We start from the raw sequence: 44,644 nt of genomic DNA on the forward strand, positions 1-44,644 counted from the left end.
GGTGCAGGCCGTGCTTGACGACGACGAGCCGGCCCTCGTCGACGACCTGGCGCAGGGGCACGCCGAGGCTGTCGGGGCCGGGGTGCAGCTCCAGGATCTCGTGGTGTCCGGTGGTGGCGTGCCCGGTCCTGCGGGCTGGTGTGGGCATGGGAAGCCTCCCGTACGTCCGAGGGGTCGGTCGGACCGGTGCCACCGCATCCGGTCGTGCCACGGGTGGTTCCGGCGCGGGCCCGCCGAACCGGTGCGGTGACGGGCAGGGTGGTCGCGGGTGGGCCGTGCTCGGCCGGGTCAGGCCGGGCGTTCGTAGACGGAGACGTGATAGGTGCTGGCGGAGGTGTACGCTCCGCCCCTCCAGTCGCCGTAGCGGTCCCGTAGGCGCAGGCCGGCCATGGTGGCCATCAGGTCGAGTTCGCCGGTGGCCGCGTACCGGAAGGAGACCGGTACATGGTGCACGGTTCCGCCTTCGTGGACCAGATAGTGCGAGGTGTACTGCTGGGTGGCGCGGTTGATCCGGCGCGTCCGTACCGTGACCCCGCCGGGGATCGGAAGGGAGGCGACAGCGGCCTCTGGGGCGGCCAGGGCTTCCGGGACATGGGCGTCGAGGACGAAGAGGCCGTCGGGACCGAGCCGGGCCGCGGTGTTCGCGAAGCAGCGGATCTGGGCTTCCTGGGTGGGCAGTTCGAAGAACGTTCCGTTGACCACGTAGACCAGGGCGAACTCGCCGTCGACGGGGACGTGGCTGAAGTCGCCCGTGGTCACGGGAATCGCGTGCCCACCGGGCTTGGACCGGAGACGGTCGGTCATCGCCGGGGTGCCCTCGATGCCGTGGACGTCCAGGCCGCGTCGGGCCAGTGGTATGGCGATCCGGCCGGTGCCGGAGCCCAGTTCGAGCACCGGCCCGGCGCCGGCGGACTCGGCGAGGTCGGCCAGGAGCGCGACGGTGCTGTCGGTGACGTACGAGGGGAACCAGTCGTCGTAGTGGGCCGCGAAGGCGGCGGCATAGTAGGGGTCCTGGTCGGCCACGGGTGGACGGCCCTCCTGATCACGGCGGTGCGGTGCGGACGTCGGGGTGTCAGCCGAAGGGGTGCGGGTGGTCGGCGCGGCCCCGCCCGGTGGTGACGGGCGGGCGGGCGGGCAGGGGCCGGGCTCCCGGGGCGACGACGCGGACCACGTGCAGTCCCGCCTCCTCGGCCAGCGGCGTCGGCGTCGGAACGACGACCAGGTCCTCGCCGGTGTGTGCGGAGAGCAGCGCCGCCGGGCCGGTGGTCGCGGTGACCGGTGGCCGGGGGGCGGCCGGGCCGGGGTCGGTGAGCCAGAGGCCGAGGCTGTCCTGTCGGTGGTAGGTCCAGAGCGCATGCTGGAGCGCCGTGCCCGGGCTGGTCCTGCCGGCCCACTGCGCCCAGGTGCGCCGGGCCACCTCGGTCCCCATGCTCCACCGGACCATCAGGGCCTCGTACGCCGCCTTCTCGGCCAGCGCCGGAACCTGCCCGGCGGGCCCGCAGCGGGCCCCGAACGCCTGCCCGGTCCGGTCCGGGCGGTGCACACAGACCACCACGCAGGCGGCACCGGCGGGAGCCGGCAGGAGGAAGGCCACGGCTTCGACCCCGAGGAGGGCGAGTGCGCTGCGCATCACCGGCTCGGGCTGCCACGACACGGTGGTGGGAGACACGCTGCCGTCGCCGTACCAGCTGCGGCGGATCAGGTCGCGCTCCAGGGTCTCCCACTGGGCATGCGCTTCGGCCGACGCCTCGTCGGGGTGCGCCGCCAGGCCGGTGGATCCCGCGCCGAGGGCCGCCTGGCAGCCCGGCGGGGGCCGGTGGCGCAGGTACACGGCAGCGGCGGGGACGAGCACCTCACGGCCGGTCGACTGCCATCGGCCGACCGCCCAGAGCCCGGGGGCGTCCCGCAGGTCGTCGGACACCCCGGAGGCGCCGACCAGCAGCGCGGGATCGACGGCCGGCCGTCCGGCGCGGCGCAGTTCCCCATGGGTGGCGACCACCGTCCGCGCGGTCTCGGCCGTGCGCCCGGCGACGATGTTGGCCATCCGCTCGACCAGTTCGCTCCTGGCCCGCCGGGCACTGTCCTGCGGGTGGGCACCGGCCGCACTGCCGATGACGACGTCGTCGCCGTCGCGGCCGGGACCGGGACCAGTGCCGGTGCCGTCGGGGACGGTGCGGTCGGGGCCGGTGAACAGGGCCGAGCGGGCGGCGGCACGGGCGAACACGATGCCCGGCGCCTCGGGGAACGGCCGGAACACCTCGGCCGGCCACGGATGGGCGGCCGGCTGCGCCGTTTCCCTCACCTCGACGCCCCTGCCAGGGCCTGCGCCTGCGCCAGGACGCTCCGGCCGGCTTCCGTCAGGGAGGACCGGTGCGCTTCCAGCGTCGCGGCGGCGCTCCTGACGTCGCCGAGGAGGTGGGTGTGCCGGGCGCGCAGCACCTGCGGATCGGCCACAGGCCCGGGGTGCCCGCCGGGCCCCGGGTCTCGGGCGAGGAGCCGGCCGAACAGCGACGCGCTGCGAGCGAGGACGACGAGTTGGTGGAACAGACCGCCGAGGGGGCGGGGATCGGCACGCAGCGGAGTCGGTACGGGGGCGAGCGAGTCGACGGCGCGGTGCCACAGGGGTGTGGTGACGAGTGCGGCGTTGAAGCGCTGGTGCGTGCCTTCGTGCACCAGGGCCTCGGCCAGGTGCAGCGGGGCGGGCAGGCCGTCCGGCTCGTCCGTCAGTCGTTGCCCGCTGAGGAACACGGCCCCGTGCACGGTGAAGTCGGTGAACCCGTCGAGTGCCGGTCCGCCCAGCACGACGATCTGCCGCACCGTGCAGGTGAGTTCGGCGAGCATCGCGGGCCAGGCGCCGTCCAGAAGGCGGGCCGCCGCGGCGAAGACCTCGCGTTCGGTGCCCGTCCACGCGCGGGCGCGGCTCGTCGGCGGCGATTCCCCAGCGGCGGGCGGGCCCGGCACGCCGGCCAGGGCGCGGGTGACCGCCCGGTCCACGTGCGGCTGGGGACCGGCGAGTTCGACGGCCCAGGCGGGCCGGACCGGCGTGCCGTCCACCACGCGCCCGTTGTCCAGGATGAGCCCGCTCCGGTCCCAGCCGGCCGCCGTTCGGGCCGCGGTCACGGCCACGGCCACGGCCGCGTCCAGCCGGTCGGTGAGCTCGGCTCGGCGCTCCGCGGTGAGCGGCCCGAGGCGCAGTGCGCGCTGGGCGTCTTGGGCGACCTCGACCACGGCCGGGTGGATCAGGTCGTCGGCCGTCGGCCCGGGCGGACGCGCCCCGGGCGCCACCAGCGCGGCGCGGTGCAGCGCGCCGCGGACGAGGCGGGCAACCTCGCGCTGGTCGCGGGCCGCCGCCGCCGCGTCGGGTTCGATGTCCACGTACGCGCTCCTCTGCTGCCGCCGGTGGGCGAATCGTCGGGTGGGACGACGGGGTCCGACCCCGCTGTGGCACGCGGCGGTCCGATGTCCGCCGCGTGCGTCACACCCGGGAGGTCACTCGCCCGGAAGGTCGATCAGCAGCGGCAGTTCCGGCAGTTCCTCGGTGGCGACCGGCTCGATGTCCTCGTTCATGGCCCAACTCCCCTCGATGTAGTGCCGGAGTCCGCCGAGGGTGACGGTGACGGACACTCGGCTCCATCATCATCCACAGCAATCATTCGACTTCCAAGAGTGACCGTCACTCCTTGACGTGAACAAGCCGAGTCGCTGGCGCGGGGTTTGAGGCCCGCCCGACACCCCCACACAGGTCCGTGGGCCGACCGGACGGGAAGTTGCCTCGCGGGGAGGAGATGCCGCAGGTCGGCCGATCCTCGTACGGGCACCGGGCATCGTCCGAATCGCCGCGTTCCGCCCGACAGGCCGAACCCCCAGAATCTGACGGGTGACGACCGATCAGCACCGTGGAACGCCCACGCCTACGCCGCGGGGCGGCCCCGACCCGACCCCGGTGAGCGGCTACCCCGCACGGCCGAGCGTGCGGGCCGGCGACCTGCTGCGCCTGCACGTCTCGACCCGCGCCGACCGGTTCCGCGTCGACTTCTTCCGGTGCGGCGCCGCGACCCGCCACATGGGCGGTTTCAGCGCCCCCGGCAAGGACGCCCCCGACGGGCGCCACGACCAGGACTGGCAGTGGCCGGGCCACGACTTCGCCGTCCCCGCCCACTGGCCCTCGGGCGTGTACATCGCGGTCCTACGGCCCCACGCGGCAGGACCGCCCGACCTGCCAGCGTCCGGTACCGGCGCCGAGGCCCTCGATGCGCGCGACTGCCGGCTGCTGTTCGTGGTGACGGCCGCCGGGTCCGCCAAGGCCCGGATCCTGTACAAGGTGCCCGTCCTCACCTACCACGCCTACAACACCAGCGGCGGCGGAAGCCTCTACGGGTCACCGCAGACCCACGCCCGGGCACTCGGCCACCGCATCGCCACGGTGACGCTGCGCCGTCCCGGTGGCGGAATCGGCGGGCCGGTCAAGGGCCAACCGGACGCCCACGACCGGCGCACCCCCCGCCAGACCTTCGCCCACTGGGACGCCCCGTTCATCGCCTGGCTGGAGAACGCCGGCCTCGCTGCCGACTACTGCACCGACCTCGACCTCCACACGGACCCCCACCTCACGGACGGATACCGGCTGCTGCTCTCCGCAGGCCACGACGAGTACTGGAGCGAGGCCGCCCGCCGCCACGTCACCGCCTTCCGTGACCTCGGCGGCAACATCGCGAACTTCGGTGCCAACACCTGCTGGTGGCGCGTCGCGATCTCCGCCGACGGCGCCATGGTCCGGTGCGCCAAACTCCCGCCCGGCGCGTCACCGGGGACCGATGTCGACACCCTGCGCGGCGCCCCCGACCACTGGTGGGAGACCGAACCGGAGAACACCCTGACCGGCGTCAGCTACCGCAACGGCGGCGGTCACTGGGAAGGTGCCCGGAGCCCGCTCGGCTTCACCGTCCAACACACCGAACACCCGGTCTTCGCCGGCACCGGTCTGCGCGACGGCGACGTCCTCGGCGCCGAGCACTCCCTGGTCGGCTACGAGTGCGACGGCGCCGACCTGCACCGCGACGCCACCGGACGAGCCTTCGCGACCGGCAGGGACGGCACCCCGGCCGGCTTCACCGTCCTCGGTGTCGCCGCCCTCCCCACCGATCCGGCCTCCGGTTGGCACACCGCCGCCCGCGAGAACGAGGACCCGCACCGGGCCGCGACGTTCGGCCTCTACACGGCGGGCGGCACCGTCTTCACCGCCGCCACCGTCGACTGGCCACGGCTCCTGCCACTGGACCACCAGGTGCGCACCCTCACCCGGAACGTGGTCGACCTCCTCTCCCGATCGTCCGGAGTGCTCGATCGACCTCGTACGACCGACCACGGGTGAACCTGTCCGTCGCAGTCGCCCACGATCGACGCCGAGCGGCCACGACAAACCCGCCGGCCCTGTCTCTCCGCCACCGCCGGGCCCCGAAGCGCCGTCGTCTGGAAGCAGCCGGCCGACGGCACGGTCGTCAAGGACGGGGGATGCCTACGGGACCGTCATCGGCACCAGCGGCGGCGGCCGGAGTTCAGGGCCGGGGGCGGCCGGCGCCCTTCGGCCCACGGGGCGAGGGACGCGGCGGCCGGTCGTGCGGACGCTGGTCCGGGCGCAGAGCGCGGCGGCGTCGGTGACGGGCCGGCGCCGCTTCCCGGACCGTGTGCGGTCCCGCCCTGCGGCCGCCTCCTTTCGGCGTGTTCTCGGAGATCCCCGTTCCGGGACCTCGGTCCGGGCGGGCGCGGGGCAGGATCGTCCGGCTCGTCCCGGGTGGCGGGGTGGAGGCGGGGGTGGTGCAGTGGGAGACGGGCAGGCGCGGGTGGCGGATCGGCGGGCCCACCGCGCCGGCGTACCGGGATGGTCGCTGGAAGGGGATCCGCGTGGAGCCGTTGATCGCGCTGGTTGTCGGATTCACCGCAGCGCGTCTGGCAGGGCTGCTCGGGGCGGGGGCGTTCGCCGGGTGGCAGCCGGCTCTGCGAGCCGGGCTGGTGGCGATGTTCCTGCTCACCTCGATCGCCCACTTCGCGCCTGGCTTGCGGCCCCAGCTCGTCGACATGGTCCCGCCGTGGATGCCCGGTGCGGATCTCCTCGTCACGGCCACGGGCCTGCTCGAAGCCGCCGGCGCGGTAGGGCTGCTGATCCCGGTGACGGCCCGGTGGGCGGCGGGCGGCCTGATCGCACTCATGATCGCCGTGTTCCCGGCGAACGTCTCGGCCGCCCGCCGGGGCGTCGCCCAAGGAGACCCGCTCGGCCCGCGCACACTGCTCCAGATCGTGTACATCGCCGCAGTCGCAGCCACGCTCGTACGGCCGGCACGACCGCGCGCGTCCGCTCCCCGCTTCACGTGACAGCCACGGCACCACCCGCAGGAGCCACCGTCACCGGTTGACGCACGGCCTGTCACCGGGGCCGGACGGTGACGAACCCGCACGGCCTTCAGGCCAGCCGGCGGCGGACGGCTGCGGAAAGGCGGTCGACCGCGACGATCAGCACCAGCACCACCAGGATGTGGGTGAGCATCTCGTCGAACCGGAACAGCTTGATCGACTGGTTGATCAGGAACCCGATGCCCCCGGCGCCGACCAGCCCGAGGACCAGCGAGGCGCGGACGTTCACATCCAGTCGGTAGAGCAGCAGTCCGGCCAGCCGGGGCGTGGCGGTCGGCAGCAGGGCGTGCAGGGCGACCTGGACGCGGCCGGCACCCGCCGACCTGAGCGCCTGCGACGGGCCGGGGTCGGCGTCCTCGATCGCCTCGGCCCACAACTTGCCCATGACGCCGACGTTGTGGCAGACCAGCGCGAGGACGCCGGGGAACGGGCCCAGGCCGACAGCGGTGACGAAGACCAGGGCGAAGACCACGTCCGGCACGGAGCGCAGGAAGGACAGCAGCGAGCGCGCCGCCTGGTAGACCGGACCGGACGGGGCGACGTCGCGGGCGGCGAGCAGCGCCAGTGCCAGGGACGGCGGGATCGACAGGGTGGTGCCGAGCAGGCCGATCCACAGGGTGACAAGGGCCGCGGACAGGCTCGGCTGCAGGACCGCCCAGTCGAGCCTGGGCGGGAAGGCCTCGCCGAGGAAGTCGGCCATGCCGTGCCAGCCCTCTGCCAGCTCGGAGAGCGACATGTCCGTGGTGTTCCACGCGACCACGTGCGCGGTGACCACGGCGGCGGCCACGATCAGCGCCTTGACCGCGGTGCGGGGGCGCCGGGGGCGGGGCGGGACGGGGAGGCCGCGAACGGCGCTGGACACAGGGGTCATGACAGGCTTTCGGCGAGTGCGGGCTGGTACAGGATGTCGACGTTCTGGTCCGGCGGGCCGTCCAGCAGCACCCGGCCGTCGCTCAGGCCGATGACGCGGTCGGCGTGCCGGGCGGCGAGTGCGGGCTGGTGCAGCACGGCGACGACGGCGAGCCGTTCCCGGTGGGCGAGCTCGGCGAGCAGCGCCAGCACCTGTTCGGACGCTGCCGGGTCGAGGGCGGAGACCGGTTCGTCGGCGAGGATCACCTCGGGGCGCTGGCACAGTGCCCGGGCGACGGCGACGCGCTGCTGCTGGCCGCCGGAGAGCCGGTCGGCCCGGTCGTGGGCGCGGTCGGCGAGGCCGACCCGGTCCAGGCAGGCCATCGCCTCCTCCCGCAGTTCCCGCGGGAACAGGCGGGGGTGGAGCGAGTACCGCAGCGGCAGCCGCCCCAGGGCCCCGGCGCAGACGTTGTCGAGGACGGAGCGCCGGTCCACCAGGTGGATCTGCTGGAAGACCATGGCGAGGGCGAGCGGGTCGCCCGCCCTGCCGTCGATCGTCACCGTGCCCTCCGCCACCGGTTCCAGCCCGGCGGCCGCGCGCAGCAGGGTGGACTTCCCGCAGCCGTTGGCCCCGAGCACGGCGAGGAACTCACCGCGCGGGACGGTGACGTCCACCCCGCGCAGGACCTCCCGCGGGCCGTAGCGCACCGTGATGTCGGAGAGCACCAGCATCAGAGGTCCTTGTCGGTCAGGTTGAGGGCGGCCGCCAGGTCGAACAGCGGCTGGTAGGTGGACTTGTCGACGGCGACCAGGGGCGCCGCGGGCTTGACGGCGAGCAGGGCACCGATCTGCCCGACCTTGTCGCTGGGAAGGTGCAGGAGGGCGTCGGCGACGGCCTTCTTGAACGCGGGGTCGAGGTTGCCGCGGACGGTGATGGGGTCGTTGGGGATGGCGTCCGAGGTCCAGATCTTGCGGAACTTCGCCGGGTCGAAGGTCTTGGACTGGGTGGCGCTGGCGAGCTGCTGGGAGTTGATCTCGGCGGCGTCGACGGTTCCCTTGGCCAGCGCGAGCAGCGACTCGGCGTGGCCGCCGGCGTAGTTGACCTTGACGTCGGAGGTCTTCAGGCCGACGTCGACCAGGGCCTTGCGGGGCAGCGCGTCGCCGGAGGTGGAGCCGACCGAGGACAGGGCGAGCGAGTGCCCGGCGAGGTCCTTGACCTCGCGGACGGCGGAATCGGTCGGCACCCAGATACCGGCGGTGTAACTGGAGACCTTGCCACCGCTGTCACCGAACGAGGCGATGGCCTCGGCACCGGCGCGCTGGCTGGCGAACACGTAGCCGAGCGGGCCGAACATGGCGACGTCGAGCTTGCCGTTCTGCAGGGCGAGCACCTCGGCGGAGTAGTCCTCGGTGATGGTGAGCTGGACGGGGCAGTTGAGCTGTTCGCCGAGAGCGTCGGCCAGGACCTTGGCGGCCGGGGTCAGCTTGGCGGGGTCTTCGAAGGGCTCCACGCCGAAGCGGATCCTGCCACCCGGGCAGGTGGCGGACTTCCCGGCGGCGGAGGTGCCGCCGTCGCCGCCGCAGGCGGTGAGGGAGAGCGCGGCGAGGGCGCCGGTGACGGTGAGGACGAGGGGACGAAGACGCACGGTGAGCTCCGAGGTGAGCAACGGGGGAAGCCGGGAGAAGCCGGGGCGGGGTGCGCGGCCCGGCATCACCGGACGGGGCGCCGCTCTTGGCCGGCACCGGAACGCTGGCAGGTGCGGCGACCCCAGGTCAACTACTTGTTGTGACAAGTCATTTCCTGTTCACTCGCCCGTGACCTCGCGCGGGCTTTGCCCGGCCTGACCACGGGCACCCTACCGCCCACGCCACCGCCCAGGTCATCGCGCCTGGCTCGGGCGACGCGCGCGGGTCGGCCGAGCAGCCCCGGGTGTCATCGCGGCCTCTCGACACCGAAGCCGGCCAGGTGAACACTGAATGACTTGTAGTGAGAGGTGCTTGTTGGCGCTCCAACTTCGCTGCGACCTTTGCCGTCAAAGGAGGAACACCCCCATGAGCCCAGACGGAATTCACCGACGGTCCTTGCTGGTCGGCGGCGCAGCCGCCCTCACCACCGCCGTCGCCACCCTTCCCGCCCACGCCGTCCCCACGACCCCCGCCGCCGCCCCCGCGCAGCCGCGTGCCGCGGTGCTGGAGTACACCGACCAGTGGACCCACGCCACGGGCCTGGCCGAACTGCTGCGCCGGGCCGGCTTCACCGTCGTCCCCCTGGACACGACCCGCTCCGCGACCGCCCAGGACGTCGACCTGATCGCCTTCGGCAGCTTCACCAACAACGGCTCCCAGTACCCGGCCTACGTAGCCGCGCAGGCCGCCTCGCTGCGCGACTTCGTGGCCGGCGGTGGCGTGGTCCTCGACCTCGCCCAGTCCGACCAGTTCGGCGCCGCGGTCTCCTACCTGCCGGCCGCACTCGGCGCGGTGCGCACCGACGCCGACTACGACACCGTGCTGCCGATCGTCGCCGACCACCCGCTCGTCGCGGCGCTTCCGAGGAGTTCCGGCAGGGTGTTCACCGGCCGGGCCGCCGGCATCCGGGTCAGCTGGGAGACCGTCGGCTCGTGGCGTGCCATGCGGGTGCTGATGGCGTGCACCGCGGGCGGCGCCAACCCCTGCCTGCTCGAAGGCGCGCACGGCGCGGGCCGGTTCCTGGTGGCCAGTCTGACCGTCGACAAGTGCTTCAACAGCAGCGGCGCCACCGTCCAGCCGGCCGCCGCGGTGCAGGACAGTGTCACCTTCTTCACCGCCCTCGCCGGCTACGTCGCCCTGGTGCGCGCGGGCACCGCTCCCGCCGTCCCGCCCACCCCGATGCCGGCGCAGGCCTCGGTCGGCCCGCTGGTGGGACACGTCGACACCACCACCGCGCGTCTCTGGGCCCGCCCCGGCCTGGACCCCGCGGTCCACCCCGTCTGGCGCTGCACCGTGCGCCGGGCCGACGGCTGGTCGAAGGTCGTCGACGTGCCGATCTCCACCGCCAACGACGACACCCTGCTCGCCGACATCCCCGGCCTCCGGGCGGCGACCCACTACGAGTTCACCCTCGCCCCGATCGTCGCGGCCCCCGGCTTCATCCCCCTGACCGGGTCCTTCGCCACCGCACCGGCCGACGGGGCGCCCGCCGTCGTGACCATGGGCCTGGGCTCGTGCGCCCCCTCCACCCCGAACACCGTGTGGACCCGCGTGGTCGAGGAGGGCTGCGACAGCTTCGTGCTGCTCGGCGACACCCCCTACGTCGACTCGGGCAACCTGGCCGTGGCCCGCACCAAGCACCGCGAGTTCCTCGCGCAGCCGGAGATCGCCCAGATGGTCTCCACCATGCCGACCTGGGGCACCTGGGACGACCACGACTTCGGCGGCAACGGCATCAACGGTTCCTTCGCGGGCAAGGTCAACACCCGCACCGCCTTCGTGGACTACCGTGCCAACGCCTCCTTCGGCCACGCCGACGACGGCACCCGCCTGACCACCAGAACGGCCGGCCGGGCCGTCTACACCTCGTTCCGCCGCGGCCCCGTCGAGGTCTTCCTGCTCGATCCCCGCTGGTTCAGCAACACCGGCCCCAGCTGGGCCGACCCCACCAGGACCACGTGCCTGGGCCAGGTTCAGTGGGACTGGCTGCGCGCCTCGCTGCGGGCCAGCACCGCCCCGTTCAAGGCCATCACCTCCGGCATGATCTGGGACGACAAGGGCAACTCGGAGACCGACGACTGGGCCACCTACCAGTACGAGAAGGACGCGATCCTCGACTTCCTCGCCGCCGAGCGGATCCCCGGCTGCTTCCTGGTCAGCGGCGACGTGCACGTCTCCCGCGCGCTGAACTACGGGCCCCGGATCGGCTACGACCTGTGGCAGTTCATCGTGAGCCCACTGCACGGCAGCACCATCGCCAGCCTCAACACCCCGCACCCGGCCCTGGTCGCCAGCGCCGTGGAGCCGTACGTGTTCCTCAAGCTCGTCGCGGACACCACGGTCTCCCCGGCGACGCTCACCGCGACCTGGATCAACCGCGCCGGCCGACGTCTCTTCGAGGTCCACCGCACCGCGACCGAGCTCGGCCATCCGGCCTGATCCCTCGCCACCGAACCCCGGTGTCTCGCACCGCCCGTCGGCGAGCGGTGCGAGACACCGGGGTTCATCTGATCTTCGCCCAACCTGTCATGATAAGTACTTGATGAGTGCGCACTTTCATGACAAGTTCGACGAGTGAACGATTCCACTGACCTGATCCCGGTCCGCCTCGCCCGCTGGGAGGGCGTGGACAAGCCCTTCTCCCTGCTGGACGGCGCCACGCCCCGCACCCCCTGCGACGGCGAACTGCTGGTGCGCATCGACCTGGCCACCATCTGCGGCAGCGACCTGCACACGGTCGAGGGCCGCCGCCCCTCGCCCGTACCCGCACTGCTCGGCCACGAGCAGGTGGGCACCGTGGTCGGCGTGGGTGCCGGCGGTGTGCGGTGCGTGGACGGCACGCCGGTCGAGGAGGGGATGCGGGTGGTGTGGTCGGTGGCCGCCTCGTGCGGACGGTGCGAGCGGTGCGAACGCGGCCTGCCGCACAAGTGCCTGAGCCTGCGCAAGTACGGCCACGAGCCGTGGTCCCCGCTCGCCCCGCTGAACGGCGGCTTCGCCACCCACTGCCTGGTGCTGCCCGGCACCGCCGTCGTCGCCGTGCCCGCGGGCCTGCCCGACACGGTCGCCAGCCCCGCCTCCTGCGCCACGGCCACCGTCGCCGCCGCCCTCGCCGCCGCCGGCGAGCCGGCCGGGCAGCGGGTCCTGATCACCGGCGCGGGCATGCTCGGTCTGACCGCCGCGGCGATGGCCGCCGCCGCCGGCGCCCGGGTGAGCGCGGTCGACCCCGATCCCGCGCGGCGCGCCGAGGCGCTGCGGTTCGGCGCGAGCGCCGCCTTCGACACCGCCGAGGAGGTCGGTGAGGCCGACGTCGCCCTCGACTTCTCCGGCCGGCCCGCCGCCGTCCAGCGCTGCCTGGACTCGCTCGCCGTCGGCGGCCGGGCCGTGCTGGTCGGCTCCGTCTCGCCCGGCCCCGCCGTCGCCCTCGATCCCGAACGCCTGGTGCGCGGCCTGCACACCGTCATCGGCGTCCACAACTACCGCCCCGACGACCTGGACACCGCCGTCCGCTTCCTGGCGGCCCATCACGAGACCTACCCGTTCGCGTCCCTGGTCGCCGCAGCCCACCCGCTGGAGCGGATCGAGGACGCCGTCGAAGCGGCCCGCACCGGGACCGCGCCGCGCCAGGCGCTCGCCCCGCACTCCCGGTGACCGCGCCCGCCCGGCGGTGCGGCCGGCACACCTAGAGCTGCGCCGAGCGCGCGGAGCGGGTGTTGGTGACCGTCACGTTCGCCACGTCCGGCCGGTAGCGGTCCTCGGACCACTCCACCGGCACCCCCTGGGCGTCCGTGGTGAGCCGCCGCTCGCGCAGCAGGGGCGCGCCCACCTCGACCTCCAGCAGCTGCGCGTCGACCTCGTCGGCGGCGACCGCGTCGAAGGTGTGCCGGGCCGCGGCCAACTCGACCCCGTTCTCGGTCAACAGCGCGTAGATCGAGCCCGCGTCCAGGTCCGCGCCCAGCAGCGGACGGCCCACCGCCTCGGTGTAGGTCATCCGTTCCAGCATCGCCGGCCGGCCGTCCAGCAGCCGAAGCCGCAGCAACTGCACCACCAGCGCCTCGGCGTCGACCTCCAGTGCCGCCGCGACGGCCGCCTGCGGTCTGCGCAGCGCGATCTCCTGCAACCGCTGCCCCGGGCTGTGCCCGGTCAGCCGGGCCCGGGTGGTGAAGGACAGCAGCGACTCGAACGGCTGGGACGGCACCGCGTCCAGCACCACCGACCGCCGTCCCTGCCCCCCGCTGATCAGCCCCTCCTCCCGGAGGGTCGCCAGCGCCTGGCGCACCGGAGTGCGGGAGGCCGCGAACTCCTCGCACAACTCGGCTTCCGAGGGCAGGAGTTCGCCTACCTTCAACGAGCCGCTCCGGATCCGCTGACGCAGTTGGGCGGCGACGACACCGTGCAGTGATTCCTTCACGGGACCTGACCCTACAGGTGTCATGGACCGCCCTACCCCGCCACCTGTCATGACATCTTTCGACCCGTACCAGATGAACTGCGGAACAGCACTCCACCCGGGCCCGTCGCCACCCAGGCATCGAGGTGATCCAGGTGAACAATCGGCAACTTGTCAGTACAAGTCTTGACCCGCCCTTCCGGCACCTGACACGGTCGGGCACGCAGGCCGATACGGATACCGCGCCGCCGCGCGACGTCAGCAGGGCCCTGCCCACCAGCACCGCGCCCGCCGCGTCGGGCCCCTGCGGCCCTCTCTCCTCCCACTCCCCCCTCGCACGCAAAGGAACAGGACAGCCATGCTCGCGTCCCGACTCTCCGTCCAGCTGGTCTGCCTCGATATGGCCGGCACCACCGTCGAGGACGGCGGCGCCGTCCTCACCGCCTTCCACCGGGCGCTGGACGCCATCGGCATCCCAACGGGCACCGCCGACCACACCGCCGCCGTCGCCTACGCACGGGAGACCATGGGCCGGTCGAAGATCGAGGTCTTCCGTGCCCTGGCCGACGGCGACGAAGCCCGCGCCGACCTCGCCAACCAGGCCTTCGAGACCGCCTACGACGAGGCCCTGGACACCGAGGGCGTCCGCGAGATTCCTGGCGCCGCCGACGCGATCGAGCAGATGCGCTCGGCCGGCCGCCACGTCGTGCTCACCACCGGCTTCTCCCCCGCCACCCGCGACCGCGTCCTCCGCGGACTCGGCTGGCACGACCTCGTCACCCTGGCCCTGTCGCCCGCCGATGCCGGCCGCGGGCGACCGCACCCCGACATGCTGCTCACGGCACTGCTGCGCACCGGTACGGAGTCCGTCCACCACCTGGCCGCCGCCGGCGACACCACCAGCGACCTCCTGGCCGCCCACCGCGCCGGCGCCCGCGTCGCCGCCGCCGTCCGCACCGGCTCGCACGGCGACAGCGACTTCGCCGCCGCCCCCCACACCCACGTCCTGGACAGCGTCACCGACCTGCCCTCCCTGCTCGACGCCCTCGACACGAACGCCGCGCCGTGACCCCGGCCGTCATCGGCCCCGACGACTCCAGCAGCGGGATCCGAGGCCGGGCGACGTACCGGTAGCCGCGTCCGATCAGCCGGCGGCGCCGCTCGTGGGGGCCCGGCCCGGTGGCACAGCAGTGGAGGGGTGGAGGGGGCGAGAGATGAGACGAGTGCCTCGCCGGTGATCCACGGCCGCCGGCTCCCGGTCGTCCGGACTCCGGCGGTCGGCTGCTGCGGATTCGGGAGGACTACGTGTGCACGACCAGTTCCTGCAACATGACGGCGTACAGCGGTGCATCCTCGAAGGGACGGTGCTCGCCGACCTTGGTGTACCCCCAGCTCTCATACATCGCCTGGACTCGGGGGTGGGTGGTGTCGACGTAGAGCACCGCGAGGGCCTCGCCGCGGTCGGCGAGGAGGACATCGTGAACGGCCTGCGCGATGCCTTGCTTCCGCCATGCCGGACGCACCATCACCTCGGAGACAGCGAAAGTTCGGGTTCGTTCGGGTGCCGGATCGAGGTGCGGGCGCCACCCTTCGGCCCCGGTCGTCAGGGGTGCGCCGTAGGCGAAGCCGACCGGAGTGCTGTCCTCGTACGCGACGACGCAGGAATACCCGGAGCGTGCGGTCCAGTGATCGACGAACCAGGCGAACCGCTGGACGAACGGATCGTCCGCCTGCGCCTGATAGGCATCGGAGTGGACCTCAAGCAGCACCTGACGGTGGTCTTCCGGCAGGTTGTCGCCGTGGAAGTGGCGGAGGTCTATCGTCATCGCGAGCCTTCCGGGGTACGAACGAAGCTGGTCCACTTTCGAGTATCGCGAGAGGTCGGCGCCAGGGTGATGAACTCTCGGCGGAAGTCGTCCAGGAGGATTCGCAGACGAGACGGCAGCGGATCGTCGCCCATCAGGTCGTAAACGCCGGCAGCGGTCTCGCATGCCTGTCCGATCTCGTTCTGATCAAGTTGGGCCAGAGCAAGGCGAGCGGTTACCAGTCCTCGGTTGTGACGGAAGGCGACGGGCGTGGCGGCGAGCGCCTGGTGCGAAGCACTTTCAGCCCGAGGGAGCCAGCCGCCAGGCCGGCTGGCCAAACTCGGCGACCGCATCGACCGGTCCGCGCTCGCCACGGACCTCGATTGCGCTGACTGGTTCCACATCTCCCACCGCCACCTCACCGACATCGAGCCCGGCCCGGTCCGGCCCGGTCCGGATGCAGGCGCACCCGCCGCACCCGATCCAGGCCGACGTGACCACCGAGGTCCGAGCGCCCGAGGCCGAACGGGCCAAGCTCCGCCGGCTCATCCACCACGTGGCCGTAGAGCAGAAGCGGGAGTGCATCGCCCGAAACCCGGTAGCCCCGCGCCGCCTCGGCGTCGGCCGGCCCTGCTCGCCCGACCCACACAGGCCAGAACGACCTGACGTCACGCACAGATGGCGCCCCCGTCACACCGTAGTGCTCCACAGGGACGCCGTCCGGAGTACCGTCCTGGTCGTCGAGGTCAGAACGGAGAGCCCCAGTATGCCCCTGAACAGTGAGCACATCGGCGCTAGGGTGAGGATCGCCCGAAATGCAGCCGGCCTGACGCAAGTTGAGCTTGCCGACTTCCTCGGACGCGCCGAGTCCTGGGTCGCCAACGTGGAGAGCGGTCGGATGGTTCTCGACCGATACAGCGTGATCACCGCCATCGCCGAGCAATGCGACGTTGACGTGGTCTGGCTGCTCGGTCAGCCGTACCGACTGCAACGCGCAGGGGGAACCCTCGCCCACGTCCCCGCGATCCGTACCGGCATCCGCCGTGCCAGCCTGATCCTGTCGGGCCACCCCGGGCTCATCCCGCAGGGTGCTCCGGTCGAGCTCGCAGAACTGCGCAAGCAGTCCCGGCGGGCCAACGCGGCCCGGCAGGCGGCCAACCTGCCGCATGTCGCCACCCTGCTGCCCCCGCTGATCGAAGACCTGAACACAGCGGTGCTCACCCTCGCAGGGACCCAGCGGAGCGAGGCGTTGAGGCTGCTCGTCGACGCGGCCCGGACGGCCAGGATGTGCCTGAACCAGCTCGGCTACCCTGACTTGGCGTGGTCGGCGGCAGAAGTGGCCGCCGGCGCCGCGACGGCCGTTGACGATCCTCTGATGAGAGCCGCGGTCGCCTGGGACCGGTGCGGTGCGTTGCTGCACCAGGCATCGAACCGGGAGACCATCGCGGTAGCCGAGGCAGCGATGCGGGACCTGGAGCCGCATGCCCGGAGCGGGCCAGGTGAGCAAGCGGCGGTGTCGTTGCGTGGCGCCCTGCACCTGCGGTGCTCGATCGCCCACGCCCGTGCCGGGCAGAGGGAGGACGCGTGGGCCCGGATCGATGCCGCGTTGGAGGACGCGAACCGTCTCGGACCGGGCTGGTACGACCTGGCGAACCACACCGTTTTCGGTCGAGGTGTTGTCGCGGTGCACGCCGCGGAGGCCGGCGTCGAGGTGGACCAGCCGGACCGCGGTCTTCAGCGCGTTCCACAGGTGGACATCACCGAGGTGCCGTCGATGGAACGTCGGACACACTACGCGATCGATCAGGCGCGGGCCATGTACCGGATGGGCCGGGCTGCAGCAGCGGTCGTCAAGTTGAAGGAAGCCGCGACGGCGGCGCCACACTACGTGTACGCGGATCCCATGAGCCGCGCCCTGGTCACGGAGCTTGTCCAGCTCGGAGTTCCATCCCAGGCAGTAGCCCTCTCAGGCCTCATCCACAACATGGAGCTCGTACAGTAACTCCCTTGTCAAATAGAACATATGACGCCCCCTAGAATTTCTAGGGGGCGCGCTGTTCTTTGGCTGTCACTCTCAGAAGGTCACCAGAGTCACGTGCGTGATCACCGTGGGAGAGACTGGCAATGGAGCTGATCAACACCCGCCGGCCGGACGACGCTGCGACGGGCTACTCGACCATCCTGCGCTGGCCGTTGTCCGTCGGCTACCGACACCGACCCCGGCAGGGCTGTACCTGCGGGAACCCGGCTTGCCCGGTTCCCGGTGCCCACCCGCGCCCCGACAGCCCGGTCTTCTCGGAGCCCCGGCACGTTGTCGACGAGTTGGGGAGCGCCCCCGGCGCGGGCCTCATCGCCTGGACGGCCGGCTTCGACGCTGTGGCCCTCCCTCGCCCTCTCGGCATCGCCGTGATGGTTGCCCTTGACCAGATCGCCCAGGTGCCGTCCATCGTCACCGCCGACCTGGTCGTCATCCTTGTTCTCCCGGCAACCGGCCGGTACGCGAAGGCGGACCGCGACAACATCGAGGTCCGCTCCGGTCCGGACGGCTGGATTGCCCTTCCACCGTCCCACGGTACGCGGTGGGACACCCTGCCCTGGGTTCCCCAGACGAACACACCGACCACCCTGCTGCACGGCGCCGACGTCAGCCGCCGCCTGGAGACGCTCTCGCTCGGCTCACCTGCCGAGCCGGCCCGATGAGCCTCGACACCACGGCCGACCAGGACAGGAACGATGGTCATGCGGATTGATCTCACGATCGCGGCTGAACTTCAGAGCGTCGGCGTGGTCCGGCAGGCTACGACGGACGCCGTCATCGAACTCGGCGCGGTCCTCGACGACGACCAGCTCGGCGACGCGAAGCTCCTCGCCTCCGAGCTGGTCACCAACGCGGTCACCCACGGCAGCCCGGCCGGCGGCGAACTGTGGATCACCTGGACGGCCGACCCCGGCACGCTGAGGGTCTCCGTGACCGACCAGAGCAGCACCCCGCCCTGCCTCCGGACGGCCACCGACGACGACGAGAGCGGCCGCGGCCTGGCCCTCGTCCGCGAGCTGGCCGACCACTTCGGCTGGCACTCCGAACCCGGCGGCGGCAAGACCGTGTGGTTCACGCTGGCGGTGGACCAGGCCGCCGCCGGCCGGCCGCCGACCGCCGGGGTGGAGGACCTGCCCACCGCCGTGGTGACGACCGCCGTGCCACGAGCCCACGGCCTGACCGGCCGGGCCCGACCCCGACCGGCCATCGGCGACGCGATACCCGCCCGCCCCCGCCACACGAGCCCGCGCCGCCCCGCCCCGGCCGCGTAGGCGCCACCCCACCGACTCCCGGGGTCTGCAGCCTCCCACCGTGCTGCATACCCCGGGCTCAACCCCCTTCCCGGACGCCCTCCGGGGAGGGGACGCGGAAGAGCGGCGGGTCCCCCACCGAGCGCGCCCGAGTTCACCGCGCGGGCCTCGCCCGGAACGCCTCCCCGGGAACGCGGCGCGGATTGACCCGAGCCCCCTCCGCGCCGGTCGGTGTAGTCCCAGGTCCCGATCCGCGACCCCGGGGACACGTCCTCTTCTGGTCTCCGACGCCCCGTACGACGACACGGATGGGAACCTTCCGACCTTCCGACCTTCCGACCTGCCCACCTGCCGACCTGGCGGGCCGAAGGGCCCCGATGGTCGTCCAGGACCAGGCCGGCGACTGCTGATCGCCCGGGCCCACGATGCGTGATCCGTGGACCCGGGCGGGGAGGCGTCACCTGCGGCCGGTGAGCACCATCGGCTGGTAGGTCGACGACTTCGGGGTGGTGCCGGCGCCCACAGCGGTCAACCGGCCGCCCGGCCCGGCCACCACCGCCTGGTAGGACAGGTCGGCTTAGCCGGGCACGGAGAGGTCGAGCGTCTCCCAGCGGCCGTGGGTGAAGCGCAGGCCGAGCGGCCGGTCCGGCCCGCCGCTCGTGTCCCAGCCGACGGCGGCCATGCCGCCCGGGACGGCGGTGACCGACCACAGCTTGCCGGCCACGCCCTCCGGGGCGGCCACCGTGCTCCAGGAGCGGCCGTCGCAGTGGGCGACCAGCGGGTGGCCGCGGTCCTGGTCAGTGAGGACGGCCCGGCCCACCACCCATACGTCGTCGGGCCCGTTGGCCGCAACGCTCTGGTACTCGCCGTAGAGGCCGGTGAAGGCGGGGGCGGTGACCCTGGTCCAGTCCCGGCCGTCGTAGTGCAGCAGGACGGGCCGGTCGTCGGGGTAGGCGGTGTTCCCGACCGCCCAGACGTCGTCCGGCGCGATCTCGGTGACGGAGCTGAGCCGCCAGTCCCCGTCGATCTCGGGAGCGGCGAGCCGGTGCCAGGCGGTACCGTCCCAACGTTCGATCAGTCCGGTGGTCCTGTACTCCACCGATTCGCTCCCGGGGACGGGCCCCGGGGTCCGGGAGGTGACGACCCTCCGCCCCGACCTCGGCGGTGCCCCCTCCTCGACACCGAGGATCCTGGCGGGAACGCGCCGGACACCTTGATGCCCGCCCTGTCCGGGGCGGGCATCAAGGTGTGGGTGGTGGTGCTGGTCAGGACCTGGTGCCGGTCGGCTCCCACCAGGGCCCGGTCCGGCGTCGAGGTCGCTGATCGACCACCGGTGTTCGCCGCCCGGCCCGTCGGCCTCCAGGCCCTCCGGCTTCGCGGCGTCGGCTACATCTGGCCCTGGGTCATCATGCCGTCGGCGCGTGTCCGGGCTTGCGGTCCGGGCTCCTGGCCGTCCGCGTCCCCGGCAGGGTCATCGCCGCCGTCCTGCGGGTCTGCGATCCTGCGGACGACCAGCTCGGGCTGCTCGTCGGCAAACTCCTCGGTCTCGGGCACGGTGCTCTCATCTCTCGAATGGCTTCGCGGGCACCTGGGCCAACGAGTCACCTGCGGACGGGTCACGGCGTTGAGCCACGCAAGCCCCATGTTCCGCGTCCTGCCCCAGGCGAGCGCTGCGCCCCTGTCCAACGGCGCCGTCCAGACACCGGCAGCCAGCTCCGGTGGGGCGGTCGCCCCGCCGGAGTTCGGGCTCGGATCCGCTCCGCCGGGCGGTCAGAGGCTGGTGTCCTTGCCCACCGTCTCGACCTGGGCACCCGCCGTCTCGAACAGGCCTGCGGCGCGCTCGGCGGTTTTGCGGTCCAGGTAGGCGACCGTGAACGTGCCGTCCTGGCGGTCCAGGAGGTTGGCGCGCTCGTGGTCGGAGTACTCGGGGTTCCGCTCGGAGACGAGCGCGTCAAGGAGGTCCTTGGCGCCGCCGGTGACGGTGACGTAGAAGGTCCGGTCCTTGTCCTGCTCGTCCTGCCCCTCCTACGCGGAGGACCGGTAGTTGTAGGGACGGTTGCCGGTGAGGTTGTTGCTGTCGTCGTGGCCGGGCACCGGCTTCTCCTGTGGTGGCTCGGTCGGTCGAGGTGTGCCGCCGCCCCGTCTCGGGCGAGATCGTCCTGCCGAGGTGGGCCGAACGCCGCCTGGTGCGTTCGGGCATGACGCGGCGCCGTGGCGATCTACGGTCGAGGCGGCACGACACGATCGCTCCATGACTCAAAGTGATTATGCGAGCACTCTTCGGATTCCCGCCAATGGCCACTCGTTCGAGTGATCAAGGACCTGGCGCCCGGTGCGCGATCATGGCCAGCCGGTCCGCCGGTACGGCGCCGCGGGCGTCAACTCCGCATTCTCGACAGCCTGTTCACGCCTCTCCGTGCGGCGGTGTCCCGGGGCGGGCTGGGATGATCAAGCCACTGTGCGCACCCGCGCCCGGCGTCCCCAAGACGAATCGAGGACCCCTCGCCATGAGCATCCACGACACCGCCCACCCGCAGTTGGCAGAGCACTACAGCCGGGCCGCCGAGTCCCACCTCGACCTGATCACAACCCGGCGGGCCATCGGCCCCGACGTGATCGCCGGGCAGGCGGTGATCGTCCACAAGAAGTTCTCCTACTCCGGATCCGTGCACTCCTTCTCGGTCCTCGGGGGCGGCTTCTCCGGGGACTTCACCGACGACAGGGGCGTCGAGTACGAGATCACCGGCGCCGGAGGTGGCCTGAGCGTCGGAGCCGGAGACGTCTGGGGCACCCTGTGGCTCAACGGCCACCTGCGCGACTACGAGGGCTGGACCACCCGCTTCGAGGCGACCACCACCGCAGCCATGTTCAACATCAACCTGTGGGGCCTGGACGGCGAGTACATCGGTTCCTTCGTCGGAGGCGGAGCGGAGATGGGCGTCGGGGCCATGGCCGGACAGGGAAAGATCGATATCAAGCGCTGACGGCCACCCCGCCTCCGGCCGCCAGGAGACCCACAACGCCCTTCCACCGCAGAGCTGCTGGGCCCGCGCTACGGCCGACGGCCGGCTCGCGTCGGCTTCGAATCGGCGGGCGGGCTCTGTGGGACTGCTCTCGCGGGAGACCGTAGATCGATCCCACGAGGCTGCGGGACCGAGTTCTGGAGTGGGACAGCCGGTACGGGTGGCGCGGCACGGCGGGAACGCCCTGACCAGGGAAGGACACCTGGTCCGCACCGACGCCTTCCGGTACCCGAACCGTGGCACGCCGACGGTGCCGCGAGTCTGGCCGGTCCGCCGCTCACGACGCGAGCCGGCGGGCGTGCGCAAGCCGTAGCACGCCCGAGCGGCGGGGAGGCCTCCCGCCGAAACCCGCCGCTCCTAGCGTCTCTCGCACAACCCCCATCCCATGAACGAGCGGGTGACTCCTGATGAGCACTGTCGTCGGAAGCGAAGACACGACCACCGAGGCGAGGGAACCGCGCCGGGCGCGCGGCATCACCGACTGGCGTCCGGAGGACGCGGAGTTCTGGGAGCGGGCCGGTGCCCGGACCGCCCGCCGCAACCTGGTCTTCTCGGTCCTCTCCGAACACATCGGGTTCTCGGTGTGGAGCCTGTGGTCGGTTCTGGTCCTCTTCCTCGGCCCCGAGTACCACATCGACCCGGCCGGCAAGTTCACCCTGACCGCGCTGCCCACGGCGCTGGGTGCGGGGCTGCGCCTGCCGTACACCTTCGCCGTGGCGAAGTTCGGCGGCCGCAACTGGACGGTCTTCAGCGCCCTGCTGCTGCTCGTGCCCACCGTGCTGGCCGGGATCGTGCTGCACCCGGGCGTCTCGTACGGGACGCTGCTGGCGGTGGCCTGTGTTGCCGGCGTCGGCGGCGGCAACTTCGCCTCGTCGATGGCGAACATCAACGCGTTCTACCCGCAGCGGCTCAAAGGCTGGGCACTGGGCGTCAACGCGGGCGGCGGCAACCTCGGCGTCCCGGTCGTGCAGCTGGTCGGCCTGCTGGTGCTGGCCACCGCCGGCGCGGCCCACCCCCGCCTGGTCCCGCTGGTCTACCTGCCGCTGATCGTGCTGGCGGCCCTGGGCGCGGCGCTGAGAATGGACAACCTGACCGCCCTGCGCAACGACAGACGCGCGCTGCGCGAGGTGGCGCGGGAGCCGCACAGCTGGGTCATGTCACTCCTCTACATCGGCACGTTCGGCTCCTTCATCGGCTTCGGCTTCGCCTTCGGACAGGTGCTCCAGGTCCAGTTCCATCACCAGTTCGACACCCCGATCAAGGCCGCCTACCTGACCTTCCTCGGCCCGCTGCTCGGTTCGCTGGTACGGCCGATAGGGGGCAGGATGGCGGACCGCTGGGGCGGCGCGAAGGTCACCCTCGGCACGTTCGTCCTGATGGCGGCCGGCGCCGGCCTCGTGCTGGCCGCCTCACGGGCCAACTCGCTGCCGCTGTTCCTGACCGGCTTCCTGACCCTGTTCGTACTCAGCGGCATCGGCAACGGCTCCACCTACAAGATGATCCCGGCGATCTTCCAGGCGAAGGCAGGCACCGCGATCGCGACCGGCACGGACCCGGAGACCGCAGCGAACGACTCACGCCGCCGGGCCTCCGCACTGATCGGCCTGGCCGGTGCGGTCGGCGCGGTCGGCGGAGTGCTGGTGAACGTCGCCTTCCGACAGTCCTTCCTCACCAGCAAGAACGGTGACACGGCCTACCTGGCGTTCCTGGCGGCGTACGCGGTGTGCTCCGTCGTCACCTGGGCCGTGTACCTGCGACCCTCGGCCCGGCGGCTGCACGGGATCTGAGCCACAGCGCGATCTGCCGGTTGCGAGCTGCCCGGCAAGGGCGTGGTTGGCGAGTCGGGTGATGCCGTGCCCCCGGCATGTTCGGCTCCGCCACCCGCGGGGCGGTCCCGGAGGCCGGCCCGGCGGCCCTTCGAGGCTCCGGTTCGGGGCGACCTGGCAAGGTCACTCCTTCGACCGGAGCCTCGAAGCGTTCGCGACGGACAGCCGTAGATCCCCGCACCGCGATGACCTGCGGGCACCATGACCGTCGGGGCTCTCACACGCCCCTGGGACCGTGTGCAGCCGGGCGTCGTCGGGTTTGCGCCGGACGAGCACACAAAGACCGAGCTCGCTCGGCGGCTGTCAGAACCCTCGGGCTCATGTGCAGGTGGGCCGCACCTCGCTCGTGTGGAAATCGTAGACGGCGCGCTGACCGTCATCGCCGTCCGTCGTAGGCACGGCAATCGTGCCCTGGCCAGCCAGGGGACTTCTCCGACCCTGAATGTCGAGGTCCCGGTGACCTTACAGGGCCCCCGACAGCGGTGGCAGGTGTCGGGCATGAGGACGCACGACGCGGCCGTGCCACCGATGAACCTCTCGGCATACTTGAAGCCGTCGAGCAGCCTGCCGACGCTCATGGTCACAGCCGCCTTGATCGGGAGCGACGTGTCGGGCGCCAGATTGTCGACGATCATGTCGATGATGCAGTCGGTCGGGGCGGTCACGACGCCGGGATCGTCGGGGTAGTCGATCGGCCGCTCAGCTTGTGATCTCTCCAGCGGTCTCGAACAAGCGGATCCGGTGGTCACTCGTCCGGGTGTTCCCAGGACAGCGGAGCGGCCTTCGCGTGATCCTGAACTCGACGAATAGATACAGGACTTGACGCGAAGGCCGTAGTGTTGAGGGTGGTCGGTAGATCACAGGCTTACCGGGCTTCGGTTCCCTGATGACGTGTACCCGCGGCGGGCGCCGTCACCCTTCCCCTCCGCGCGGGCTGTCGCCCGCTGTCAGGCGGACCGGGCTGCCGGGGCTGCCGGGGCTGCCGCCAGGAGTTCGCCCAGCGTCCGGACCACGTTCGCGGGGCGTAGGTGAGGTTGTCAGGAGCGGAGGGCGTCAACCGTCGAAGGCCACCGCGGCGTCGGTCCACGCCAAGTCCGACAGCGCGGTCGCTTCGACGGCGCCACCGCCGGATTCCCGACGGCCTTCCGAACAGCGGCATGTGTGCGGGCGAGGAGCCCAGCCGCGCCGTGTACAGGACGGCGACCCGGCGGGCCCCCGAAGGAGCCGGCGCCCCCTGACCTGCTGGCGCACGAAGGCGCCGGCCGGTCCTAGGCCGGAGTTCGACGGCCCCGACGTATGGTGGACGGATGGAGATCCGGGAGTTGCAGTGGTTCGTGGCTCTGGCGGAGTCCGAGCACGTGACCGCCGCGGCCGAGCGGCTGAACATCACCCAGCCCACCCTGTCCCGTGCCATCGCCCGGCTGGAGAAACGGGTGGGCGTGCCGCTTTTCGACCGCCGCCAGAACCGGCTGCGGCTCAACAAGTACGGCGAGGTGTTCCGGGCTCACGTGGTGCGCGCGATCAGCGAGATCGACCGGGCCGAGCAGCGGATCGCCACCCTGGTCGACCCGGACACCGGGACCATCACACTCGGCTTCCTGCACTCGTACGGCACCTGGCTGATCCCCGAACTCCTCGCCGGGTACCGCACGATCGCCCCGGCGACCACCTTCGAGCTGCGCGGGAGCGCGGCGGACGTAGTCGTCGACGGCGTGCGCCGGGGCCGGTTGGACCTCGGGGTGACCAGCCCGCGACCGGTCGGGGACGACCTGCAATGGTCCCCGCTGCGCGACGAGCCGCTGGGTCTGCTCGTCCCGGTCGGCCACCCGCTCGCCTCCCGCAGCCGGGTCGAAACGGCGGAGCTGACGGCGGAGGAGTTCGTGGCACTGCAACCCGAGTACGGGCTGCGCCAGGTGACCGACCGGCTCTGCGAGAGGGCGGGCTTCGCGCCGCGGATCGTACTGGAGTGCACGGAACTCAGCACCCTGCGCACCCTGGTGACGTCCGGGCTCGGGGTGGCCGTGGTGCCGAGCACCGGTGACCTTGCCGCGTACGAGGGCCGTGCCGTCCACGTGCCGCTGGCAGACCCGCAGGCGTACCGGACGATCGGCGTGATCGTTGCGGCCGGGGGGCCGCGTGCCGCGGTGGTGGCCCGGTTCCACGACTACGTGCGGTCGACGGCCCGGCCCCGGGGGTGAGCGGCCTCCGGTCGCCCAGGCACCGGGCACCGGGCACCGGGCGGGATGATGCGCCGCACGCATGGAACCGTCGAAGAGGCGTTATTTCACACCGGGGCGACGCCGTCCGAGCATGGAGGCACGGGCAGCGACCGCACGGGGTGCCGCCCCCGGACGATCCCGGGTCGGCCCTGGCGCCGGCCCGACCGCCGGCACGCTTGCGCCTTCCAGGAGACATGATGGTCCTCGACCCGCGCCACGCCCGCTCGTGGCTGTTCACCCCGGCGGACCGGCCCGAACGGTTCCCGCTCCGAAGCCGTCCCGTCGGAGCGGTCCCGGACGCGGTGATCCTCGACCTGGAGGACGCCGTCGCACCCGGCAGCAAGGACCTCGCCCGGGACAACCTTCTGCGCTGCGGCACGGACCTCCCGGAGGTCTGGGTCCGGGTCAACGACCGTACCGGCGAGCACTGGCGCGCGGACCTGGACGCGGCCGGCCGCCTGCCCGCGCTCGCCGGCGTGGTGTTGCCCAAGGCCGAACACCCGGAGGACATCGCCGCCACGGCGGCCCTGCTGCCCGCCGGCACCCCGGTCGTCGCGCTGGTGGAGACCTCGCTCGGGGTCGAGAACGCCTTCGCCGTCGCCCGCGAGCCCGCCGTCTTCGCGCTGGCCTTCGGCGTCGCCGACTTCCGTCGGGAGACCGGTCTGGGCGACGCTCCCGAGGCCTGGGCCTACCCGCGCACCCGCCTGGTGATCGCCAGCCGGGCGGCCGGGCTGCGCGGCCCTCTCGACGGCCCCGCGATGCAGCTCGACGACCTGGAAGCCGTCCGGGCGGAGGCGGCCCGTGGCCGGGCCGGCGGCTTCACCGGCAAGCTCTGCATCCACCCCGCGCAGATCACCCCGGTCAACGCCGGCTTCGACCCCGACCCCGAACAGCTCGCCTGGGCCCGCCGCGTCCTCGACCGGGCCGACAGCAGCGAGGGCGCGGCTGTGCGGGTGGACGGCGAGATGATCGACCGGCCGCGCCTCGACCTCGCGCGCGCGCTCCTGGCCGCGCAGGACACCGGGTCCTGAGCCCGCTGCTGTGAGAGCCCCCGCAGCCTCCTGTCGCTGCGGCGACCTTTCGTGGCCGGCAGGACCGGTGGAGCCGGGTTCCGCCGTCAGGCGTCCAGGCCCGCCGCCGCTCGGGAGCGGGCGTCCCAGACGGGCCGGACGGTGTCAAAGGTCGGACCGTGGCCCCGGCGGTACACCAGCAGGGTCCGTTCGAACGTGATCACGATGACGCCGTCCTGGTTGAACCCGATCGTGCGGACCTTCACGATCCCGACGTCCGGGCGGCTGCCGGAGGCACGGGCGGAGAGCACCTCCGACTGCGAGTAGAGCGTGTCGCCCTCGAACACCGGATTGGGTAGCCGTACCCGGTCCCAGCCCAGGTTCGCCATCACGTGCTGGGAGACGTCGGTGACGCTCTGCCCGGTGATCAGGGCCAGCGTGAACGTGGAGTCGACCAGCGGCCTGCCCCACACCGTCCCGGCCGAGTAGTGCCGGTCGAAATGGAGGGGCGCGGTGTTCTGCGTCAACAGGGTCAGCCACGCGTTGTCGGTTTCCAGGACGGTCCGCCCCAGGGGGTGCCGGTACACGTCGCCGACCACGAAGTCCTCGAAGTAACGGCCTTGCCAGCCAAGAATTTCGTTCGCCATGCGTCCAGTGTCGGAAGGTCGGCAGAGTCTGTGAAATGACCAAATCCGCCGTCCGCCATGCCCGCCGCGCATCGATCGGGGGCCCGGACCCACCATGCGCCACATGCATGGTCATGACGCCATTTCGTCATTTCACAGTGACCAGCGAGCGGCGGAAAGTGACCCACACCCGATCAGGAACTTTGGAGGGATCCCATGCCCGAGCCGTATCCCGCGCTTGCCGGGCTCGTCGTCGTCTCGCTCGAACAGGCCGTGGCGGCACCGTTCGCGACCCGCCAGCTCGCCGACCTCGGAGCACGCGTCATCAAGGTCGAGAGGCCCGGCAGCGGTGATCTCGCCCGTGGTTACGACCGCACTGTGCGCGGTATGTCCAGCCACTTCATCTGGCTCAACCGAGGCAAGGAAAGCGTCCAGCTCGACGTCCGCTCGCCCGAGGGCAACCGGCATCTGCACGCCCTCGTGGCCCGGGCCGACGTCCTGGTGCAGAACCTGGCCCCGGGCGCCGCCGGCCGCCTGGGCATCGGCCACACCGAACTCGCCGCCCGCCACCCCCGGCTGATCACCTGTGACATATCCGGTTACGGCAGCACCGGCCCGTACCGGGACCGCAAGGCGTACGACCTGCTGGTGCAGAGCGAAGCGGGCCTGCTCTCCATCACCGGCACCCCCGACACCCCCTCGAAGGTGGGCCTGTCCATCGCGGACATCTGCGCCGGCATGTACGCCTACACCGGCGTCCTCACCGCCCTGCTCGACCGCGCCCGGACCGGCCGCGGCACCCGGCTGGAGGTCTCCATGCTGGAAGCGCTCGGCGAATGGATGGGGTACGCCGAGTACTTCACCCGCTACGGCGGCACCGCGCCCGCCCGCACCGGGGCGAGCCACGCCACCATCGCCCCGTACGGGCCGTTTCCCACCGGCGACGGGCAGAGCGTGATGCTCGGCCTCCAGAACGACCACGAGTGGGCGGCGTTCTGCACGACCGTCCTCCGCCGGCCCGACCTCCTCGGCGACGCCCGGTTCACCGGCAACGCCGACCGGGTCCGGCACCGGACGGAGCTGGACGAGATCGTACGGGCCACCACCCTGAGCCTGACCGCCGAAGACCTCCTCGCCCGACTCGACCAAGCCGCGACCGCACACGCGCGGCAACGCACCGTCGAGGAGTTCGGCGACCACGTCCAGCTCCGCGCCCGCGGCCGCTGGGCGCCGTTCGACAGCCCGGTCGGCGAGCTGACCGGCCTGGTCCCACCCGTCACCGTGCACGACCGGACAACCACCCGTCTGCGACCCGTGCCGGCGCTGGGCGAGCACACCGAATCCGTCCTCGCCTGGCTCGCCGAGCCCGCGCAAGAGTCACAGCAGGGAGCAGCGGCATGTCCACTGATCTGATCGGCGTCCTGGTCCTGGTCGCCGTGTTCGTCCTGTCCGCGATGAGCGGCGTCAACATGGGGATCCTCGCCGTCGTCTCAGCGTTCCTCTTCGGCACGGTCTGGCTCGGCCACCCGGCGAAGGAAGTGCTGGCCGGATTCCCGGCCGACATGTTCGTGGTGCTGGTCGCCGTCACCTTCCTGTTCGGCATCGCCCGTACGAACGGTACGGTCGACTGGCTCGTGCACGCCACCGTCCGTGCCGCCGGCAACCGCCACGGAGTGGTGCCGTGGATCATGTTCCTGCTGGCCGCGGCCCTGTGCGCCACCGGCGCGGCTTCCCCGGCCGCGGTCGCGATCCTGGCGCCGATCGGCATCACCTTCGCCGTCCGGCACCGGCTCAGCCCGCTCTACGTCGGACTGATGGCCGTCAACGGCGCAGCCGCCGGCAGCTTCGCACCCACCGGGATCCTCGGCGGCATCGTGAACTCCTCGCTGGAGGCCAACCACCTGCGGGTCGGCGGCGGGGCCCTGTTCGTCGGCACCTTCGCCGTCAACGCGGCCGCCGCCGTCATCACCTGGTTGCTCTTCGGCCGCCGTAGACGCGGCGCCCCGCTCTCCGCCGTGCCCCAGCCGGACGCCATCGTCCCGACGGCGCCGGCCCTGGGCATCGAACAGGCAGCTACCTTGGTGGCGTTGGTCCTCATGGTGGTCGGCACCACCCTGCTCGGACTGGACACCGGCCTGTTCGCACTCACTCTGGCCGCCGTACTCGCGCTGGTGTTCCGCAGTACCGCACAGCGGGCGTCGAAGGAGATCGCCTGGCCGGTGGTGATGCTGGTGTGTGGCATCGTCACCTACATCACGCTGCTCCAACGCCTCGGTCTCGTCGACTCGCTGGGCGAGAAGATCGCCATGGTCGGCGCGCCGCTGGTCGCCGCGCTGCTGATCTGCTACGTCGCCGGAGTCGTGTCGGCCTTCGCCTCCACCACCGGCATCCTGGGCGCGCTGATGCCGCTCGCGGCGCCGTTTCTCGCCTCGGGCTCCATCGCGACCACGGGCATGGTCATCGCGCTGGCTGCCGCGGCCGTGGTCGTCGACGCCAGCCCCTTCTCCACCAACGGCGCTCTGGTGGTCGCCAATTCTCCGGAGGGCATCCGGGCGGAGACATACCGAGGGCTGCTGCGGTGGGGCGCGGGGGTGTGCGCGATCGCGCCGTTCGCCGTCTGGACCGTCTTCGTGGCGATCTGAGGCCTCCCGGCGAACCGCTCCCGGACGGCGCTGGACGCCCGTGGACGGTGGCACGAACGTGTCGGCCCACGCAGCGGAGGAAGCGGGAGCGAGCCCGTCGGGATCCCCGGAGTCTCCGAACGGGGCGGCGCGGCGAGGCGGCCTGGGCCGCCGGGCCGGCCCGGCGGCCGGCTTCTGAGCACAATCAGGAGGTGACCCGCGCACGCGACCGCCGCCCCCTCGGCCGGAGGTCCGGCCGGCCGACACAGGCCCTTCACTCATCCCGTCGCCAACCCTTCGAACGAGCCCCTCAGCGCACTGCTCGGCTCCTCCCCGGTACAGGGCACCTCCTCGAACGCGGAGCCAGTACATGCGCGCACCCGAACGCTCATCCGCTCTTCGGCCCGCCACCCAGCTGTGTAGTCCCCCGCCGAACCCGACGACGGCCAGGAACCACGGGACGCTGACGCGCCTCGCCGGTGCCTGGGCCTGCCATCCCCGGTGTCCTGCCTCGCCCGCCCCCCGTCGGCCACGACACACCTCCCAGCCCGCCAACACGAGGGACGTAGGTCCAGGGCAAGCTGAGCCGGGACCGTGGCGGTGCGCTGCGGGTCACCCGTGCCGGGCGGAGGAGCGATTGCGGTGTCTCATTTCGGCGGGGCGGGCTTGGGCGGGACGGGCTTGGGCGGGACGGTCTTGTCCCAGTTCTCCTTGACGACCTTGCGGGCCTCTTTCAGCTGCGTCGGGGTGGGGAAGGACGGTGGGCCGCCTTCCACGGTGGGCAGCATGGCGGCGAGGTTCTTGTCGAGGGTGCCGTCCTTGGCCATGGCCTCCATCCGGACCGGGCGGGCGAATCCCACGAGCCGCAGGTTCTGGCCCTCGGTGCTGGCGAGGTACTCCTCCCACAGCCGGGCCGCCGCCGGGTGGGGGGCGTCCTCGTTGATCGCCTGCGCGTAGTAGAGGGAGAAACTGCCGTCGAAGGGGATGGATACCCTCCAGTCCACCCCTTGGCCGCGCAGGGCGTCGACGTGCTGGAGGTTGAGGAAGTCCCAGCTGATGGAGATCGAAGTTTCGCCCTTGACGATCGACTCCGGTACGGGGCTGCCGGTGTTGTAGTTGCCCACCCCGGCGAGCCGGCCGAAGAAGTCGATGCCCGGCTTGATGTCGTCGAACGAGCCGCCGTTGGCGAGAGCCGCGGCGTACACGGCGGCGAAGGCCGACCCGGCGGTGTTGGGGCTCGCGCCGTTCATCGCGACCAGACCTTTGTACTCCGGTTTCAGCAGGTCGGCGAAGGAGTCAGGGCAGACCTTGACACGAGCCGCGTCACAGCCGATCGACACATAACCGCCGTAGCTGTTGTACCAGCGGGCCTGGGGGTCCTTCTGGTTCGCCGCGATCTGCCCGTAGGCGGCGACCCGGTAGGGCGTCAGCAGGCCCTCCTCCGCTGCGGACGCGGCGAAGGAGTTACCGAGTTGGAGCACGTCGGGCGCCCGCTCCTGGCCCCGATAACGCTTCACGTCGTCGATCTCGTCCTGACTGCCGCCGTCGGGATTGTCGACGGTGACCTTGATCCCGTACTTCTCCTCGAACCCGTCGATCAGACCGCCGTAGTTCGCCCAGTGGCGCAGCAGTGCGGTGGCGGTCAGAACCCCTTCCTGCTGCGCCGCCCGGATGAGTGCGTCCATGCCGCCGACCTCGGCGGCGGAGGCCGCCACCTTCGGCGCCACCGGAGCGGGCGGGCCCTCACTTCCGCAGGCAGCGCTGCCGACCACGACGAAGGCGAAGCAGAGGGCGAGCACGCGAGTGCGGAATGAAGCCACGACATCTCCAAGAGAGCTGACGGGAGAGGCGGCGGGAGGGCCGGGGCTCGCGGGTTCAGCGTTCTTCGGCACATGGACAAATGCACCGATATCAGGTCCTTCCAGTCTACCGGCCGACCCACGCCTTTCCGGCATAGCGGACAGCGGGTCGCGCACGGTGCGCCTCGGAACCGGACCGGCTTCGGCTGCCGGTTCGCCCGATCGCCGGCCGGACGCGCCGGCGGGGCTCTCGACGTGGTCCGGGGACAAGACCGTCACACCAGCGTCGCAGGGGCCCCTGCACGCCGCAGTGCCCGTGCCCGAACGTGGCTGCTGGCGACGTGACCCGAAGGTAGAGCCCCGAAACCAGCAGCCCGAGACTGGCCTGCAGCGCCCACAGCACCAGCTCATCGCTACCCTTTGGGTCGGACTCCGCTACCTCTCGCCGTAGCGGACAGCGTGCCGCTCTCCTGGTTGCCGCAGGGCCCGGTTTCGGGCATCGGCGCCAGGCGCAGGGTCCGCTCGCGAATCGACCGTTCGGTGGCCGGGTGAGCTTGGCGGGCGTGACCGGCGATCCGTGAGTCCACGGGGGTCACACTGCCGGCGCGTTACCGCGCCGTTGGTGCGGCCGGTCGCAGCGATCCGGCAAGTGCGAGGGTGGCCACCGCGGTGAACGCCGCCACCGCCGCGGCGAGCCTGCGGTCGGCGGCGATCCGGCTGTACCGCACCGGTTCCCCCACCGCAACGTTCACGGTGCCGGGTCAAGAAGGACGAGAGCCGCGCCGGTGCGCGCCGCCGGCAGGGGTCTTCCGGGGACGGGGTTGTTCAGCCGTCGGAGCGGTGGGCCCCGCGGTGCGCGCGGAGCGTCCTGCGGCGGCGCACGAGGAAGAACCCGACCAGCACCGCCGCGCCTCCCGTGGCCAGGATCGCGCCCATCGGGCTGCCGGACGGGTCGGAGGCAATGGGTTTCGCGTCCTCCTGCTGGAGTTCCACCACGGGGGTGTCGTCGACGGGAGAAACCCCGGAGGCCCCTATTGCGAGCCCTTCCGTGGGCGAGGGAGCGGACGGGGTACCGGCCGGGGTGGACGGGGAGACCGAGGCGGACGGGGTAGCGGCCGGGGTGGACGGGGAGGCAGGGGCAGACGGAGAGGCGGCGGGGGCGGACGGGGTACCGGCCCGGGTAGACGGGGAGACGGAGGCGGGGGCGGACGGTGAGGCGGCGCCCGCCCCGGTGGGGGCGGGGCGGGTAGCCCCGCCGGCGGCGGTACCCGCGCCGGTCGTGCCGGCCGCACCGGGCGTGCCCGCGTTCGGTGCGGTGCCGTTCGTGCTGTTGATGGTGATGTCGTCGACGAACAGGAGCACACCGGCTCCTCCGGCCGGGCCGCTCGAGTTCTCCGGGCGCCAGGCGGGGCGGTAGGCGCCGACGCGGAAGTGGGGTGCCTCGCCGCGGTGGTAGTTGTTGGCGCCTTGGTACGAGCCGACCTTCACCCCGTCGCGCATCGCGACGATCGAGCCGGGGCTGCCGGGCGTGGACCAGGTGATGTCGAAGCTCCAGCGGTTCCAGTGGTCCAGGAGCATCGCCCCGAGGGGAAGGATGGTCTCCTGGACCTCGTTGCCGACCATCCAGTGGACCTTCAGCCACCACTGGCCGCTCTCGTGGGCCATCAGGGACACGACGGGTTTGATCTGCGCGGTGTCGCTCTGCATGCTGAACCACTGGGCGACGATGGTGCCGACCGGCTGGTTCCGCCAGTTCTCGGCGGGCAGGTAGTTGGCGAAGGTGAAGCGGTGGCCGCCCGCGTCAAGGTCCTTGATCACCAGTTCGGACTTGAAGGACTTGCCATCGGCGGGGACGTGGACGCGCGCGGCGTTACCCCCCTTACCTCCGGGCGCGGGCCCGACGGCGATCGTACTGGTACCCAGCAGGGCCAGGTAGGGCAGTTTCTGGGACGACTCGAAGTCCCAGGAACGGGAGTCTGCCGCATGGGCCGGCGCGGCGGCCGGCACGGCGAGCACCAGGGCGGCCGTGCCGGCGGCGAGCAGGCGGACGGGGCGGGTGGGAAGGGGAGATGAGTGGTGCACAGACCTGTCCTCGTACGGGGGCTGGGACTTCACCCGTTGATCGGCAGCGGAGCGGACGCTCACGCCGTGGGGGGAGGGTAGGGCGCGGGCCGCCGCGCAGGGGGCTTCCGGGCCGCCAAGGGGCCGGGCCGGGCGCGACAGCAAGAGGCCGGCTCGCGTATACGGGATGCGAACACCGGCCGACGGCGACCTCACACAGAACCCGAGCAGGCCGAGGGACCGGTCGGACCCGCCGGCCGGCGCCGGCCGGCGACGTCCGCGATCCGGCCGGGCGACACGCACGTGCCCGTCGCTCGACGGCGGGCGGCGACAACCGGGCTCGCTCGCATGGGAACTCCTCCTGTGGCGGGTGGTCGGCCGGTCCCCGAAGGCGCACCGTCCCGCACCGGCGCGTGTTCGGGGACCGCCCGCACACGATGAGAGTTCCCCACGACCGAGTCGTCCCCCGGCGTTGTCGTTTCGTTATCAAGACGGCCTCCGGCGAGCGCGCGGGGCCGTCTGCGCGCGGGGCCGTCTGCGCGCAGCGCCTGCGCCGGTACGAGGAGATGCGCGACCTCAGCCGTCACTTTCGGCTCGCGAGCACGGCGCCGGTCCCGACGGAGCGGGACTATCAGGATTCCGGCCCTGTCCCGTAGTCGGCGGCAGCGCTCTGCGGTGATCACTGAAGGAGGATGCGCTGTCGGAGCACGGGGGCCGGCCCGGCCGCGCATCCTCCTCGCGATCTTCTTGGTTCGCGTGTCGACTCCCCCGGTCCGGCCGCCGTGATGCGGGGTGGTGAGTCCGGCGTCGACGGCGCCCCGGTGAGTATCACCACCGGATACGGGACAGAGACGTTCACGATCGACAGACCCCGTCCGGGTCCTCGCGCTCCTTCTTGGCGCTGATGTTCCATCGAGGTGGCACCGGCGTTCAAGCGTGGGCAGCAATGGTCCTTCTACGCTGGTCGAGCCGACCACTGGAGTGGCGCTCGCGCAGCGGCGCGACGTGCGGCAGACCGAGGGGAGAGTGCTCAAAGCCCCTTCGGCGAGCGCCCGGTGGTCCTGAAGCCGCGGTTCCCGAACCGCTGCGGTGCCACACCCGAACCGCAACACCGCTCCGTGCGTCGCCATGACTGCCGCGCGGGGCGCCGAGTCGAAGAGGAGAAGCAATGGTTTCCGGCAAGATGAAGGCGGTGCGCCTTCTGACCTCGGCACTGGCCGCAGCAGGCGTGTTCACCCTGGTAGGGCCGTCCGGCAATGCCTTCGCCGGCAACGTCAGCTGCGAGAGCGGAAATGACTTTCTGAAGATCTGGTCGCACGGTAGCCGCTTCGGCGACGTGAACTGCTTTGCCAACGCCGGCGTCTACAAGGTCGACGGATGGGTCGACCGGGTCTTCACCGGCAACAACGACATCAACATGTACGACTACAACGGCGCCACGGTGAGGGTGAACCGGTGGTACGACATCTCGTATCCGAACAGGCCGCTGCACATCTGGAAGGTTGAGATTCTGTAGCACGCACGTCGCTTGAGGGTACGACGCAACGACACCGGGTCGTGATCGCCAAGGGCAACCGGACGAAGCTCCGCAAGCAGCTCAAGTCCCTTGGGGCGTCCGCCGGTAGGTGGTGGCAGCAGGGCAGGCACGGCTCGCCCGATCATGGCGTTCTCTGCGCTTCATGATCACCGGGGGGTCCGTGCCTGCCTCCCCTCATGCATTCTCGACCCGATCCTCGACCGAATCCTCTCGCCGCTGCCCGTGCGCGAGGACCGGAATCCGCCGGGCCGCCACGACCCACGGATCAGCGGCGGCGTCGACTTCGACCGTTTGGTGCAGGTCCTGGTCCTCGGCTGCGGAGACGGCGGTGGTCGCCGGCGCTCGCTCGTTCGCGGCTTTCGGCGAGTGGTCCGCGAATGCCCCGCAGCAGGCTCCGGCCCGGCCGGGCGCTCGTGTGGCAGGCTCGTTGGGGACACTCGTCACGCCGAGTGCCAGCACGATCCGACGGGTCGTCAACCTGGTCCGCACCGGCGGCCCGGCCAATCCGACCGGCGCTGGTCCTGGCGATGCGGACCAGGTGGCCGTCGATGCCAAGGCCGCCCGTGGCCCACGCAACGGACAGGCGACCGCCGCCCACCCTCCGGCGACGGTCGGACCGCCACCCAGCTGCGGGTCGAACATCTCCATGATCTCTCTGTCAGACTTCGCCAGAGAACCTCTTCGACCGGTTCGCTGATGCTTCGCCACCAAGCCGACCGAAGGGGTCTGCTTCGTCCACCGAAGCGATCAGGAGCACCACAGGCCGGACGGCCATCCACCGCGAATTCCGGGGGCCGTCAGCCGAGACTCGACGGGCCGCACACCTCGACCCCGCCACGGCCGCCGTCAGTTCTTCACGGCGCCGAGAAGTCGCCATGTTCCTGCGTAACTGGCAAGGAAGCCAGAGTGTTTGACCGGTTCGACCACACGGACGCGTCTCCGGGATGATCGCGTGGGGCGGGGATTCTTCCTACCTCACAGCATCATGGCAAGCCGGAACGACACCTGGTTCGTGCTCACTTGCCGTCGCCCGCTCGCTGGCGCTCAATCAGGTCGGCCACGGCAGCCGGGCGAACCAGGTAGGGCGAGTGGCCGGTGTTCCACGTTTCCGTGCGAGAGCAACGCCCGGCGAAGCGGTCCGGAAGCGGCGTCGCGATGGTCCGGTCCTGGCGCCCGCGAAGGTAGATCGACGGGGTGTCCCGCCAACTCACACGGGCAGGTTTGGTGTTGAAGATCGACGGAGGTTCCGGACGCAGCAACTCCACCGCACGCGCGGCCACCGGCTCGTCGACGTCGCCGTAGAGCTTCGCCCGGGCATCACCCGGGTCCAGGGCAAGCCGCCCATCCCCGTCCGGCAGCGCGAGCAGCCCCTCGCCGGGATCGCCAGGGGCCTCCGCGAGCAGTTTGGCCGGGGATTCACCGACGTCGAGAATCCAGCTATTGAGGAAGACCAGAGCGGCAGCACCACGTACCGTCCCGGCGACGACGCCCCCGAAGGAATGCCCCACCACTGCCGGCGGCTCCAACGAGCCCGAGAGGATGGCCTCGACCTTCGCGGTGCTTTCGGCGAGCGACAGCTCGTAGAGGTCCGGCACCTCCACGGACAGATCCCGGGCGCGCAGCAGATCGGCAAGTTCGACATAGTGAGCGGGCTGGTGCCCAGGGCTTCGGCGTAGTCACGTGACGTCCGTTTTGTGATCATGCGAGGCCAAGGAGGGCGAGGGGCCGGGTGGCGTCGCGGGCGTTGCGTCGGAGCGCGGCGGCGATGTTGGTGACGCCGGCGAGTTTCAGGGTGCCGATGGCCAGGTTGCGCCAGGTCGCCATCGCGCGCGGTGCGTTGCCGGTCCGCAGTTGGGAGGCGTCCTCGGCGAAGGTGGTGTCCCGGACGTGGTGCAGGGTCTCGATGCGCCAGTGGTCGCGGATCAGCTTTGCGAGCTGGACCGCGGTGGCCTCCTCGGCGGCCAGGTTGGTGACGGCGTAGACGGTCTTGACGGTGGTCTTGCCGGTCTTGCGGTCAGTGCGGCGGCGCTTGATCTGGATGGCCTGCTGGGCGCTGGGGAACAGCAGATTGTTCACGGTGGCGACCTTGATCCGGCGGATCTCGGAGCGTCCGTGGCCGGTGCTCCTGGTGCGACCCAGGAGCGGGATATGCTTCCAGGGAAGGGACTTGAGCTGCTTGCGGAGGTTCTTCTGGTTGCCCTTGACGATCACGATGTAGTGAGCCTTGCGGTCCAGGAGGTACTCGGCGTGTTCGCGCTGGGTGTGCATCGCGTCGCTCGTGACGACCACCCCGGCGAGGTCGGCGACGGTGTCCAGCAGCGGCTGGAAGCAGGTGATTTCGTTCGTCTTCTCGCCGACGTCGAGCTGGGCCAGGACCAGGCCGGTGGTGTGCTCCAGCGCGGCGAGTAGGTGGATCTTGCGACCAGTGGCCCTGGCGGCTCCACGCAGGCTCTTGCCGTCGACCGCCAGCCCGCGCAGGTCGGCACTCGTGGCTGTCGTCGGCCGACGGTCCGCGAGCCAGCGACCGACGGCCCGGTCCAACGCGTCGCCGTCGATGCGGGCCAGCAGCCGGCGGACCGTGGTCTCGGCGGGCAGGAGGCGCTGGGGCAGCAGCGGGTCGGGACGGATGCCGAGCTGTTCCAGCACGTGCGTCGGTGCATCGCCGATCCACTCGCCGACCGCCAGCAGTGAGGTGGCCCCGGCCAGAACCGCGCACGCGGTCAGCGCGAGGACGACGGCCAGGGTGTGGCGCACTCCGCGCGGGTCACGCGGGTCCGGTACCTCCGCCAGTCGCTCCAGCAGCCCCGGGACCTCTTCCGGCGTGGCCCGGGGGTGCTCGCGGAGCTGGTCAAGAGCAGGCGGGATCAGGGATGATGCGTCGGCAGGCACGGTCTTCCAGTCGGATCACGGGCGTCGAGAACTCCATGATCTTGGAAGCTCGTGCCTGTTGCGCTCCCTGACCCCCTCAAGCTGACAGGCCGTCACGACCCGGACGCCGCGCGACTACGCCGAAGCCCTGTCCTATGACCCAACCAGCCCATCAGATCGAGAAGTTATTAATCGTCAGTTCACTGGGCCCGTGCTGCGCCCAACTCGCATGCCATGACAGCAGATTGGGCGCTCATGACAGCCATGATCCACAACATCGCCGGGGCAGGAATAGAGGGGGGGTGAGACTCGCATGAGAATTAACTGGATCGCACTGTCGGCTCGTCTAGGATCTAAAGCCACTGCATGATACATCGCACACGAAAGGAAAATAGTATGGCCATTTCCGATGTGGAGCAGCTGGCTCGCGACCTGGCCTCGACCGGGGCGGTGAACCTCGACACGAAGATCGGCGACATCCTCAAGATCAACGGTGTCGGCGCCATCGACAACGGCGCGAAGGTTGCGAGCGGCGCCGTGGCCTGGGACGGCTACGTGGTCGTCTACAAGGGCCTGCCCGCCGGGCTTAACGAACTGCAGAACGTCAGCCAGCCCGGCGCGCTCAACGCCTGACGGACCGGTGTCCCCGGCCGCGCCATCCACTCCGGAAACCCGACGGGCGACCGGGCCGGGTGGCGCGGCCCCCGCCGGGTCGGAGGAGCGTTCCGCAGCTCCGTCCCGTCCGCCCCTCTGCCCGTCCGCCGCATTTTCGAAAGGCCGAGTGATTATCGATGCGCTTCGCCGTCGCCGACTCGCCCGCCATGACCGTGGAGGCATTGCTGGAGCTATTGGACGACGTCCAACCGAGGCATTTCGTGGACTATGGCTGCGGGTACGGTGAAGTCCTCCTCAGCGTGGCGCGGCGATTTCCCGGTCTTCCATGTGTCGGTATCGAACTCGACCCCGTTGTCGCGGCGGAATCGGCCCGCCGGATCGACGGGGAGCGGCTCGGCAACGCGTCCGTGCGCCTGGGCGACGTCTTCGAGCATCTCGATGCCGCCGAGGATCTCGCGTACCTCTACCTCGGCGGTGCCCTGAACCAGCGGCTGGGGAACGGCCTGATGGAGAAGGGATCGTGCCGCCGGGTGGTGACCGCCCGGTACCCGGTCATCGGCACGGTGGCCTCGGCCAGGATTCCTTCCGGTGCCTCGCCGCTCTACGTCTACGACCGAGCTTCCGGGCACGGCCTGGTCGAGTGGGACTCGTTCGCGACGTACCTGGAGCTTCCCGTCGGCGCGTCCTACCTGTTGGGCCGGGCCCTGCGGGTCACTGTCGCCTCCGCGCTCGAACTGTCCGTCCGTCTCCCCGGGCGGCGGCAGGTCGCGGTCAGGGGTTTCGAGTTCGGCCTCGTCCCGGCCCGTCCGGGCGTGCCCGTGATCTGCGACGTCCTGCTCGAGTGCGACGAGGATGGCGGGCCCGGACCCGCCATCCTCGAACTGGTGGTCACCGCCTCCGGCGGGCCCCTGTCACCGACCCACACCGTGGTCGTGGTCCCCACCCGTCGAAGCTCGCCGCTGGAGCGTCCAATCGCGGACGCGGCCGAGCTGTCGCGGGTGCTGGCCGACTGCGCCGGACAGAGTTGAGACCCCGATGATCAGCACAGACGTGAGCACCTTCGCGACCACCTCCGCGACCGGCCCCGCGCAAACCTGCACGGACCGGCTCCGCGAACGCATCAGGACCTGCCTCGACTGGGGCACCCGGGCCCTCACCATCGGCCACGGCGCGGCACCGCTGTGGGAGACCGACGAGGCGGAAGTCATCCAGCCCTTCGAGAAGATGCTGATCGAAGCCGCGCTGTTCGCCTTGATCGCCCACCGGGCCGTCGGTGACGACCCGGCCCTGTCCAGACTGCTCGACGCAATCACCGACTGCACCGATTCACTCGACCACATCTACGAACTCGTGCGCTGGCAGCCGTACTTGTGGTCGTCTGCTGGCGCGATCTGGGTCATCCTCGACCGGTTCGGCCGGGGGGACGCGGCGAAGCGGGCCCGCCTGCGCACGCTGTGGTGCGAGGAGCAGATCCCGCACCCTCGCGAGCGTGTTCCCTACCGGCTACTCGACCAGGCATGGGTGCGCACGATCGCCGAGGGAAAGCGCGATCCGCGACTCTCCTCCGCGGGGCTGCGGTCGTGCACGTCCTTCGAGAACGTCCGGGGCGCGCTGTTCATGGCTACCGGCGACCTCTACGCGCTGACCCACACCGCCATGTACGTCACCGACTTCGGCCGCGCCGGCCGGGTGTCCGCCGACCAGGAGTGGATCGACGCCCTCTGCGCCTGCAGGCTGCTGCTGAACGATCTCGACCTCGCCGGGGAACTCGCGCTGACCGACGCGCTGACCAGCGACCGGCCCCGGGAGGGGACCCTGACCGCACTGGCCGCCCTGAGCTCGATCTTCGACCGGCTGGGCTTCGTCCCCTCTCCGACGTTCCGAGACGCGGAGCACCGCAGGGCCCCCGATCCGACTAACTACCTTCTCTTCCACAGCTACCACAGCACCTTCGTCTACGGACTTCTCTGCTCGGTGCTGGCCGTCACCGGCGGCGACCGCGGCGACGTCGCCCGGATCATGTCGAAGCCCAAGGAACTACGCTTCCCCGAGGAATGGTGCGGGCGGCGTGCTGGCGAGACGCACCTGAGCAGCCAGGTCGCGCACACCTTCAACGCCTGGGCGGGCATCACCGCCGCCCGGGGGGTCGACCTGGATCACGACGCCCTGCTGCGCGTCGTGATCGACAGCTACCTGATCACCGCGGCATCGGAGGAGCGCACCGAGGATCTGCTGTCCCTGCTCGGCATGCGCGCCGTCGCCGGACCGAGCGTGGTGGACCATGAGACGCGGCGTCTGCTCGTGCGGCGGGCTCGCCTCGGTGGCGACGACTCGCTCGCCGCGCTCCTGACCCCGCAGGAGGTGCCGTGGACGTCCGCCCGCTGACACCGGTCCTGGGCGCGGAGATCCACGGCGCCACCGTCCCCGAGCTGATCGGCCGGGACGGCCGCGAGGTGCTCCGCACACTGCTGCTGACCCACGGCGTCCTGGTCCTCCGGGGCCAGGACACCCTCGATCGGGCCCGTCACGAGGCGCTGGGGCGGCAGTTCGGCGCGCTGGAGATCTTCCCCGGCCACGATCCGGACCGGCCCTGCATCGCCCGGATCGAGCACGGCGCCGACGCCCCGCCGACCGAGAACATCTGGCACAGCGACATGAGCTTCCGCCCCGAACCGCCGATGGGGGCTGTCCTCCGCGCTGTGACCGTCCCGGCGAGCGGTGGCGACACGCTCTTCGCCGACATGCGCGAGGTCTGGCGCCGGCTCCCGCCGGACCTTCGCGACGTGCTCCGGCCCGTGCGCGCCGAGCACTCCATCGCCAAATTCGCCCCCGCCGCGCTCCGAGACGCGCTGCTCGCCGCGGCGCCGCCGCTCGCGCACCCGGTCCTGCGTGTCCATCCCGAGACCGGCGAGGAGATCCTGTACGTCAACCAGGCGTACACAACGCGCGCGCTCGGCCTGTCGCCGGCCCGGAGCGCCGAACTACTCGACTTCCTCCTGCGCGGGGTCACGGTGCCCGAGGTGCAGTGCCGGATCCGGTGGCAGCCCGGCACCGTTGTGCTCTGGGACAACAGGTCTCTCCAGCACTACGCTGTCGGCGACTACCTGCCCGCCCGGAGGGTGATGGAGCGGGTGAGCATCGCCGGCGACGCACCGCTCGGCGCATCCGGGACCCCGCTTCCCGCCGGAAGCCTCCAGCCGGTCTGACCCCACCCGTGGAACATCCGGCCCGCACTGGGGCGGGCCGGACGTCTGGCTGACGGCAACTCACCCACGTTCGGGGATTGGTACGGTGGGCGTCGCGCCGCCCCGGCCGGTGTCCGTCGGGACCGGTCCGCCCGGCAGTGGTCGTCCGGTGCCGTCCGCGGCCTTCAGCAGGAGTTCCGCCAGCCGGTCCGGCACGACGACCATGCAGTCGTGGCCCCTCTTGGAAGCGGTGCCTGCCACGTTTCCGGGGGCCTCGTCGAGCTGGCAGACCATCACGAATCGGGCACCTTGCGACTACGCCGAAACCCTGGGCTGGTGCCAAGCTCCGTGAAGGATGATCACGTCAGTCATTTGTGCACATTACCACCTATTACCCGGCCGACGTCATGTACTGAACACTCGTCACACGGCGACGCCGCCGGCTTGTTGAGCCTCCTCCGGTAGATGGGGCGCACACGCGGGCGAGAGGACGGAGTCCTGACGTTCGAGGCGACGCTCCCAGCGGACGGCGAGACGCTTGAACTGGTGGAGCAGGGCGAGGGGCCAGGTGGTCCCGGCGAGCAACACGAGCAACACGCTTGGCAGGCACAGCCGGCCCGGTCCACCCGCCGATGCCCCGGAGGCCGCTCCGGCCACGGCGGTAACACCGGCTCGTTCAGCGCCCACGAGTCGTCATCGATCGCCCACGGTGCACTCACGCCACACCAGCGGGCCAATCCCAGTCGCTGCGGCACCCGACGCACTGTCAGTCCGGATTCTCCCCGGGATTGGCGACGAGCCTTCTCGGCGGGTCCAGAGGGAGATCGATCTCCTTGGCGCTGAAGCCTCGCAACGCCTGATCGTCGGTTTCGAACAACGCCGAGTACACCCGTGTCTGCTTTGCCAGTCCGGTCCCGGTCGGCGAGATCAGGCCGACCCGTCGATCATGCTGCTGCCGGGCGGCCGTGCGCGGGACGAGGCCGCCGCGATCCTTCCGAGCGAGCAGCCGGGCCATGGACGGCCGCTCGATCCGGGCCTCCGAGATTGGACATCATTCCATTTCCGTCAATGAATCCATGCCGAGTTCGCCATTGCGGCGGCGCTGCGGCCCTTTGCAGGATGGGTATGCATAGAAAGCAAGACCGACGGGGCCTTCGTGACCGTCATTACCGCGTCCGCCGGGAACCTCGGCCGTCACCTATTCACCCCACTTCCCAGAATCATTGAGTCCGCCGCCGCGGTCAATGAGATGCTGCGCGTGATCGTACACAACCCGCTCGCACCCAGAACCACTTCCTCGGGCACCAAGCTCCTCAGCATCAAGCCGTCCAGCAAACAGGGCAGGCTCCAGCGGAAGACGACTCCCGGGCTGGCATACCGTCATTTTGGCGCTGCCGCACCGAACATGCTCTGGTCCGGTGACGTGACCGAGATCGAAACCGGTGGAGGAAGGCTACACCTGGCCACGGTCATCGACCTCTTCTCGCGATGCCTGCTCGCCTACGGGACGGCGCCACAACGCCGTCCTGGCCAGTGTCTCGCTCACGATGGCCGGCCAAGGTCGCATGACGAAGAATTCCACAGTTTCGGGGACCAACGCGACATTCCAGATCCTGTTACGAGATCCGAGGAGAGCAAGGATTCATGACCGCGACCGACAAGCTCGAAAAGGCAGCGGAGTTCGCTGTTCACATCACCGCCTCGACGACCCCGGAGGATGGATTTGACATCTTTCGGTGCGGCGGGGAGGAGCAGACGGCTACGGCACCTCCGGCTCCCGTCTTCGTTCCGGGCCACAACGGGGAATATGAAATCAGCACTTGCGCCGTCACGGTGCTCAGCGCGGTCATCGCCGATGTGCTCAGCACGTCACTCCTGGGGACTTTACGCGGTGTGCCCTTTTGCGAGGAGAGCCGGGTGATGGTGCATGTGGTGCGGCGCACCGCCTTGTCTGACCGGCGCAGCGTCGGCCAGACGAAGGTCTCGGCGAGGAGGTTGCCGGTGCACCGCAGCGGCGCGCCCACCCACGAGGCAGCGCGCGACCCCGCAGCAAGCGTGCTCATCCTGCCGGCCTCGTCGGTCGATCCGCTCAGGGGCGATCGGCTCAGGGGCGATCGGCTGATCACCGGATCGGCCGACGCCCTGGAGCGGTGGATGCTCCTCGCCCATGTCCGGACGATCGACGAGACGCTCACCGATCCGGCCGGGTCGCATGCCGGTCGCAACACGCTGACCGACCCGGGCGGCGGAGTGGTGGCCGGGCAGCCCGACGACTCCGAGCCGCGGTTGGCATCCGTCCTGGTGCGCGCGGTGAAGAACGTCATCGATCGCCGGTTGACCGACCCCGACCTCTCCCCGGCGACACTGGCCCGTACTCTCAACATCTCCGTACGCACCCTGCACCGGGCATTCGCGACCGCCGCTGCGGACCATTCGGCCGTCAAGGTCGGGACCGTCGCTGGTAGGGCCGAGACGGTCGCCGGATACATCCGCGGCCGGCGGCTCGAACAGGCACGGTTCGCCCTGAGTGCCCGGGCCGGGCGGCCCAGCGTCGCAGAGGTCGCAGCCCGCTGGCAGTTCGCCGACAGTAGCCACTTCATCCGAACCTTCAAGAGCCGGTACGGTCAGACTCCGGCCGCATATGCTCGCGACTGTGACCACGCTGAGCCTCCCGGGGAGTGACCGAGCCTTCTCAGTGGACGTTAAGTCCGTTTCTGGTAGCGGCCTCGTCCGGGTTGGGTGAGGAAGCCTTGGCGAGTGAGGCGTCCGAGGCGGCTGCGGGTGATGTTGACGGACGCCTCGTCGGTGGGCATGCCGAGGAGTTCGTGCAG

The 44,644-nt window shown here is 71.3% G+C and carries 42 protein-coding genes and 2 pseudogenes (1 of these 44 only partly in view); 22 read left to right on the forward strand and 22 right to left on the reverse strand.

Annotated elements, in window-relative coordinates; all coding sequences use genetic code 11:
• The 5 genes from PUR56_RS08425 to PUR56_RS08445 form a co-directional block, all read right to left on the reverse strand.
• On the reverse strand, positions 1-148 hold the 5' end (the start) of the coding sequence (locus tag PUR56_RS08425; protein WP_329875526.1) for a phytanoyl-CoA dioxygenase family protein. Its footprint begins 818 nt before the window's first position; the window shows 148 of its 966 coding nt (coding positions 1-148); the start codon lies at positions 146-148; its stop codon lies beyond the left edge, outside the window.
• 140 nt (positions 149-288) lie between these two features.
• Positions 289-1,023: a class I SAM-dependent DNA methyltransferase gene (locus PUR56_RS08430; RefSeq protein WP_329948423.1), complete on the reverse strand. Its 735-nt coding sequence runs from the start codon at positions 1,021-1,023 to the stop codon at positions 289-291.
• Between the two features lie 49 nt (positions 1,024-1,072).
• The gene (locus PUR56_RS08435) at positions 1,073-2,302 is read right to left on the reverse strand and encodes a YcaO-like family protein (protein ID WP_329948424.1); all 1,230 of its coding nucleotides are present in this window, start codon (positions 2,300-2,302) and stop codon (positions 1,073-1,075) included.
• Entirely contained in the window at positions 2,299-3,375 is a 1,077-nt protein-coding gene (locus PUR56_RS08440) for an aKG-HExxH-type peptide beta-hydroxylase (RefSeq protein WP_329948425.1), read from the reverse strand. Before PUR56_RS08440 ends, PUR56_RS08435 begins: the two co-directional genes overlap by 4 nt.
• Positions 3,376-3,489: 114 nt before the next feature.
• The gene (locus tag PUR56_RS08445; RefSeq protein ID WP_329875535.1) at positions 3,490-3,624 is read right to left on the reverse strand and encodes a hypothetical protein; all 135 of its coding nucleotides are present in this window, start codon (positions 3,622-3,624) and stop codon (positions 3,490-3,492) included.
• 253 nt (positions 3,625-3,877) lie between these two features.
• Between PUR56_RS08445 and PUR56_RS08450 the strand changes: the two genes are divergently transcribed.
• Positions 3,878-5,371, forward strand: coding sequence for a N,N-dimethylformamidase beta subunit family domain-containing protein (locus PUR56_RS08450; RefSeq protein ID WP_329948426.1), 1,494 nt, complete (start codon positions 3,878-3,880; stop codon positions 5,369-5,371).
• A 440-nt stretch (positions 5,372-5,811) separates the two neighbouring features.
• Complete coding sequence (locus tag PUR56_RS08455) at positions 5,812-6,369, forward strand: DoxX family protein (protein ID WP_329948427.1); 558 nt, start codon at positions 5,812-5,814, stop codon at positions 6,367-6,369.
• A gap of 88 nt (positions 6,370-6,457) precedes the next feature.
• On the opposite strand, the gene phnE is transcribed toward PUR56_RS08455, so the two are convergent.
• From phnE to PUR56_RS08470, 3 genes are read right to left on the reverse strand one after another with little or no spacing between them, the layout of a single operon-like run.
• Entirely contained in the window at positions 6,458-7,270 is an 813-nt protein-coding gene (gene phnE, locus PUR56_RS08460) for a phosphonate ABC transporter, permease protein PhnE (protein WP_329875540.1), read from the reverse strand.
• A gap of 5 nt (positions 7,271-7,275) precedes the next feature.
• Positions 7,276-7,989: a phosphonate ABC transporter ATP-binding protein gene (locus PUR56_RS08465; RefSeq protein ID WP_329875542.1), complete on the reverse strand. Its 714-nt coding sequence runs from the start codon at positions 7,987-7,989 to the stop codon at positions 7,276-7,278.
• Positions 7,989-8,903: a phosphate/phosphite/phosphonate ABC transporter substrate-binding protein gene (locus PUR56_RS08470; protein WP_329875544.1), complete on the reverse strand. Its 915-nt coding sequence runs from the start codon at positions 8,901-8,903 to the stop codon at positions 7,989-7,991. The genes PUR56_RS08465 and PUR56_RS08470 overlap by 1 nt, the downstream gene beginning before the upstream one ends.
• Before the next feature lie 406 nt (positions 8,904-9,309).
• Here PUR56_RS08470 and PUR56_RS08475 point away from each other — a divergent pair, with 406 nt between their 5' ends.
• The gene (locus PUR56_RS08475; RefSeq protein WP_329948428.1) at positions 9,310-11,382 is read left to right on the forward strand and encodes an alkaline phosphatase D family protein; all 2,073 of its coding nucleotides are present in this window, start codon (positions 9,310-9,312) and stop codon (positions 11,380-11,382) included.
• Between the two features lie 135 nt (positions 11,383-11,517).
• On the forward strand, positions 11,518-12,591 hold the full coding sequence (locus PUR56_RS08480) for a zinc-binding dehydrogenase (protein ID WP_329948429.1): 1,074 nt from the start codon (positions 11,518-11,520) through the stop codon (positions 12,589-12,591).
• A 31-nt stretch (positions 12,592-12,622) separates the two neighbouring features.
• On the opposite strand, the gene PUR56_RS08485 is transcribed toward PUR56_RS08480, so the two are convergent.
• Complete coding sequence (locus PUR56_RS08485) at positions 12,623-13,351, reverse strand: GntR family transcriptional regulator (RefSeq protein ID WP_329875549.1); 729 nt, start codon at positions 13,349-13,351, stop codon at positions 12,623-12,625.
• A 337-nt stretch (positions 13,352-13,688) separates the two neighbouring features.
• On the opposite strand from PUR56_RS08485, the gene PUR56_RS08490 reads away from it, so the two are divergent.
• Entirely contained in the window at positions 13,689-14,399 is a 711-nt protein-coding gene (locus PUR56_RS08490; protein ID WP_329875551.1) for an HAD family hydrolase, read from the forward strand.
• 232 nt (positions 14,400-14,631) lie between these two features.
• Here the strand turns inward: PUR56_RS08490 and PUR56_RS08495 are convergent, their stop codons facing one another.
• Positions 14,632-15,156 carry a GNAT family N-acetyltransferase gene (locus PUR56_RS08495; RefSeq protein WP_329875553.1) on the reverse strand — a complete coding sequence of 175 codons (525 nt, stop codon included), beginning with the start codon at positions 15,154-15,156 and terminating at the stop codon, positions 14,632-14,634.
• Between the two features lie 745 nt (positions 15,157-15,901).
• Between PUR56_RS08495 and PUR56_RS08500 the strand changes: the two genes are divergently transcribed.
• The 3 genes from PUR56_RS08500 to PUR56_RS08510 all read left to right on the forward strand — a co-directional run bounded on the left by PUR56_RS08500 (position 15,902) and on the right by PUR56_RS08510 (position 18,444).
• Entirely contained in the window at positions 15,902-17,137 is a 1,236-nt protein-coding gene (locus PUR56_RS08500) for a helix-turn-helix domain-containing protein (RefSeq protein WP_329875555.1), read from the forward strand.
• A 122-nt stretch (positions 17,138-17,259) separates the two neighbouring features.
• Positions 17,260-17,835 (forward strand): hypothetical protein, encoded by a 576-nt coding sequence (locus PUR56_RS08505; RefSeq protein WP_329948430.1) that lies wholly within the window; start codon positions 17,260-17,262, stop codon positions 17,833-17,835.
• A 39-nt stretch (positions 17,836-17,874) separates the two neighbouring features.
• Entirely contained in the window at positions 17,875-18,444 is a 570-nt protein-coding gene (locus PUR56_RS08510) for an ATP-binding protein (protein WP_329875559.1), read from the forward strand.
• A gap of 556 nt (positions 18,445-19,000) precedes the next feature.
• On the opposite strand, the gene PUR56_RS08515 is transcribed toward PUR56_RS08510, so the two are convergent.
• Positions 19,001-19,522 (reverse strand): hypothetical protein, encoded by a 522-nt coding sequence (locus PUR56_RS08515; RefSeq protein WP_329948431.1) that lies wholly within the window; start codon positions 19,520-19,522, stop codon positions 19,001-19,003.
• A gap of 287 nt (positions 19,523-19,809) precedes the next feature.
• Positions 19,810-19,977, reverse strand: coding sequence for a hypothetical protein (locus tag PUR56_RS08520; RefSeq protein WP_329948432.1), 168 nt, complete (start codon positions 19,975-19,977; stop codon positions 19,810-19,812).
• A gap of 953 nt (positions 19,978-20,930) precedes the next feature.
• Here PUR56_RS08520 and PUR56_RS08525 point away from each other — a divergent pair.
• Both PUR56_RS08525 and PUR56_RS08530 read left to right on the forward strand, forming a co-directional pair.
• Positions 20,931-21,407 carry a hypothetical protein gene (locus PUR56_RS08525; protein WP_329878746.1) on the forward strand — a complete coding sequence of 159 codons (477 nt, stop codon included), beginning with the start codon at positions 20,931-20,933 and terminating at the stop codon, positions 21,405-21,407.
• Between the two features lie 446 nt (positions 21,408-21,853).
• Positions 21,854-23,233: a nitrate/nitrite transporter gene (locus PUR56_RS08530; protein ID WP_329948433.1), complete on the forward strand. Its 1,380-nt coding sequence runs from the start codon at positions 21,854-21,856 to the stop codon at positions 23,231-23,233.
• Here PUR56_RS08530 and PUR56_RS43330 read toward each other — a convergent pair.
• The gene (locus tag PUR56_RS43330; protein ID WP_443034460.1) at positions 23,140-24,021 is read right to left on the reverse strand and encodes a phosphatidylserine decarboxylase; all 882 of its coding nucleotides are present in this window, start codon (positions 24,019-24,021) and stop codon (positions 23,140-23,142) included. The genes PUR56_RS08530 and PUR56_RS43330 overlap by 94 nt on opposite strands.
• Positions 24,022-24,579: 558 nt before the next feature.
• On the opposite strand from PUR56_RS43330, the gene PUR56_RS08540 reads away from it, so the two are divergent.
• Both PUR56_RS08540 and PUR56_RS08545 read left to right on the forward strand, forming a co-directional pair.
• A complete protein-coding gene (locus PUR56_RS08540; protein WP_329878752.1) occupies positions 24,580-25,470 on the forward strand; it encodes a LysR family transcriptional regulator in 891 nt (296 codons plus the stop codon).
• 215 nt (positions 25,471-25,685) lie between these two features.
• Positions 25,686-26,522: an HpcH/HpaI aldolase/citrate lyase family protein gene (locus tag PUR56_RS08545; RefSeq protein ID WP_329948435.1), complete on the forward strand. Its 837-nt coding sequence runs from the start codon at positions 25,686-25,688 to the stop codon at positions 26,520-26,522.
• An 86-nt stretch (positions 26,523-26,608) separates the two neighbouring features.
• Here PUR56_RS08545 and PUR56_RS08550 read toward each other — a convergent pair whose 3' ends face one another.
• On the reverse strand, positions 26,609-27,148 hold the full coding sequence (locus tag PUR56_RS08550; RefSeq protein WP_329878756.1) for a MaoC family dehydratase: 540 nt from the start codon (positions 27,146-27,148) through the stop codon (positions 26,609-26,611).
• A gap of 195 nt (positions 27,149-27,343) precedes the next feature.
• On the opposite strand from PUR56_RS08550, the gene PUR56_RS08555 reads away from it, so the two are divergent.
• The gene (locus PUR56_RS08555; protein WP_329948436.1) at positions 27,344-28,540 is read left to right on the forward strand and encodes a CaiB/BaiF CoA transferase family protein; all 1,197 of its coding nucleotides are present in this window, start codon (positions 27,344-27,346) and stop codon (positions 28,538-28,540) included.
• On the forward strand, positions 28,525-29,769 hold the full coding sequence (locus tag PUR56_RS08560; protein ID WP_329878760.1) for an SLC13 family permease: 1,245 nt from the start codon (positions 28,525-28,527) through the stop codon (positions 29,767-29,769). Before PUR56_RS08555 ends, PUR56_RS08560 begins: the two co-directional genes overlap by 16 nt.
• Before the next feature lie 626 nt (positions 29,770-30,395).
• Here the strand turns inward: PUR56_RS08560 and PUR56_RS08565 are convergent.
• The 3 genes from PUR56_RS08565 to PUR56_RS08575 all read right to left on the reverse strand — a co-directional run bounded on the left by PUR56_RS08565 (position 30,396) and on the right by PUR56_RS08575 (position 33,662).
• Positions 30,396-31,568, reverse strand: coding sequence for an extracellular solute-binding protein (locus PUR56_RS08565; RefSeq protein ID WP_443034461.1), 1,173 nt, complete (start codon positions 31,566-31,568; stop codon positions 30,396-30,398).
• Positions 31,569-32,155: 587 nt separating this feature from the next.
• Entirely contained in the window at positions 32,156-32,299 is a 144-nt protein-coding gene (locus tag PUR56_RS08570) for a hypothetical protein (RefSeq protein WP_329878762.1), read from the reverse strand.
• A 73-nt stretch (positions 32,300-32,372) separates the two neighbouring features.
• Positions 32,373-33,662, reverse strand: a complete 1,290-nt coding sequence (locus tag PUR56_RS08575; protein ID WP_329878764.1) for a heparin lyase I family protein — start codon at positions 33,660-33,662, stop codon at positions 32,373-32,375.
• A 1,114-nt stretch (positions 33,663-34,776) separates the two neighbouring features.
• Between PUR56_RS08575 and PUR56_RS08580 the strand changes: the two genes are divergently transcribed.
• A complete protein-coding gene (locus PUR56_RS08580) occupies positions 34,777-35,124 on the forward strand; it encodes a beta/gamma crystallin domain-containing protein (RefSeq protein WP_329878766.1) in 348 nt (115 codons plus the stop codon).
• Positions 35,125-35,268: 144 nt separating this feature from the next.
• Positions 35,269-35,466 (forward strand): annotated as a pseudogene (locus PUR56_RS08585) (hypothetical protein); the annotation flags it as partial.
• A gap of 695 nt (positions 35,467-36,161) precedes the next feature.
• Here PUR56_RS08585 and PUR56_RS08590 read toward each other — a convergent pair.
• A pseudogene (locus PUR56_RS08590) lies at positions 36,162-36,791 on the reverse strand (alpha/beta hydrolase); the annotation flags it as partial.
• 52 nt (positions 36,792-36,843) lie between these two features.
• The gene (locus PUR56_RS08595; protein WP_329948437.1) at positions 36,844-38,034 is read right to left on the reverse strand and encodes an ISAs1 family transposase; all 1,191 of its coding nucleotides are present in this window, start codon (positions 38,032-38,034) and stop codon (positions 36,844-36,846) included.
• A 375-nt stretch (positions 38,035-38,409) separates the two neighbouring features.
• Between PUR56_RS08595 and PUR56_RS08600 the strand changes: the two genes are divergently transcribed.
• The 4 genes from PUR56_RS08600 (at position 38,410) to PUR56_RS08615 (ending at position 41,834) form a co-directional block, all read left to right on the forward strand.
• Complete coding sequence (locus tag PUR56_RS08600) at positions 38,410-38,646, forward strand: hypothetical protein (protein WP_329878770.1); 237 nt, start codon at positions 38,410-38,412, stop codon at positions 38,644-38,646.
• Positions 38,647-38,804: 158 nt separating this feature from the next.
• Positions 38,805-39,656 carry a class I SAM-dependent methyltransferase gene (locus tag PUR56_RS08605; RefSeq protein ID WP_329878772.1) on the forward strand — a complete coding sequence of 284 codons (852 nt, stop codon included), beginning with the start codon at positions 38,805-38,807 and terminating at the stop codon, positions 39,654-39,656.
• 7 nt (positions 39,657-39,663) lie between these two features.
• On the forward strand, positions 39,664-41,013 hold the full coding sequence (locus PUR56_RS08610; RefSeq protein WP_329878774.1) for a DUF6895 family protein: 1,350 nt from the start codon (positions 39,664-39,666) through the stop codon (positions 41,011-41,013).
• The gene (locus PUR56_RS08615) at positions 40,995-41,834 is read left to right on the forward strand and encodes a TauD/TfdA dioxygenase family protein (RefSeq protein WP_329948438.1); all 840 of its coding nucleotides are present in this window, start codon (positions 40,995-40,997) and stop codon (positions 41,832-41,834) included. The genes PUR56_RS08610 and PUR56_RS08615 overlap by 19 nt, the downstream gene beginning before the upstream one ends.
• Positions 41,835-41,894: 60 nt before the next feature.
• On the opposite strand, the gene PUR56_RS08620 is transcribed toward PUR56_RS08615, so the two are convergent.
• The 3 genes from PUR56_RS08620 to PUR56_RS08630 all read right to left on the reverse strand — a co-directional run bounded on the left by PUR56_RS08620 (position 41,895) and on the right by PUR56_RS08630 (position 42,828).
• On the reverse strand, positions 41,895-42,110 hold the full coding sequence (locus PUR56_RS08620; RefSeq protein WP_329948439.1) for a hypothetical protein: 216 nt from the start codon (positions 42,108-42,110) through the stop codon (positions 41,895-41,897).
• Positions 42,111-42,236: 126 nt separating this feature from the next.
• A complete protein-coding gene (locus PUR56_RS08625) occupies positions 42,237-42,410 on the reverse strand; it encodes a hypothetical protein (protein ID WP_329948440.1) in 174 nt (57 codons plus the stop codon).
• A gap of 169 nt (positions 42,411-42,579) precedes the next feature.
• Positions 42,580-42,828, reverse strand: a complete 249-nt coding sequence (locus PUR56_RS08630; protein WP_329948441.1) for a hypothetical protein — start codon at positions 42,826-42,828, stop codon at positions 42,580-42,582.
• A gap of 141 nt (positions 42,829-42,969) precedes the next feature.
• Between PUR56_RS08630 and PUR56_RS43335 the strand changes: the two genes are divergently transcribed.
• Together PUR56_RS43335 and PUR56_RS08640 are read left to right on the forward strand one after the other, a co-directional pair.
• The gene (locus PUR56_RS43335) at positions 42,970-43,461 is read left to right on the forward strand and encodes a DDE-type integrase/transposase/recombinase (RefSeq protein ID WP_443034462.1); all 492 of its coding nucleotides are present in this window, start codon (positions 42,970-42,972) and stop codon (positions 43,459-43,461) included.
• Complete coding sequence (locus PUR56_RS08640; protein WP_329878782.1) at positions 43,458-44,495, forward strand: helix-turn-helix domain-containing protein; 1,038 nt, start codon at positions 43,458-43,460, stop codon at positions 44,493-44,495. Before PUR56_RS43335 ends, PUR56_RS08640 begins: the two co-directional genes overlap by 4 nt.
• Positions 44,496-44,644: the final 149 nt, after the last annotated feature.

The organism is Streptomyces sp. BE303 (assembly GCF_036290945.1).
In the GTDB taxonomy this organism is placed as follows: Bacteria; Actinomycetota; Actinomycetes; order Streptomycetales; family Streptomycetaceae; genus Kitasatospora.

Coding starts and splice junctions, on each gene's coding strand:
- PUR56_RS08600 (WP_329878770.1), top strand. CDS start 38,410: ATGGCCATTTCCGATGTGGAGCAGCTGGCTCGCGACCTGGCCTCGACC.
- PUR56_RS08475 (WP_329948428.1), top strand. CDS start 9,310: ATGAGCCCAGACGGAATTCACCGACGGTCCTTGCTGGTCGGCGGCGCA.
- PUR56_RS08490 (WP_329875551.1), top strand. CDS start 13,689: ATGCTCGCGTCCCGACTCTCCGTCCAGCTGGTCTGCCTCGATATGGCC.
- PUR56_RS08505 (WP_329948430.1), top strand. CDS start 17,260: ATGGAGCTGATCAACACCCGCCGGCCGGACGACGCTGCGACGGGCTAC.
- PUR56_RS08640 (WP_329878782.1), top strand. CDS start 43,458: ATGACCGCGACCGACAAGCTCGAAAAGGCAGCGGAGTTCGCTGTTCAC.
- PUR56_RS08510 (WP_329875559.1), top strand. CDS start 17,875: ATGCGGATTGATCTCACGATCGCGGCTGAACTTCAGAGCGTCGGCGTG.
- PUR56_RS08530 (WP_329948433.1), top strand. CDS start 21,854: ATGAGCACTGTCGTCGGAAGCGAAGACACGACCACCGAGGCGAGGGAA.
- PUR56_RS08500 (WP_329875555.1), top strand. CDS start 15,902: ATGCCCCTGAACAGTGAGCACATCGGCGCTAGGGTGAGGATCGCCCGA.
- PUR56_RS08555 (WP_329948436.1), top strand. CDS start 27,344: ATGCCCGAGCCGTATCCCGCGCTTGCCGGGCTCGTCGTCGTCTCGCTC.
- PUR56_RS08550 (WP_329878756.1), bottom strand. CDS start 27,148: ATGGCGAACGAAATTCTTGGCTGGCAAGGCCGTTACTTCGAGGACTTC.
- PUR56_RS08495 (WP_329875553.1), bottom strand. CDS start 15,156: ATGACGATAGACCTCCGCCACTTCCACGGCGACAACCTGCCGGAAGAC.
- PUR56_RS08540 (WP_329878752.1), top strand. CDS start 24,580: ATGGAGATCCGGGAGTTGCAGTGGTTCGTGGCTCTGGCGGAGTCCGAG.
- PUR56_RS08465 (WP_329875542.1), bottom strand. CDS start 7,989: ATGCTGGTGCTCTCCGACATCACGGTGCGCTACGGCCCGCGGGAGGTC.
- PUR56_RS08580 (WP_329878766.1), top strand. CDS start 34,777: ATGGTTTCCGGCAAGATGAAGGCGGTGCGCCTTCTGACCTCGGCACTG.
- PUR56_RS08610 (WP_329878774.1), top strand. CDS start 39,664: ATGATCAGCACAGACGTGAGCACCTTCGCGACCACCTCCGCGACCGGC.
- PUR56_RS08560 (WP_329878760.1), top strand. CDS start 28,525: ATGTCCACTGATCTGATCGGCGTCCTGGTCCTGGTCGCCGTGTTCGTC.
- PUR56_RS08630 (WP_329948441.1), bottom strand. CDS start 42,828: ATGGCCCGGCTGCTCGCTCGGAAGGATCGCGGCGGCCTCGTCCCGCGC.
- PUR56_RS08605 (WP_329878772.1), top strand. CDS start 38,805: ATGCGCTTCGCCGTCGCCGACTCGCCCGCCATGACCGTGGAGGCATTG.
- PUR56_RS08525 (WP_329878746.1), top strand. CDS start 20,931: ATGAGCATCCACGACACCGCCCACCCGCAGTTGGCAGAGCACTACAGC.
- PUR56_RS08545 (WP_329948435.1), top strand. CDS start 25,686: ATGATGGTCCTCGACCCGCGCCACGCCCGCTCGTGGCTGTTCACCCCG.